Genomic DNA, 56,272 nt, shown 5'->3' with positions numbered 1-56,272 from the left:
CGGTGCGCTGGCTGGCAGCGTTGGGGGAATGAAGCTCGGGGAGATAATAGGGGAAGCGATTTACGAGGTATTCGACAATGAATGAAAAACTAGCGCCAATCGTTACACTGACCCTACTGACCCCACCCATAATTTTAATTGCAACTGGGCTTGCATTAGACCTCTACCTAACGAAATCGCGAAATTTTCACGAAATAATATCATCACTACAAAGAAGCCAGTGCCTTGACACTGTTAGAAATACATGGAGCGGGCACAGTAGAACAACCAAACTATTAATTATCTTTCAGCTATGCGGGGCCATGGCGATCTCAAAGAGATCTATAAGGAAAGGATTACTCAATGAGAAAGACGTAGCCGAATTCCCGAAAAACATAAGACAAATTATGGTCTTATCTGCATGGCTGGGCTGGATATCCTTCGCCTGGTTGATAATAGGTGCACTAGCGTTTTGAGGAGCACACAGAAACTACAGTACAGCCCCTCACAAGGACTGCACTAACCATCATTCAGTCGGCCCGCGAACTTGTCAGCAGGCGAGTGCAAATCAGACTCGCGTCGCACCAGAAACCGCGCGCCCAGGCGGCATCTGCACCTGGGCAACCGCCACATTCAAGGTCAGCTCGAAGCGGCTCCCCAACCCAAGCGTCGACTCATGGGACAACGTGGCCCCGATCAACTCGCTCAACTGGCGGCAGATGGACAGGCCAATCCCCAAACCGCCATAGCGCCGGGTCATCGAACCGTCCACCTGGAAGAAGCGCTGGTACAGCACCGCCTGATCCAGGTCGTCGAAGCCGATGCCGCTGTCACTGACCGTGAGGCTCAGGGCCAGGCTGTCAGGTCCGGTTCGCCGGCCACGGGCCTGCACGGTGACGCCGCCCTGGTGGGTGAACTTCAGCCCGTTGTCCACCAGGCAAGCCAGGCAGCGGGCGAGCTTCTGCGCATCGCCGACCAGGCTGTCGGGCAGGTCGGCGGGGATGTCCAGGCTCAGGTACAGGCCCTTGGCCAGCGCCTGGCTGGCATAACCGGCCCGCAGTTCCTGGAGCAGCCGTCGCAGGCTGAACGCCATGCCATGGTTGCACAGGCGCCCGGCCTGTAGTTCGGTAAGGATGAGGATATCGTCGACCATCGCCATCATGTCCTGGGCCGAGCCGGTGGCGGTGCGATGGTACTGGGCCTGCTCGGCGCTCATGGGCAGGGTGTGCAGCAGTTCCAGCGAACCGATCACGCCGTTCATCGGCGTGCGCAACTCGTGGGTCACGGTGGCGAGAAACTCGTCCTTGAGCCGGTTGCTGCGGGCCAGTTGCAGGTTCAGTTGCTCCAGGGTGCGTCCGGTGTCACGCAGGGTCTGCGCCTGCTGCTCGCGCAAGCTGTTGATGCGGTCGGCCAGGGCCAGCGACAACAGCGCCACCTCCAGCGCCGCGCCAAGCTGGCTGGCGTACATGGTGATGAACAGGTTGGGCAGGTACCCAAGCACCATCAAGGTGTTGACCAGCCCGCCGACGAGGAAGGCCGTCCAGGCGATGATGAACCAGCGCGCAACGCGCAAGCCACGCCACCAGGCATACAACCCCGCACTGAAGATGCTCACGGTGAACAACATTGCCAGCAGCGTGGCCATGCGCAGCGCCACGCCGTAACGCAGGGTCACCGCCAGCACCATCACCAGCGCACCACCTGCCATCAACCCCTTCAGCAGGCGGTCGAGGCCACGGCTGAGGTTGCCCAGTTGCAGGAAATGGCGGGCGAACTGGCAGCCGAACAACCCGGCGGCGCCGATGAACAATGGCGTGGCGGCATTTGCCCACCAGGGGTTGTCCGGCCAGAAGTAGGCGATGCCGGCACCGTTGACCGAGACCTGGTACAGGCCGAACGAGGCGATGTAGAGGATGTAGTACAGGTAGCTGGCATCACGCACGCTGAGGTACAGGAACAAGTTGTAAACCAGCATTACCAGCAGCACGCCGTAGATCATGCCCAGCACGTAAAGACGCGTGGGCTGGTCTTCCAGATAAGCCTGGGCCGACCACAATGTCAGCGGCGCCTGGATCGAACCCTGGCTGTGCAGGCGCAGGTAGACGGTCGTCGCCTGGCCGGGGTGCAGCGGCAGCTCGAACAGATAGTTGTTCTGGCGGATCTGCCGGCTGGCATAGGGCAAGGCATCACCCGTGCGCTGGGCCAGGCGATAGGTGCCTTGCGCGTCCGGCAGATAGAGTTCCAGATGATCCAGCGGCGGGTAGGCAAGCTCCAGCAACCATTGGCGTGGTGCTGGCGAAGGCGTGGCTGAATAGGCAAGATCGACACGGAGCCAGAAAACGGAGGTCGAATAGCCGGCGTTGAGCACCTCGTCGTGATGGGCATGGAAGCGTCCGGCGAATGCGGCGGTACTGACCTGAGCGATGCTGGCGCTGCCATCGTGGTCTTCATAGACCTGCATGTAGCGGCCCAGCGGCAAGCGCCCGGTGGAGTCGTCGAATTCGACCGCTCCGGCAAGCAGGGGCAAGCAGCCCAGAAGCACAATCAGCAAATAGCGCATACAGCCCCAGCATGGCCTGTCCGGTCGCGTCGCGGTTGCCTCCCTTCCCTTTGAGACGACATGATCCGGCAGAACCCGTTCATCGAGTTATCCGAGCACTCTAGCATAGCCTCCAGCACTGCTCAGCAGCTACTGAGAATTTCAATGCAGAGGCTCTAGAACGCACGTTTCAGAATATCCAACAAGACCAAACTGACCACTTGATCAGCAATTCTCTCGCCGCGACCGAACCGCACAAAAAGGTTTGGTGATAAGCTCGCCGACCATGAATACCTACAGCTCCCGCCCCGTTGTCCTCTGTCTCTCCGGCCACGACCCCAGTGGTGGCGCCGGGCTGCAGGCAGATATCGAAGCCCTGATCGCCCAGGGTTGTCACGCCGCACCCGCCGTGACCGCCCTGACCGTGCAGGATACCGTCAACGTTTCCGACTTCCGCGTGCTTGACCGCGAGTGGGTGCTGGCCCAGGCCAATGCCGTGCTGGCCGACTCCCCGGTAGCCGCGGTGAAGCTGGGCATGCTCGGCTCGATCGAGATGGTCGACACCGTCGCCGAACTGCTGTCCGCCCACCCGCACCTGCCTCTGGTCTGCGACCCCGTTCTGCGCGCCGGTGGCGGTGGTCGCCTGGGCAAGGACGAAGTCGGCTACGCGTTGCGCGAACGCCTGCTGCCGCTGGCCACCATCGCCACGCCGAACCTGCCGGAAGCACGCATTCTGGCGGAACTGCCCGAAGGCACCGCGGACGAGTGCGCCGAGAAACTGCTGCCGTTCTGTAGACACCTGTTGATTACCGGCGGTCACGGCGACGAGGTGGAAATCCACAACCGCCTGTATAGCCGCGACGGTCAGCAGCACACCTGGACCTGCCAACGCCTGCCGGGGAGCTACCACGGCTCGGGCTGCACCCTGGCCAGCGCCCTTGCCGGCCGCCTGGCTCTGGGCGAAGCATTGACCAGCGCCGTGCGCAGCGCCCTGGACTACACCTGGCGCACCCTGCGCGACGCAGAACAGCTGGGCAAGGGCCAGTACGTACCGCGCCGCCTGCCCCTGGATTTCTGTTCCTGACACGAGGCCATCCGATGAAGCTCTGCGGTCTGTACGCGATCACCGACAGCCAGCTGCTGGCCGGCCGTTTCCTCTCCCACGTTGAAGCGGCGCTGGAAGGTGGCGTTCGCCTGTTGCAATACCGCGACAAGAGCGACGATACCGCCCACAGACTGCGCGAGGCCGAAGCGTTGAAGACGCTGTGTGAGCGTTACGGCACCGAGCTGATCATCAACGACGACGCCGAACTGGCGGCCCGCCTGGGCGTTGGCGTGCACCTCGGCCAGACCGATGGCCCGCTCACACCGGCCCGCGCCTTGCTCGGCCGCAAGGCGATCATCGGTTCGACCTGCCACGCCAGCCTGGACCTCGCGCGGCAGGCCGCCAGCGAAGGCGCCAGCTATGTCGCCTTCGGCCGCTTCTTCAATTCCGTCACCAAACCGGGCGCGCCCGCCGCCAGCGTCGAACTGCTGGAGCAGGCCCGCGCCCAGGCCAAGCTGCCGATCGCGGTGATCGGCGGCATCACCCTCGACAACGCCGCCCCGCTGGTTGCCCATGGCGCCGACTTGCTGGCGGTTATCCACGGCCTGTTCGGTGCCGACAGCGCGCAGGAAGTCACCCGCCGCGCCCGCGCCTTCAACGCCCTGTTCGCTTGCTGATTTCGAGAGAAGATCCCATGTCCCGTTCCGAAGCCCTGTTCGCCCAAGCCCAGAAACACATCCCCGGTGGCGTCAACTCGCCGGTTCGCGCCTTCAAGAGCGTCGGTGGCACTCCGCTGTTCTTCAAGCACGCCCAAGGCGCCTACGTCATCGATGAAGACGATAAGCGCTACGTCGACTATGTCGGTTCCTGGGGCCCGATGATCCTCGGCCACGCCCACCCAGAGGTCCTGGATTCGGTACGCAAGCAGTTGGAGCACGGCTTGTCCTATGGCGCGCCGACTGCCATGGAAACCCAGATGGCCGACCTGGTGTGCTCGCTCGTGCCGTCGATGGAAATGGTGCGCATGGTCAGCTCCGGCACCGAAGCAACCATGAGCGCCATCCGCCTGGCCCGTGGCTACACCGGCCGTGACGCCATCATCAAGTTCGAAGGCTGCTACCACGGTCACTCCGACAGCCTGCTGGTCAAGGCCGGCTCCGGCCTGCTGACCCAGGGCGTGCCAAGCTCGGCCGGTGTGCCGGCGGACTTCGCCAAGCACACCCTGACCCTGCCGTTCAACGACATCGCCGCCGTCGAGAAGACCCTGGCCGACGTCGGCCAGAGCGTGGCCTGCATCATCGTCGAGCCAGTGGCCGGCAACATGAACTGCGTGCCGCCGGCGCCGGGCTTCCTCGAAGGCCTGCGCGCATTGTGCGACCAGCACGGCGTGGTACTGATCTTCGACGAGGTGATGACCGGCTTCCGCGTTTCTCTCGGCGGTGCCCAGGGCCACTACGGCATCACCCCCGACCTGTCGACCTTCGGCAAGATCGTCGGCGGTGGCATGCCGGTCGGCTGCTTCGGCGGGAAGCGCGAAATCATGGGCTGCATCGCCCCGCTGGGCCCGGTCTACCAGGCCGGCACCCTGTCGGGCAATCCGCTGGCCATGGCCGCCGGCCTGACCACCCTGAAGCTGATCAGCCGCCCGGGCTTCCATGACGAGCTGAGTGCCTTCACCAGCCGCATGCTCGATGGCCTGCAACAGCGTGCCGATGCGGCGGGTATCCCGTTCGTCACCACTCAGGCGGGCGCCATGTTCGGCCTGTACTTCAGCGGCGCCGACGATATCGTCACTTTCGACGACGTGATGGCCAGCGATGCCGAACGCTTCAAGCGTTTCTTCCACCTGATGCTCGAAGGCGGCGTGTACCTGGCGCCAAGCGCCTTCGAAGCGGGTTTCACCTCCATCGCCCATGGCGACAAGGAACTGCAGATCACCCTGGATGCGGCCGAGCGGGCGTTTGCCAAGCTGAAGTAAGGGTGTTCCTGTCTCGGCCTGATCGCGGGCTTGCCCCACGATCAGGCCGGACCAAGCAAGCCTGTGAACCCCATCACAGCCCGCCACGTCCAATCCGGCTGTAGAAATTCGCGTAAATCTTTGTAAGGTAGGCGCTGCTTATCCCATAATGTGCCACCAGAGACATTGGCCGTAGCTTTGCAGAGGTAAGTCGATCCCCATGAACCGCACCGGCCGCGCCCTTACCCTGGGCTGCCTGTTGCTTCTTCAGCCCCTGCTGGCCTTGGCGGAGGGCGGTAATTCGTTGCTGATTCCAGCGACGGGCCGCTGCGCCCTCGATACCGCGCCCGAAGACCTGCCCAATGCCCTGAAGGCCTGCGAGCAGACCGCGCAGTCAGGGGATGCCGAAGCGCAGTACGAGCTGGGCGAGTTCTACTACAGCGGCACGCCGCGCCAACTCGACAACGCGCTCAAGTGGTTCGAGAAAGCCTCGCTGCAAGGCCAGGCGCAGGCACAATACCGTCTCGGCTCGATGTTCTTCCACGGTGAAGGGGTCAAGGCCAACAACGTGCAAGCCTACATCCTGCTCAAGATCGCCGCGGTCAACGGTGCCGAAGACGCCCTGGACATGGCCGACGAAGTCACCGAGCAGATGCCCCGCGACGAGCTCGAGCACGCTACCCAGGTACTCGGCCAGATCTTCCGCAAATACCTGCTGGAACTGCAGAACGCCGAAGGGCGCACACCTTTCTCTCCTCTTCCCTGAACCGTTGCCCGGCCCGGCGCTGGCCCCGGCATCATCGATTCGTCAACTTGCCCTGCCATGCTTTGACGCACGGATCGGACGCTTCCCAGCGACCCTTGATCGTTTCAGTGCTTTCGCCACTGCCACTCAAGGGTTATTCTTGAGTTCACACTCATTGCCGTCGAGCGGCTAAAAACGACCTTGAACGCACCCATACAACCCCATCGCTTTATCCTCGAGCCCTTCGAGGCCCATCGCTTCGCCAACCTGTGCGGCCAGTTCGACGAGCACCTGCGCCTGATCGAACAACGCCTGGCCATCGAGATCCGCAACCGCGGCAATCAGTTCGAACTGATCGGCGAGCCCAAGACCACCTCCGCCGCCGAGCAACTGCTGCGCCGCCTCTATCGCGAAGCCAAGGCAAACGAGCTGTCACCGGAAACGGTGCACCTCTATCTCCAGGAGTCGACGATCGAGAACATCGAGAATCCGGCCGTCAACGAAGTCAGCGTCTCGCTGCGCACGCGCAAGGGCAATATCCGCCCGCGCGGCGTCAACCAGCAGCGCTACGTCAAGGAAATCCTGGCCAACGACATCAACTTCGGCATCGGCCCGGCCGGTACCGGCAAGACGTACCTGGCCGTGGCCTGCGCGGTCGATGCGCTGGAGCGTGAACAGGTGCGCCGCATCCTGCTGGTGCGCCCGGCGGTCGAGGCCGGCGAAAAGCTCGGCTTCCTGCCCGGCGACCTGGCCCAGAAGATCGACCCGTACCTGCGCCCGCTCTACGACGCGCTCTACGAGATGCTTGGCTTCGAGCACGTGGCCAAGCTGATCGAGCGCCAGGTGATCGAGATCGCGCCGCTGGCCTACATGCGCGGCCGCACCCTGAACAACAGCTTCATCATCCTCGACGAGAGCCAGAACACCACGCTCGAACAGATGAAGATGTTCCTCACCCGCATCGGCTTCGGCTCGACCGCGGTGATCACCGGTGACATCACCCAGGTCGACCTGCCCCGCGGCACCAAGTCGGGCCTGGCCCATGTGATCGAGGTGCTCAAGGACGTGCCAGGCATCAGCTTCACCCATTTCCAGCCCAAGGACGTGGTACGCCACCCGTTGGTGCAGCGTATCGTCGAAGCCTACGACCGCTTCGAAGCCCGTCAGTCCAGGCCCGAGGCACCCGGCAAAGATGCTTGAACTCGACCTGCAACGGGCCACGGACGCCGCTGCCCCCGATGACGCCGCCTTCCGCCGCTGGTGCGAACTTGCCCTGCGCCAGCGCAGCGCCGACTCGGAAATGACCATCCGCCTGGTCGACGCCGCCGAAGGCCGCGAGCTGAACCACACCTACCGGCACAAGGACTACGCCACCAACGTGCTGTCCTTCCCCGCCGACGTCCCCGACGAGCTGCTCGACATCCCGTTGCTGGGCGACCTGGTGATCTGCGTGCCGGTGGTCGAGCGCGAGGCCGCCGAACAGGGCAAGTCCCTGGAGGCGCACTGGGCGCACCTGGTCATCCACGGCTGCCTGCACCTGCTTGGCTACGACCACATCGAAGACGATGAGGCCGAGGAAATGGAGGCGCTGGAACGGCAATTGCTGGCGGAACTGGGTCACCCGGACCCTTACGCCGACGACGAAACCGAAACAATCACACACTGATACTGCAAGGATCACGAGTAACCGCCATGAGCGAAGACCGATCGAGCAACGGGCAGAAGTCCTGGTTGGGTAAGCTGACCCAGGCTTTTGCCCATGAGCCGAAAAACCGCCAGGAGCTCCTTGAGCTGCTGCGCGAAGCCCATCAGAACAAACTGCTCGACAGCGAAGCGCTGACCATCGTCGAAGGCGCCATCCAGGTCGCCGACCTGCAGGTACGCGACATCATGGTGCCGCGTTCGCAGATGATCAGCATCAAGGCCAACCAGTCGCCCCGCGAGTTCCTGCCGGCAGTGATCGATGCCGCGCACTCGCGCTACCCGGTGATCGGCGAGAGCCACGACGATGTGCTCGGCATTCTGCTCGCCAAGGACCTGCTGCCGCTGATCCTCAAGGAGAATGGCGACAGCTTCAACATCAAGGACCTGCTGCGCCCGGCCACCTTCGTGCCCGAGTCCAAGCGCCTGAACGTGCTGCTGCGCGAGTTCCGCGCCAACCACAACCACATGGCCATCGTCATCGACGAATACGGCGGCGTGGCAGGGCTGGTGACCATCGAGGACGTGCTCGAGCAGATCGTCGGCGATATCGAGGACGAGCATGACGTCGAGGAAGACAGCTACATCAAGCCGCTGCCCAGCGGCGACTTCCTGGTCAAGGCACTGACCCCGATCGAGAACTTCAACGAGTTCTTCGACAGCGAATTCTCCGATGACGAGTTCGACACGGTCGGCGGCCTGGTGATGAGTGCGTTCGGCCATTTGCCCAAACGTAACGAAACCACCGAGATCGGCGGCTACCGCTTCCGCATACTCAATGCGGACAGCCGCCGGATACACTTGCTGCGCCTGACACCGATCAACCGTTAAGGACGAACATGCGCTGGATCACCCGCCCCGGCTGGCCCGGTAACCTGCTGGCCATGGCGGCCGGCGCCTCCACCCTGCTGGCCCTGGCCCCCTTCGACATCTGGCCGCTGGCCCTGCTGTCCCTCGCGCTGTTCTATGCCGGGCTGCGCGAGCTGAGCCCGCGACAAGCCCTGGGCCGGGGCTGGTGCTTCGGCTTCGGCCTCTACGGCGCCGGCACCTGGTGGATCTACGTCAGCATGAACACCTACGGCGGCGCCTCGCCGCTGCTGGCGATCCTGCTGCTGCTGGCATTCTTCGCCTGCCTGGCCTTCTTCTTCGCCCTGCCCGCCTGGCTCTGGGCACGCTGGTTACGCCGCGACGAGGCGCCGCTGGCAGACGCCTTGTGCTTTGCCGCCCTGTGGTTGCTGCAGGAGGCCTTCCGGGGCTGGTTCCTCACCGGTTTCCCTTGGCTCTATGCAGGTTACAGCCAGCTCGATGGCCCACTGGCGGGCCTGGCGCCGTTGGGCGGCGTGTGGCTGATCTCGTTCGCCCTGGCGTTGACTGCCGCCTTGCTGTGCAACCTCCATCGCCTGCGCGAGCGCCGTTCGTTCCTGGCTGTTGGTGCGGTGTTGCTGGCGGCGCCGTGGATCATCGGCCTGGCCTTGAAGGATCACGCCTGGACCAAGCCGGCAGGTGATCCGCTGAAGGTGGCAGCCCTGCAAGGCAACGTCGAGCAGGACCTGAAGTGGGACCCGGCGCACGTCAATGCGCAACTGGCGCTGTACCGCGACATGAGCTTCAGCTCGAAACCCGTCGACCTGCTGATCTGGCCGGAAACCGCCGTGCCGGTGCTCAAGGACCAGGCCCAGGGCTACATCGACATGATGGGTACCTTCGCCGCCGAACGGCATTCGGCGCTGATCACCGGGGTGCCGGTGCGGCAGATGGTCCACCACCAGCGCCGCTACTTCAACGGCATCACCGTGACCGGCGAGGGCGACGGCACCTACCTCAAGCAGAAGCTGGTGCCCTTCGGTGAGTATGTGCCCTTGCAGGACATGCTGCGCGGCCTGATCGAGTTCTTCAACTTGCCGATGTCGGATTTCGCCCGTGGTCCCGAGGACCAGCCACTGCTGCAGGCCAAGGGGTACCAGGTCGCCCCATACATCTGCTACGAAGTGGTCTATCCCGAGTTCGCTGCGAGCCTGGCCGCACGCAGCGACCTGCTGCTGACCATCAGCAACGACACCTGGTTCGGCACCTCGATCGGCCCGCTGCAACACCTGCAGATGGCCCAGATGCGAGCGCTGGAGGCCGGCCGCTGGATGATCCGCGCCACCAACAACGGCGTAACCGCGCTGATCGACCCGTTCGGCAGGATCACCACGCAGGTCCCGCAGTTCCAGCGGGCCGTGCTGTATGGCGAGGTGGTACCGATGCAGCAACTGACGCCGTACCTGCAATGGCGCTCGTGGCCGCTGGCGATCGTCTGCGTGCTGCTGCTGGGCTGGGCCTTGCTGGCCGGGCGCATTGCGCGAACCGTCTGAAGCATCCCTTGGGCCGCGTAGCGGCCCAAGTCTTAGTAGAACAGGCGATACCCCACTAACCCCGCCGCCTCGTTGAGCAACTGCCCGCTCTGCCACATTGCCCGGTTTTCCGGCAGCAACCCCGCGAACGGCCGCGCATGATCGCGCCCCAGGAACCCCACCGGCGCCGGCACCACTTCGAACCCGGCCCGCTCGAAACTCCAGCGCGAGCGCTGCATGTGCCAGGCCTGCGTCACCACCACCACCCGATTGATACCCAGCGGTTGCAACACCTTGGCGCTGAACTCGGCGTTTTCCCAGGTGGTGTGGCTGGCTTCCTCCTTCCAGGAAACCTTTACGCCAAAGTCCGCCTCCAGGCGGTCAGCCATCAGTTGGGCCTCACTGGGCGGCGTGCCATAGTGCAAGCCACCGCTGGTCAGCACCGGCAGCCCTGAGGCCTTGGCCAGTTGCGCGGCGTAGCGCATGCGCTCGAGGGCAACGTAGGTTGGCTGATCAAGGCCACCCCAGGCCGGATCGCCGCGCTCCCGTCCGGCGCCCAGGACCACGATGGCGTCGGCCCTGGATGCCAGGCCTGCCCACCCCTCGAGCGCCAACGCAGGTTCTGTTTCAAGGGTTCGGGCAACTTGCTCGACCGTCAGTGGCAAGCTCATCAGCCACAAGCCACCCAGCCCCAGGGTGAAACAGGCCGCGGCCAGGCGCGGACGGCGCCGGCGCCACCACCAGGCGGCCAGCAGCAACAGGAACAGGACGCCAGGCGGCATCAACCATTGTTTGATGAAAAAACGGATCGGCATCACACACCTCCATGGAAGGCGTGCAGCCTAAGAGGATCGGCACCGGGCCTCAAGGGCAACCGGCGCCGATCGATGCGTGCATTGTGAAAACCGGCGCGTCTCCGCGCCTGCAACCCTGAACGGCTATCGGGACGGCAATGTCCTGGAGCTGGCTGGGGCGCCGGGGCGCCTGCGGTCCTTGAGCCAGACAATCCTGGCCGAGGACGGCTCCGGTTGCGGGTAGGCACCGGCACTGGCAAATCGGCCTTCCGGGAGGGATTCCAGGTAGGCTTTGATCACCTCGAACTCGGCATGGCTCAGGCCACGTAACTCCAGTTCGTCAGGCATCTCGTCGCGCAATCGCACGGAGGTTCTGGCCACTTCCAGTGCCAGGCCCAAACGGTCGATCAAGCGCTCGTAAAGCTCCGGTTTGCTTGCGGTTAGTTGCGACTCTCCCATCCGTTCACCTCATTGAAGGTAAGAATATCTCCCCCCACAGATGAGCTTAGCGTCACTCGTAAAAGCGGCCGGGCGCCGCGACCAACGGCCCGCGCGGCGGGCGATGCAATCAGGGTTTCCCACGATGCGCGGCGCTCATGTATGCTACGGCGTTCACTCTTGCAGATCCCGGAGTGCCGGACGCAGCGAGGTCGAGCTGCCTGGAACATGTCTCTTATCTCTCAATACAAAGTAGCCATGCACGAACAATACACGCCCCGTGATGTAGAAGCCGCCGCCCAGAATGCCTGGGACGAGCAACAATCGTTCGCTGTCACCGAACAGCCAGGCAAAGACACCTACTATTGCCTATCGATGTTCCCGTACCCGAGCGGCAAGCTACACATGGGCCACGTGCGCAACTACACCATCGGTGACGTGATCGCCCGCTATCAGCGCATGCTGGGCAAGAACGTACTGCAACCGATGGGCTGGGACGCCTTCGGCATGCCGGCGGAAAACGCCGCGATGAAGAACAACGTCGCCCCGGCCAAGTGGACCTACGAGAACATCGACTACATGAAGACCCAGCTCAAGAGCCTGGGTCTGGCCATCGACTGGTCGCGTGAAGTCACCACCTGCAAGCCGGACTACTACCGCTGGGAGCAGTGGCTGTTCACCCGCCTGTTCGAGAAAGGCATCATCTACCGCAAGAACGGCACCGTGAACTGGGACCCGGCGGACCAGACCGTCCTGGCCAACGAGCAGGTCATCGATGGCCGTGGCTGGCGCTCGGGCGCGCTGATCGAAAAGCGCGAAATCCCGATGTACTACTTCCGCATCACCGACTACGCCGACGAGCTGCTGGAAAGCCTCGACGAGCTGCCGGGCTGGCCCGAGCAGGTCAAGACCATGCAGCGCAACTGGATCGGCAAGTCCCGCGGCATGGAAGTGCAGTTCCCCTATGACCAGGCGAGCATCGGTCATGAGGGCACCCTGAAAGTCTTCACCACCCGTCCGGACACCCTGATGGGCGCCACCTACGTTGCCGTCGCCGCCGAACACCCGCTGGCCACCCAGGCCGCCCAGGGCAACCCGGCGCTGCAGGCGTTCATCGACGAGTGCAAGAGCGGCAGCGTCGCCGAGGCCGACATGGCCACGCAGGAGAAGAAGGGCATGGCCACTTCCCTGTTCGTCGAGCACCCGCTGACCGGCGAAAAGCTGCCGGTATGGGTCGCCAACTACGTGCTGATGCACTACGGCGATGGCGCTGTCATGGCCGTGCCGGCGCACGACGAGCGCGACTTCGAGTTCGCCCACAAGTACAACCTGCCGGTCAAGGCGGTGGTGCGCACCAGCGTCGGCGACGAAGTCGGCAGCGAATGGCTGGCCGCCTATGGCGAGCATGGCCAGCTGATCAACTCCGGCGAATTCGACGGCCTGGACTTCCAGGGCGCCTTCGATGCCATCGAGGCCGCGCTGATCCGCAAGGACCTCGGCAAGTCGCGCACCCAGTTCCGCCTGCGCGACTGGGGCATCAGCCGCCAGCGCTACTGGGGTTGCCCGATCCCGATCATCCACTGCCCGTCCTGCGGCGACGTGCCGGTGCCGGAAGACCAGCTGCCCGTTACACTTCCGGAAAACGTGGTACCGGACGGTGCCGGTTCGCCCCTGGCGCGCATGCCCGAGTTCTACGAGTGCACCTGCCCGAAATGCGGCACCGCGGCCAAGCGCGAAACCGACACCATGGACACCTTCGTCGAGTCGTCCTGGTACTTCGCCCGCTATGCCTCGCCGAACTACGATAAAGGCCTGGTCGACCCTAAAGCCGCCAACCACTGGCTGCCTGTCGACCAGTACATCGGCGGCATCGAGCACGCCATCCTGCACCTGCTGTATGCGCGCTTCTTCCACAAGCTGATGCGTGACGAAGGCCTGGTCACCTCCAACGAGCCGTTCAAGAACCTGCTGACCCAGGGCATGGTCGTCGCCGAAACCTACTACCGCGTCGCCAGCAACGGCGGCAAGGACTGGTTCAACCCGGCCGACGTCGAGATCGAGCGTGACGCCAAGGCCAAGATCATCGGCGCGCGCCTGAAGACCGATGGCCTGCCGGTGGAAATCGGCGGCACCGAGAAGATGTCGAAGTCGAAGAACAACGGCGTCGACCCGCAGTCGATGATCGAGCAGTACGGCGCCGACACCTGCCGCCTGTTCATGATGTTCGCCTCGCCGCCCGACATGAGCCTGGAATGGTCCGACTCCGGCGTCGAAGGCGCCAGCCGCTTCCTGCGCCGCGTCTGGCGCCTGGCCCAGGCCCACGTGGCCCAAGGCCTGCCGGGCACGCTGGACATCGCCGCCCTGAGCGACGAGCAGAAGGTCATCCGTCGCGCCATCCATGCCGCGATCAAGCAGGCCAGCACCGACGTGGGCCAGTACCACAAGTTCAACACCGCCATCGCCCAGGTGATGACCGTGATGAACGTGCTGGAGAAGGCGCCACAGGCGACCGCCCAGGATCGCGCCCTGCTGCAGGAGGGCCTCGAGGCCGTGACCCTGCTGCTGGCACCGATCACCCCGCACATCTCCCATGAGCTGTGGAAGCAGCTGGGCCACGACCAGGCGGTGATCGATGCGAACTGGCCGATTGTCGATGAAGGCGCCCTGGTACAGGACACTGTGACCCTGGTGGTACAGGTCAACGGCAAGCTGCGTGGCCAGGTGGAGATGCCGGCCGCCGCCAGCCGCGAGGAAGTCGAGGCCGCCGCTCGCAACAACGAGAACGTCCTGCGCTTCACCGACGGCCTGACCATCCGCAAGGTCATCGTCGTTCCGGGCAAACTGGTCAATATCGTCGCCAACTGATGGCAACGCCCGCCTGCACACCCTGCAGGCGGGCGTAATCGGTCCACGAGGGAGCAACACACATGATCAAACGCAATCTGCTGGTAATGGGCCTGGCTGTGCTGCTCAGCGCCTGCGGTTTCCAGCTGCGCGGCACCGGAACCAACGAACTGAGCATCAAGGAAATTGACCTCGGCGCCCGCAACCAGTACGGCCCGACCGTCATGCAGCTGCGCCGCACCCTGGAAAGCAGCGGCGTGAAGGTCTACGCCGGTGCCCCCTACAAGCTGGTACTCACCAACGAGCAGGAAAACCAGCGCGCCGCAACCTACGACGGCGGCAGCCGCTCGGCCGAATATGAGCTGAGCATCGTGCTCAACTACGCACTGGAAGGCCAGAACGACACACGCCTGCTCGAAGACAAACTGCAGGTGCGCAAGTACTACATTCACGACGGCAACAACATCAACGGCTCTGGCCAGGAAGCCAACCAGGTCCGCGAAGAAATGCGCCGCGATCTGGTACAGGGCATGATGGCCCGCCTGCAGCAGCTGACCCCGGAACACCTCGACGAGCTGCAACGCAAGGCCAACGAGCGCGCCGAAGCCGAGGCTCGCGCCCTGAAGGAAGCCCAGCGCATCCAGGACGAGACGCCTCAGCAGTCGCCGCTGGAAGTCCCGGCTCCCTGAGCCTGAACGGGGCACCTGAGGTGCCCCGCCCTTCGCCATGAAGCTCTCCCCCGCCCAACTCAACAAGCACCTGCAAGGCCAGCTGGCGCCCGTCTACATCGTCAGCGGTGACGACCCGCTGCTGTGCCAGGAGGCCGCCGACGCCATCCGCAGCGCCGCGCGCCAGCAGGGCTACGACGAACGCCAGGTGTTCAGCGCCGATGCCAACTTCGACTGGGGCAACCTGCTGCTGGCCGGGGCCAGCCTGTCGTTGTTCGCCCAGCGCCGGCTGCTGGAGCTGCGCCTGCCCTCGGGCAAGCCCGGCGACAAAGGCGCTGCCGCGCTGATGGAATACTGCGCCAACCCGGCCGAGGACACGCTGCTGCTGATCAGCCTGCCCAAGCTCGATGGCAGCGCGCAGAAAACCAAGTGGGGCAAGGCCTTGATCGAAGGCGCGCACTGCCAATTCATCCAGATCTGGCCGGTGGACGCCCAGCAACTACCGCAATGGATCAACCAGCGCCTGTCCCAGGCCGGCCTGTCGGCCCAGCGTGACGCCATCGACTTGATCGCCGCCCGGGTCGAGGGCAACCTGCTGGCCGCCGCCCAGGAGATCGAGAAGCTCAAGTTGCTCGCCGAGGGCAACCAGATCACCGTCGAAACCGTCCAGGCCGCTGTCGCCGACAGCGCCCGCTTCGATGTGTTCGGGTTGGTCGATGCCATTCTCAATGGCGAAGCAGCCCATGCCCTGCGCATGCTCGAAGGGCTGCGCGGTGAAGGTGTCGAGCCGCCGGTCATCCTCTGGGCCCTTGCCCGCGAACTGCGCTTGCTGGCCGGGCTCGCACAACAGTTCAGCCAGGGCGTGCCGCTGGACAAGGCCTTCAGCCAGGCGCGCCCACCGGTGTGGGACAAGCGCCGACCACTGGTGAGCAAGGCCCTGCAGCGCCTCTCTGCGCAGCGCTGGGCCATGCTTCTGCAGGATGCCCAGCGTATCGATGCGCAGATCAAGGGCCAGGCCGAGGGCTCGCCGTGGACCAGTCTGGCGCGCCTGTCGCTGCTCATGGCCGGACAACGCCTGCCGCTGCCCGCCGAATAAAGCGCCCCGCCGCCATAAACACAATCAATTGGCTCACATAGCGCTACAGGCCTACAGTGCGCCCGCAATCCAACTAGACCGGGAACCCGCCATGAGCAAGAAGCCGAAAAAGCACGGCCCCAACAAGGCCAAGTCGATCATCGCCCAACCGCTGTTCCGCTGCCGCCAGGAACAGGCAGGAAAAGGCAAAGGCAGCTATCGCCGCGAAGCCTTCCAATCGAGAGATTGGGAGGCTTCCTGCTTTATGGCCGCCTGAAAAGGCATGAAATGCGCAGGCATGGTATGGTCGGCACCTGACCTGCAATTCTGGATCTGTGCATGCCCTCTCGTCTCACTCTCCGCTGGCAACCCCGCCAGCTGATCGCGGCCACAAGCTTCATCCTGCTCGTCGCCTGCGCCGAGAAACCCACCGCCGCCGATGCCCTGCCGCTGGCCCCCGTCCAGCCCGCACCCGTCGTTACGCTGCCCGGCACCACGCCCGATGGCAGCAGCGAAATCCAGCCCCTGCAGACCTTCGCCCAATGGCAGGCCGGTTTCCGCGAGCAAGCCCTGCAAGCCGGGATCAGCGCCAGTCTGTTCGACCGTGCCTTCCTCGGCGTCACCCCGGACATGGACGTGATCAAGGCTGACCGCAGCCAACCGGAGTTCACCCGCCCAGTCTGGGAATACCTGGACGGCGCCCTGTCGCCGCTGCGCGTACGCAACGGCAAGAAACTGCTCGAACAGAATGCCGAGCTACTGGCACGCATCGAGCAACGCTACGGCGTCGACCGCCAGGTGCTGGTCTCGGTTTGGGGTATGGAGAGCAACTTCGGGCAGTTCCAGGGCAGCAAGTCGGTGATCCGTTCGCTGGCCACCCTGGCCTATGAAGGCCGCCGCCCCCAGTTCGCCCAGGACCAACTGATCGCCGCCCTACAGATCCTGCAAAACGGCGACATCCAGCCTGACGCGATGCGCGGCTCCTGGGCCGGCGCCATGGGCCAGACCCAGTTCATCCCGACCACCTACCTCACCCACGCGGTGGACTTCGACGGTGATGGTCGCCGTGACATCTGGAACAGCACCGCCGATGCGCTGGCCTCCACCGCGCACTACCTGCAGGCCTCCGGCTGGAAGCGTGGCCAGCCTTGGGGCTTCGAGGTACAGGTACCTGCAGGCTTCGACTGGTGGCTGGCCGATGGCAGCCAGCGCAAGAGCGTCAGCGAATGGTTGCAACTGGGCGTGAAACTGCCCGCTGGTACCGCATTGCCCACCGGCAGCAACCAGCTGTCCGCCGCCCTGCTGCTGCCCGCCGGCGCCCGTGGGCCGGCGTTCCTGGTACTGGACAACTTCCGCGCGATCCTCAAGTACAACAACTCGTCTTCCTATGCGCTGGCGGTGAGCCTGCTGGGGGATCGCTTCTACGGTTGGGGGTTCATTGCCGGCAGCTGGCCAAAAGAAGACCTGCCGCTGAGCCGCAGCGAACGAATCGAGCTGCAGACCTTGCTCAACGCCAGTGGCCATGAGGCAGGCAATCCTGACGGGATCATCGGCGCCAATACCCGCAAGGCCATTCGCAATGCCCAGCAGGCGCAGGGCTGGCCGGCGGATGGATATCCGACGCACAAGCTGCTCGACAGCCTGCGTCGCTAGAAAGTACTGGGGCCGCAAAGCGGCCCCAACTGTTTCAGGCCTTGAACAAGGCCTGCTCGAGCACCAGCCGTTTCGCTCCCGCCTCGAGCCTGACCTGCGCGCCCAATGGCAGGCACACATTCGGATCACAATGTCCGCTGCGCCACCCCGCCAGCACCGGCACCCCGAGCGGGCCGAAGATATCCAGCAGCAAGGGCGTCATGGCCGCGACCGTGATCCCGGCAAAATCCCCCACCAGTACACCACGCACACCCTCCAGCTGGCCGGCCAGGCGCAATTGGGTCAGCAGGCGGTCGACACGATAGAGCGGCTCGTTGACGTCCTCGATGAACAGGATGCTGTCCCGGGTGTCGACTTCCGCCAACGTCCCCAGCGTGGTGCCGAGCAGCGACAGGTTGCCACCGACCAGACGCCCGCTGGCAACACCGGACACCACGCTGGTGAGCGCAAAAGCCGCTGGATGGCCGATCGCATCACCCGCCCCCAGCCGCCCCCTCAACTGCCCGAACAGAGAGCTGACGGTGGGCTCGAGCTTGCCCCCCAGCAGGTCGGCATTGAGCATTGCGCCATGGAAGGCCAGCATCCCGGTATGTCGATTGAGCGCCGAATGCAGGGCGGTGATGTCGCTGTAACCCACCAGGGGCTTGGGATGGCGGCGGATCAGTTCGAAGTCGATTCGGTCCAGCAGGCGCATGCTGCCGTAACCGCCGCGCATGCACAGGATGGCGTCGATGTCCGGGGCGCTGAACGCATCGTGCAAGTCGCGCAGGCGCTGCTCGTCGCTACCGGCAAGGTAACCGTCCGCCTGCAGCACTCCAGGATAGATGCGGCATTGCTGGCCACGGTCTTCGAACCACCGGCGGGCCTTGTCGGTATCCAGCCGTGCCGGACCTGCCGGGGCGACGATGGCGAAACGGGCGTTGTCAGGCAGGGCCTTGGGCAACAGGTACTCGGCAGTTTCCAGGCAATTCATCGCGCCACTCCTTGCAGCTTGTCGCTTGAAACTTGTAGCTCAAAAAAAAGCCGATGCCGCCTTCCGGCGCACATCGGCATATCCCGCTCAAGCCCGACTCAGAGCTTGATCTTGGCTTCGTGGGCCTGCTGGTCGGCGTGGTACGACGAGCGTACCAGAGGACCGGAGGCGACGTTCTTGAAGCCCATCTTGTAACCTTCCTCGGCGAACCAGGCGAAGGTGTCCGGGTGCACGAAGCGCTGTACCGGCAAGTGGTTGCGCGACGGCTGCAGGTACTGGCCGAGGGTGAGCATGTCGATATCGTGCTCGCGCATACGATGCATCACCTCGATGACCTCCTCGTCGGTCTCGCCCAGGCCCAGCATCAGGCCGGACTTGGTCGGTACGTGCGGGACCATCTGCTTGAACTTCTGCAGCAGGTCCAACGACCAGTCGTAGTCCGAGCCCGGACGCGCGGCCTTGTACAGGCGCGGCACGGTCTCGAGGTTGTGGTTGAACACGTCCGGCGGGGTCTGCGCGGTGATTTCCAGTGCCACGTCCATGCGGCCGCGATAGTCCGGCACCAGGGTCTCAAGCTGCACGCCCGGCGACAGCGCGCGGATCTCGCGAATGCAGTCGGCGAAGTGCTGGGCACCGCCGTCACGCAGGTCATCGCGGTCCACCGAGGTGATCACTACGTACTTCAGGCGCAGATCGGCGATGGCCACGGCCAGGTTCTTCGGCTCGTCGACATCCAGCGGCTTCGGCCGGCCGTGACCGACGTCACAGAACGGGCAGCGGCGGGTGCAGATGTCGCCCATGATCATGAAGGTGGCGGTACCGCCAGAGAAGCACTCACCCAGGTTCGGGCAGGAGGCTTCTTCGCATACGCTGTGCAGCTTGTGCTTGCGCAGCAGTTGCTTGATGCGGTCGACTTCCGGGGAAACCGGTATGCGCACGCGGATCCAGTCGGGTTTTTTCGGCAGCTCTTCGGTGGGGATGATCTTCACCGGGATACGTGCCACTTTGTCGGCGCCACGCAACTTCACGCCGGCTTCCACTTTTTTAGGAGCAGGGCGTGGGGTGACGTCTTGCGTCGGGATCAGGTTCGGCACGGCTTCTTGCACAGTTGTCATAATCAGTCGATTCCGCCCGTCAGGGTCGTCTGCTCAGCATAGTCGAGGTGCTTGACCAGCTGTCCGCGCAGCCTTGTCCTGACCTCAATGAGTTCGATCGGACCTGCCAGGTCGCGCAGCTGGGTCATGGCCAGCCCCGCATACCCACAGGGGTTGATTCGGCGGAATGGCGCAAGGTCCATGTCCACGTTCAGGGCAAGGCCGTGGAACGAACGGCCATTGCGGATTCGAAGGCCAAGGGACGCGATCTTCGCGCCATCGACATAGACGCCCGGAGCGTCGGGTTTGGCCACCGCCTGCACGCCATAGCTGGCGAGCAGGTCGATGAGGGTCTGCTCGATACGGCTGACCAGCTCGCGCACGCCGATACTCAGGCGGCGCACATCCAGCAGCAGGTAGGCCACCAACTGGCCGGGGCCATGGTAGGTGACCTGGCCGCCGCGGTCGGTCTGCACCACCGGTATCTCGCCGGGGATCAGCAGGTGTTCGGCCTTGCCGGCCTGGCCCTGGGTGAACACCGGAGGATGCTCGACCAGCCAGACTTCGTCCAGGCTGTCCGGGCCACGCTGCTCGGTAAAGCGACGCATGGCCTCCAGCACCGGTTCATAGGGCTGCAGGCCAAGATCGCGAAAACCGAGGCAAGCAGGCATCACAGCACCATTTTCACGATGCCGGTAGCGCGCAAGGCGCTGTTGATGTCGTGCAGCTGGTCCTCACCGGTGGCAACGATATGCAGTTGCACCGTGGTGTACTTGCCTTCCTTGCTCTGGCGTTCGGCCAGCGTCGAGAGGTCGACCTTGGCGTACTTGCTGAGAATCTCGATTACCGTGTCCTTGAAACCGACAGCGGTGTCACCGATCACCTTGATCGGGTAATCCTCGCAGGGGAATTCGATCTTGTGCGACTTGACGTCTTCTTCGCTCATGGCGGAAACGGCCTCGTAAGCCGTGGCAGCAGCGCCCCCGCCTGGTTCACGGGGGCGTGCAAGTCACGTATCAGTTGAACAAACCGTAGAAGAACAGGCGGATGCTGTCCCACATGCGGCCGAAGAAACCTGCTTCCTCGACGCCGTCCAGGGCGATGAGGTCGGCACTGTGAACCACTTTCTCATCCAGTTTGACTTCCACTTTGCCGATCACGTCACCTTTGGCGATGGGCGCGGTCAGTTGCGGGTTCATGGTCATCGAAGCCTGGAGGCGTTTCAATTGGCCTTTAGGCATGGTCATGGTCAGGTCGTTGGCCAGGCCGGCTTTCACCTGGTTGGTCGCGCCTTTCCATACCGGAGCTTGAGTCAGCTCGGTGCCTTTCTGGTAGAAGGTCTGGGTTTCGAAGAAGCGGAAACCGTAAGTCAGCAGCTTCTGGGTCTCGGCGGCCCGCGATTGCTCGCTGTTGGTACCGAACACCACGGCGATCAGACGCTGGCCGTCACGCACGGCTGAGGCGACCATGCAGTAGCCGGCTTCGTCGGTGTGGCCGGTCTTCAGGCCGTCGACAGTCTTGTCGCGCCACAGCAGCAGGTTGCGGTTAGGCTGCTTGATGTTGTTCCAGAAGAACTCTTTCTGCGAATAGATGGCGTAGTGCGCCGGATCCTCGTTGATGATCGCACGCGCCAGCAGGGCCATGTCATGGGCCGAGGAGTAGTGCTCCGGGTTCGGCAGGCCGGTGGGGTTCATGAAGTGGCTGTTGGCCATACCCAGGTCGGTGGCGGTCTTGTTCATCATGTCGGCGAAGGCATCTTCGCTGCCGGCGATGTGCTCGGACAGGGCGACCGATGCATCGTTGCCGGACTGGATGATGATGCCGTGCAGCAGGTCGCTGACGGTCACCTGGCTGCCGACCTTGATGAACATGCGCGAACCGCCGGTACGCCAGGCGTTCTCGCTGACGGTCACCGGGTCGTTCTCGCCAATCTGGCCACGACGGATGTCCAGGGTGGCGATGTAGGCGGTCATCAGCTTGGTCAGGCTGGCTGGCGGCAGGCGCTCGTCACCGTTGTTCTCGACCAGCACGTTGCCGCTGGACGCGTCCATGAGTACATAGGACTTGGCGGCCAGTTGCGGTGGTGCCGGCATCATCTGCTCCGCTGCGAAGGCAGCAGGGGTGATCAGCAGCAGAACAGGCAGGCAAAGTCGTTTGGCAAGGTTGGTGATGTTCATCCGTCTCTCGTAAATCGCTAATGGTCTGATGTTCCGTGGGCAAGTTCATTTGCCCAGCGCCCCGTCAGTCTAGTTTTATGGCCTGTGGCCTGGCCCCAAAAGTGCGGCGTAATGCCGCTGCGGGCAAAAGCGGCATTGTACATACCTGCGACCGGCAATTCATGAACAAACCGACAGGTCGGTGTGCTGATTCATTGCGGGGCATGCCCGCTCCCACGCCGTTCGGACCACCTGGCATGGGCGCGGGTTCGCTGCGCGATGCTGCTCAGTCAGTCACGACTTTCGCCTGGCCGAGATTGGCCAGGCGAATGCTGTCCTGGGCCTGCTGGATCTCACCCTGGCTGCTGATCGGTCCCAGGCGTACACGGTGCAGGGTCTGCTGGTTGCGCACGACGGAGCTGATGAATACCGGCGCGCTGACCATGGTGCTCAGCTTCGAGCGCAGCAATTCGGCGGCGTCCGGGTTGGCGAACGCGCCCACTTGCAGGATGCTGCCGCCGCTGGCGTTCGGCACATTGTTGCCGCCCACCTGCACCGGCACTACTGGCGCCGCGTGCTGCTGCGGCGGCGGGGTCCACTGCTCGACGCGCCCGGTGCTGGCGGCGATCGGCTGGGCCTGGGCCACCTGCGGCTCCTTGAGCACCATCGGCGGCTGCTGGCCACGCTGGGCCCACCATTGCTGCGGGTCGATGCCCTCAACGCGCACGTGCGCGGTGCCGCTTTCGGCATAGCCGAGCTTCTTCGCAGCAGCGTAGGACAGGTCGATGATACGGTCGGAATAGAACGGGCCACGGTCGTTGACCCGCAGGATCACGCTGCGCCCGTTAGCCAGGTTGGTTACCCGCACGTAGGCCGGCAGCGGCAGGGTCTTGTGCGCCGCGCTCATGCCGTAGAGGTCATAGAGCTCGCCGTTGGCCGTGTTCTGGCCATGGAACTTGGTGCCGTACCACGAAGCGGTACCCTCGGCGCGGTAGTTGCGCGAGTCCTGCATCGGGTAGTAGGTCTTGCCCAGCACCGTGTAAGGGTTGGCCTTGTAGTTGCCGGTGTGCACGGTCGGGGTGGCGTCGGGGATCTTGTTGACGTCCACGTCCCACCAGGGCGCGCCGTCTTTGTGGGCACGGTTGATGTCCAGGCCCGGTTGCGCACGCACGGTGTTGCCGCTCTGCGGGGTGGAGGGCCGACTGGACGAGCAACTGGCCAGCACCAGGCCGACGGCGACGCAGGTCAGCAGTTTTGCGGCATTTGCAGTGAAGAGTTCGCGCATTTACTTGACGCCCCGTGCCAGAACCAGCTGTTCCGAAAGCTGATGCACCGCCATGGCATACATCACGCTGCGGTTGTAGCGAGTGATCGCGTAGAAATTCTTCAGGCCCATCCAGTACTCAGGGCCGTATTCACCTTCCAGGCGGAAGGCGGTGACCGGCAGATCATCGCGCAGCGCATCATGACTCGACCAGCCCAGCGCCCGCAACTGCGCGACCGTCTTCACCGGCTCGATGCCGCTGGTCAGGCCTTCGTCGGCGCGCTCGCCACGCACGGTGGCACGGCTGACCACAGGCTCCCCGGCCACCCAGCCGTGGCGCTTGAAGTAGCTGGCGACGCTGCCTATGGCATCGTCCGGGTTGTTCCAGATGTTGATGTGCCCGTCGCCGTCGAAGTCCACGGCATAGGCGCGGAAGCTGCTCGGCATGAACTGCGGCAGGCCCATGGCACCGGCGTAGGAGCCCTTGAGCGTGAGCGGGTCGAGTTGCTCTTCGCGGGCCAGCAGGAGGAACTCGCGCAGCTCCTTGCGGAAGAATTCGGCGCGCGGCGGGTAATCGAAGCCCAGCGTGGACAGCGCGTCGATCACGCGGTAATTGCCGGTATTGCGGCCGAAGAAGGTTTCCACCCCGATGATCGAGACAATGACCTGCGCCGGCACGCCGTATTCCTGCTCGGCGCGGGCCAGCACGGCCTCGTGCTGGCGCCAGAAGTCCACGCCACGAGCGATGCGCGCATCGGTGATGAACATCGGGCGATATTCCTTCCACGGCTTGACCCGTTCGGCCGGCCGCGAAATCGCGTCGAGGATCGCCTGCTTGCGCTGCACCTCGCGGAACACAGCCATCAGTTGCTCGCCGGCAAAGCCGTAGTCGCGAGTCATCTCGCCAACGAACTCGACCACTTGCGGCGAGCCGTCATAGTCACCGGCATCAGCCTGCTGGACTGCGCCAAGCAAACCCAACGCGCCGAACCACGGCGCCAGGCGGGCAGCCCAGCCACGCACTGCTTGCATGAAATTCTTCACCTTTTTCAAACCTGTGCGATCCATTTGCGGTGCGTATGGATCGACATCAGAACGCCAAACGCTGACAGCAGCGTCACCAACGAAGTTCCGCCATAGCTGATAAAGGGCAGCGGCACGCCCACCACGGGCAGAAGGCCGCTGACCATACCGATATTGACGAACACATAAACAAAGAAAGTCATGGTCAGGCTGCCCGCGAGCAGCTTGCCGAACAAGGTCTGGGCCTGGGCCGTGATCATCAGCCCGCGACCGATCAACAGGATGTAGATCAGCAGCAGCAGGCAGATGCCGACCAGGCCGAACTCTTCGCCGAGCACGGCGATGATGAAGTCGGTGTGGCTCTCGGGCAGGAAGTCCAGGTGCGACTGGGTGCCCAGCAGCCAGCCCTTGCCGAACACACCGCCCGAACCGATCGCCGCCTTCGACTGGATGATGTTCCAGCCGGTACCCAGCGGGTCGCTTTCCGGGTCGAGGAAGGTCAGCACGCGCTGCTTCTGGTAGTCGTGCATGACGAAGAACCACATCGCCACCGCCACTGGCACCGCCGCCGCGATCACACTGACGATCCAGCGCCAGCGCAGCCCCCCCATGAACAGCACGAACGCTCCCGAGGCCAGGATCAGCAATGCCGTACCCAGGTCAGGTTGGCGCACGATGAGGATGAACGGCATGCCGATCAGGATCAGGCTGATCGCCACATGCTTGAGGTGTGGCGGCAAGGTGCGTTTGGACAGGTACCAGGCGATGGTCGCCGGCATGATGATCTTCATGAATTCCGATGGCTGGAAGCGGATCACCCCGGGAATATTGATCCATCGCGTCGCGCCCATGGCGTTGTGGCCCATCACGTCCACAACGATCAACAGGAACACCCCTGCCAGGTAGGCCAGTGGCACCCAACGCGCCATGAAGCGTGGCTCGAGCTGGGCGATGATGAACATTGACACCAGCCCGATGCCGAACGAGCTGGCCTGCTTCATCAGCAGGTCCCAGTTCTTGCCGCTGGCCGAATACAGTACGAACAGGCTGCCGGCGGCGAGCGTCAGCAGGATAAGCAGCAAGGGGCCGTCGATATGGATGCGCTGCAGGAAGCTGGCGCGCCTGCGCATCACGTCCTCGCTGGAGAGCATGCGGTCGAAGTTGTTCTTCACGGGGCCGATTCCTGGGCGACTGTGGCAGGGGCGAACTCGGGCTTGAGCCGGCCATTTTCGTCAAGCAGCCAGGCATCCATGACCTGACGTACCACGGGGGCGGCGACGCCGGAACCGGACTCGCCGTTCTCGACCATCACCGAGACCACGATCCTGGGGTCGTCGGCCGGGGCGAAGGCGACAAACAGGGCGTGGTCGCGGTGGCGTTCCTGGAGCTTGTTGCGGTCGTACTTCTCGCCCTGCTTGATCGCCACCACCTGGGCGGTACCGCTCTTGCCGGCGATGCGGTACTGCGAGCCAATGGCGGCCTTGCGGGCGGTCCCGCGGGCGCCGTGCATCACCTGCTCCATGCCGTGGGTGACCCTGGCCCAATCGGACTTGTCGCGCAGAACAATGTTTTCCATGGGGTTCTCGTCCACCGGTGGCTGGCCTTCTATGGTCTTGGCCAGGTGCGGGCGGTTCCACACGCCTTTGTTGGCGATCAGCGCGGTGGCCTGGGCCAGTTGCAGCGGCGTGGTCTGCATGTAGCCCTGGCCAATGCCGAGAATCAGGGTTTCGCCGGGGAACCAGGCCTGGCGGCGGGTGGCGCGCTTCCATTCGCGGGATGGCATCAAGCCGGGCGACTCCTCGAACATGTCCAGGGCGACTTTCTGCCCGATACCGAACTTGTTCATGTAGCTGGACAGCCGGTCGATGCCCATCTTGTGCGCGAGGTCGTAGAAGTACGTGTCGTTTGACCGCATGATTGCCACATCCAGATCAACCCAGCCATCGCCGCTGCGGTTCCAGTTGCGGTATTTGTGATCGTAGTTGGGCAGTTGGTAGTAACCCGGGTCGAACACCCGGCTGCCCGCCGTTACCACGCCACTGTCGAGCCCGGCGATCGCCACCGCCGGCTTGATCGTCGAGCCCGGCGGGTAGAGGCCGCGCAGCACGCGGTTGAACAGCGGCCGGTCGATCGAGTCGCGCAGTTCGGCGTAGGCCTTGAAACCGATACCGGTGACGAACAGGTTGGGGTCGAAACTCGGCTGGCTGACCATCGCCAGCACTTCGCCGGTGCGCGGTTCGAGGGCGACGATGGCGCCACGGCGCCCGCCCAACGCCTTCTCGGCGGCTTCCTGCAGCTTGATGTCGAGGCTCAGGACAATATCCTTGCCCGGCTTCGGATCGGTGCGTTTGAGCACCCGCAGCACCCGGCCCCGAGCATTGGTCTCGACTTCCTCGTAGCCCACCTGGCCATGCAGTTCGTCTTCATAGAAGCGCTCGATGCCGGTCTTGCCGATATGGTGGGTGCCGCTGTAGTTCACCGGGTCGAGGGTCTTGAGTTCCTTCTCGTTGATCCGCCCGACATAGCCCACCGAATGGGCGAAGTGCGCGCCCTGGGGATAGTGGCGAACCAGCTGCGCCGCCACCTCTACCCCAGGCAGGCGGAACTGGTTGACCGCGATGCGGGCGATCTGTTCTTCGTTGAGCTCGAACAGGATCGGCACCGGCTCGAACGGCCTGCGCCCCTGCTTCATGCGCTTTTCGAACAGGGCACGGTCGTCAGGGGTGAGCTCGAGCACCTCGACGATCACGTCCAGCACTTCCTGCCACTTGCCAGCATTGCCGGCGCGCTCGCGGGTCATCACCAGGCTGAAGCTGGGGCGGTTGTCGGCCACCACCACACCGTTGCGGTCGAAGATCAGCCCGCGGGTCGGCGGGATCGGCTGCACATGCACCCGGTTGTTCTCTGACAGCGTCGAGTGATAGTCGTACTGGATGACCTGCAGGTAATACAGCCGGGCGATCAATACGCAGACGAGCAGCACCACCGCCACGGCGCCCACGACGACGCGGTTGCGCACCAGGCGGGCGTCTTTCTCGTGGTCCTTGAGGCGGATCTGCTGCGGCATCGGACAGGCTTACAGGTTCATTTGTGGTAGGGATGCCCGGACAACACGGTCCAGGCGCGGTAGATCTGCTCGCCGATGAGTATCCTTACCAACGGGTGCGGCAACGTCAGCGGCGACAGCGACCAGCGCTGCTCGCTGCGTGCGCAGACTTCCGGCGCCAGCCCTTCCGGGCCGCCCACCATCAGGTTGACCGTACGCGCATCCAGGCGCCAACGGTCCAGCTCGCCCGCCAGTTGCTCGGTACTCCAGGGCTTGCCATGGACCTCGAGGGTGACGATGCGTTCCCCAGGCTGCACCTTGCTCAGCATCGCCTCGCCCTCCTGACGGATCAGGCGGGCGACATCGGCGTTCTTGCCGCGGGTGTTCAGCGGGATTTCCACCAGCTCCAGCGCAAGCTCGGGGGGCAGGCGCTTGGCATATTCATGCCAGCCTTCCTCGACCCACTTGGGCATGCGCGAGCCGACCGCGATCAGACGCAGACGCACGGCGCTTCCTTATTCCCGGTCTTTGAGCTTGTCGGTGAAGTAGTCGCTGGCGTTTTCCGGGCTGTGGTGCTTGGCATCGGCGGCACGGCTCTGCTCGGCGCCCAACCACAGGCGCTCCAGGTCGTAGAACTGGCGGGCAGCGGCAGTCATCATGTGCACGATGACGTCGTTCAGGTCCAGCAGCACCCAGTCGCTGTCGCCCTTGCCTTCTTCACCCAGCGGCTGTGCGCCTTGTTTCTTGACCGCTTCACGGACCTTTTCCAGCATCGCGTTGATCTGGCGGTTGGAGGTACCGGTGGCAATGATCATGTAGTCGGTCAGGCTGTGCTTCTCACGCACGTCGATGACCTGGATGTCCTGGGCCTTGACGTCCTCCAGAGCCGTGATGGTCAGTTTGACCAGCTCTTCGCCACTGATGCCATTGATTTTCTGCTTGCTCATATAAAACTCGTTCAACTCGTTGGATGAGGCGCCCACTGGCGCCGTCAGTTGGACACACGATACAGGTCGTGTGCCTCGATATAGGCCAGTACTGCGTCCGGCACCAGGAACCGCACCGACTTGCCGCTGGCCAGCAGCTGTCGGATTTGCGTGGCGGACACCGCAAGCGGAGTCTGCCAGACGAACGAAATGTGCCCCGCCGGGCCGGACATGGCGGTGGGATCGCTCTCCGAGCGCGCCGCCAGCAGGTTGCGCAGCTCGTCAGGGGGTTCGACATCGGCATCCGGGCGTTGCAGCACCAGGATGTGACAGTGTTGCAGCAGCTCTTCCCAGCGATGCCAGCTGGGCAGGCCGCAGAATGCGTCCCAGCCCAGCACCAGGAACAACTGGTCGTGCGCGCTCAGTTCGCCGCGGATCGACTCCAGTGTATCGATGGTGTACGACGGCTTGTCGCGGGCCAGCTCGCGGGCATCCACGCTCAGGCGCTCGACGCCCTGCACGGCGCCGCGCACCATGGCCAGGCGATCCTGCGCGGCCACCAGCGGGGTGTCGCGGTGCGGCGGCCGGGCGTTGGGCAGCAGGCGCAGTTCGTCCAGGCACATGAATTCGGCCACTTCCAGCGCACTGCGCAGGTGACCGATATGCACCGGGTCGAAGGTGCCGCCGAGAATGCCGACGCGCCGGACTGCGACAGGGTTGCTCAACTCAGCACGGCTCCTGGCCGCGCAGCTGGCCATCGCCGATCACCACGTACTTTTCGCAGGTCAGGCCTTCGAGGCCGACCGGGCCGCGGGCATGCAACTTGTCGGTGGAGATACCGATTTCCGCGCCCAGGCCGTATTCGAAGCCGTCGGCGAAGCAGGTCGGGGTGTTGAGCATGACCGATGCCGAGTCGACCTCGGCCATGAAGCGCCGGGCCTGGCCCTGGTGCTCGGTGATGATCGAATCGGTGTGGTGCGAGCCGTAATGGTTGATGTGCTCGATGGCCTGCTCCAGGCCGTCGACAACGCGAATCGACAGGATCGCGTCGAGGTATTCAGTGTGCCAGTCGTCTTCGCTGGCTGGCTTGGCGGCGATGAACGCCCGGGTGCGCTCGCAACCGCGCAGCTCGACGCCCTTGTCCTGGAAACGGCGGGCCATTTCCGGCAGGAAGCGCTCGGCCACCGACTGGTCCACCAGCAGCGTCTCCATGGCGCCGCAGATACCGTAACGGTAGGTCTTGGCGTTGAAGGCAACGCGCCAGGCCTTGTCCAGATCGGCGTGGGCATCGACGAAGATGTGGCAGATACCGTCCAGGTGCTTGATCACCGGTACCCGGGCATCGCGGCTGATGCGTTCGATCAGGCCGCGGCCGCCACGGGGCACGATGACATCGACGAATTCCGGCATGCTGATCAGCGCGCCCACGGCTTCGCGGTCGGTGGTCTCGACCACCTGCACCACTGCCGGCGGCAGGCCGGCCTCGGCCAGGCCCCGCTGGATGCAGGTGGCGATGGCACGGTTGGAATGGATGGCTTCGGAGCCGCCGCGCAGGATGGTGGCGTTGCCCGACTTCAGGCACAGGCTGGCAGCGTCGATGGTCACGTTGGGGCGCGACTCGTAGATGATGCCGATCACCCCCAGCGGCACGCGCATCTTGCCGACCTGGATCCCCGACGGGCGGTAGCTCATGTCGCGGAGTGCACCGACCGGGTCCGGCAGGCTGGCCACCTGGCGCAGGCCGGTGATCATGCCGTCGATGCGCGCCGGAGTAAGCGCCAGGCGCTCGAGCAGCGCGGGTTCCAGGCCGTTCTTGCGGCCATTGGCCAGGTCCTGTTCGTTGGCTGCGGTGAGCGCGTCGCGGGCCGCGTCGAGAGCGTCGGCGGCGGCCTGCAGGGCGCGGTTCTTCTGCGCGGTGCTGGCACGGCCGATCACCCGCGAGGCCTCACGGGCGGCGCGACCCAGGCGGGTCATGTAGTCAAGAACGGACTCGGTCATGGGTTCGGTGTCTTGGCAAAGGGGAAATCGGCTGATTATAACTGGAGCGCTCGGGTACGCCCAGCGGCGGGTGGCGGATGGTAGAAAATGGTTGCCGCCGATACGTAGGAAAGATGTAACCACCCGTATCGAAACACACCTCAGCGTCATCGCGGGGCAAGCCCGCTCCCACGCCCTACGGGGCATGCAGCCATTTGCGTGGGAGCGGGCTTGCCCCGCGATAGCGTCAACTTGATTCAGCCTCGATTAAGCCATTCATTGCTATCATCCCCGCCTTCACAGCCACGAACCGCCCGTATGTCCGCCCCAGCCCCCTGCCCGGCCCGCGCCCTGCCCGACAGTTTCTTCGATCGCGATGCGCAGACCCTCGCCCGCGACCTGCTGGGCAAGGTCATCCGTCACCGCCATGGCGACCTCTGGCTGGCGGCGCGCATCATCGAAACCGAGGCCTACTACCTCACCGACAAGGGCAGCCATGCGTCCCTGGGTTTCACCGAGAAGCGCAAGGCGCTGTTCCTCGATGGCGGGCATATCTACATGTACTACGCCCGCGGCGGCGACTCACTGAACTTCAGCGCCCAGGGCCCGGGCAACGCGGTGCTGATCAAGTCCGCCTACCCCTGGATCGACGCCATCTCCGACGCCAACAGCCTGGCCCGGATGCAACTGAACAACCCCGACGCCAGCGGCAACCTGCGCCCTCCCGAGCGCCTGTGCAACGGCCAGACCCTGCTGTGCCGGGCCATGGGCCTGAAGGTGCCGCACTGGGATGCCCGGCGTTTCGACCCCGAGCATCTGTACGTCGAAGACTGCGGCATCAAGGTTCCCCGGGTGATCCAGACCACCCGCCTGGGCATCCCCCATGGCCGCGACGAACATTTGCCCTACCGCTTCGTCGATGCCGATTACGCCCGCCACTGCACCCGAAACCCGCTGCGACGCGGCCAGGTCGAAGGGCAAGACTTCTTCATGCTTGAACAAGGAAACTGAACCATGGGCCAATGGCTGGACAGCCTGACCACCTGGCTTGGCGCCAACCCTCAGTGGCTGGGCCTGGCAATCTTCCTCGTGGCCTGCGTCGAATGCCTGGCCATCGCCGGCATCATCGTGCCCGGCACCGTGCTGTTGTTCGCGGTCGCCGTGCTGGCCGGCAGCGGCACCTTCAGCCTGGGCGAAACGCTTTTGCTGGGTTTCCTCGGCGGCATGCTCGGCGACGCAATCTCCTACGCCATCGGCAAGTACTTCCACCAGAACATCCGCCGCCTGCCGTTGCTGCGCAGCCACCCGGAGTGGATCGGCAGCGCCGAGGCGTACTTCCAGCGCTATGGAATCGCCAGCCTGCTGGTCGGCCGCTTCATCGGCCCGCTGCGACCGATGCTACCGATGGTCGCCGGCATGTTCGATATGCCCCTGCCGCGCTTCATCGCGGTGAGCCTGGTGGCTGGCGCCGGCTGGTCGGTGGCCTACCTGCTGCCCGGCTGGGCCACCGGCGCGGCGATGCGCCTGCCACTGCCGGAAGGGTTCTGGCTGGACGCGGGGATTGTCATGGGCACCCTGGCGGTGCTGATCGGCCTGAGCCTGAGCACCAGCATCCGTGATCAACGCCACGGCACCCGCCTGATCGCCGCCCTCAGTGGCCTGGCGGTAGCCGCGCTGTTCATCGGCTGGCGCTACTTGAGCGAATTCGACCAGGGCGTGATGACCCTGGTGCAGGAGCACCGCAGCCAGGCCATCGACGGCGCCGTGGTGGTGATCACCCGCCTGGGCGACTTCCGTACCCAGTTCTTCCTCGGTGGCCTGCTCACGGGCCTGTTGCTGCTGGCCCGGCAATGGCGCCACGCGCTGTTCGCCGGCGCGACACTGATCGGCACAGCCCTGGCCAACGGCACGCTGAAATGGTTGTTCGCCCGCGCCCGCCCCGAGGTGCTGACCGACCCGCTGACCAGCTACAGCATGCCCAGCGGGCATAGCTCGGCATCGTTCGCCTTCTTCCTGGTGCTGGCGGTGCTGGCCGGGCGCGGCCAGCCGCCGCGCATGCGCCTGACCTGGGTGCTACTGGGGTGCATTCCGGCCCTGGCCATCGCGCTGTCGCGGGTATACTTGGGCGCGCACTGGCCGACCGATATCCTCGCCGGCGCGCTGCTGGCATGCTGCATGTGTGCGCTGAGCCTGACCCTGGTGCAATATCGCCAGCCGCTCACGGCGCTGCCGCAGCGGGTATGGTGGCTGGTATTGCCAGCGTGCATCGCGTTGCTGACGTTCTTTGCCCTGCACGCGCTGCCCAAGGCGTTGCTGCGCTACCAATACTGACGGCCAGCACTTGGTAGCCCGCTCCTACCAAACATCGGAGCGGGCCTGGACGGTTCAGGCGAATAGTTCGCCCTGGATCCGCTCCAGTAACGCCTGGATCGCCTCCAGCCTGAGCTGGGGCGAATCGATTGCCAGCAGGTCGAGCTTGTCCTCTTCCACGAACGGCAACAGGTAGGCCAACTGGTTGGCCAACGCCTGTCGCCCGTCGACATCCCGCGGCATGTCCAGCGCCTCGACCATCGGGTGTTCACCCAGGGCCAGCAGCAGCGCCAGCAGGTCATCGTCCTGCTCCTGCAGCGGCCCATCCGCCAGTTCCGACAGCCACTGTACCTCGCCGACCATCAACTGGTCCTTCTGCACCTCGGTGCGCTCGACACGAAAACGCCGCACGCCTTCGACGCGAATGCCCAGCAGACCGTTGTCCTGCTGCACGAAGTCGCGGATCAGCGCCTCGCAGCCGACCGACGCCACCACCGGCGCCGCCTTGCCCACCTGCTCGCCTTCCAGGATGCATACCACGCCAAAGCCTTCACCCTGCTTCATGCAACGGCCGATCATGTCCAGGTAGCGCGCCTCGAAGATCTGCAGATCGAGCAGGCAACCGGGGAACAGCACGGTATTGAGGGGAAACAGCGGTAATGTCATCTCGATTCCTCAAGCCACCAGGCTGACCGCCAACGGCAGGAACACCGCCGTGGCCACCCCCATCAGGCTCATCGCCAGCGCGGCGAAGGCGCCGCATTCGTCACTTTCCTGCAAAGCCACCGATGTGCCCACCGCGTGAGCGGTGACGCCCAGCGCCATGCCCCGGGCCTCGGGGCTGAGCACGCCGAAGCGGCTTAGCAGCGCCGGGCCGAAGATCGCACCGATCACCCCGGTGATCAGCACGAACACCGCGGCGAGGGCCGCCACACCACCAATCTGCTCGGCCACCAGCATGGCAATCGGCGAGGTGACCGACTTCGGCGCCATGGTCATCAGGATCATGTGCTCGGCGCCAAACCACCAGCCCAGCGCCAGACACGCCACGGTGGCGAACAGGCCTCCGATTACCAGCGTAGTAAATGTCGGCCAGAACAGCTGGCGGATCCGCCGCAGGTTCAGGTAGAGCGGCACCGCCAAGGCCACGGTGGCCGGGCCAAGGAGGATGTTCATGATCTCGGTGCTCTTGCGGTACTCGGCGTAGTCGATGCCGCAGACAAGCAGGATGCTGATCACCCCCAGCATCGACACCAGCACCGGTTGCAGGAAGATCCAGCGGGTCTTTTCATAACCTGCCAGCACCAGCTGGTAGGCGGCCAAGGTGATGCCGATGCCGAACAGCGGATGGTGGATGACCGCGTCGAGCGCGCCTTGCCAATCGAGGGTCATGGCTGCTCCTCGTGCTTGCCCTGGCGCTGGATGAGTTTCTGCATCAGCACGCCGACGAACACCAAGGTCGCCAGGCAGGAAATCAACAGCGCCCCGACGATGGCCCAGAAGTCCGCCGCGATGTCCCTGGCATAGACCATCACCCCCACCGCCGGCGGCACCAGCAGCAGCGGCAGGTAGCGCAGCAGGCTGCCAGCGGCCTCGTTGAGCGGCTGGCCGACTTCGCCACGAACCATCAGGAACACCAGCAGCAGCAACAGGCCGATGATGGGTCCGGGCAGGATGTGCAGGAACAAATGGTTGATCGCCGTTCCCAGCAACTGGAACAGCACCAGCCAGGTCAGACCACGCAACAGCATAGGGACCTCCGTCAGAACATGGCGGCCATTATAAGCACGCTAAGCAATTGCCTATAAGGCGATATTCGGCGAAAAACGGGCAACTTGACTGAAACGGTGCAGCGTGCTGATCTTGAACATTCGTACCAAATGACAATCTGGAGATGTCGCGATGCCCTATGTACCCGTTACAGAGCTTTCGCAGTACGTTGGCAAGGAGCTGGGCCGTTCCCAATGGCTGAAGATCGACCAAGAACGCATCAATCTGTTCGCCGAAGCCACCGGCGATTTCCAGTTCATCCATGTCGATCCGGTGAAAGCGGCCAAGACCCCGTTCGGTAGCACCATCGCCCATGGTTTCCTTACCCTGTCGCTGATCCCCAAGCTGATGGAAGACATTCTCGTGCTGCCCGAAGGGCTGAAGATGGTGGTCAACTACGGCTTGGACAGTGTGCGTTTCATCCAGCCGGTGAAGGTCGACAGCCAGGTACGACTCAAAGTCGACCTGACCGACGCCACCGAAAAGAAGCCCGGGCAATGGCTGCTCAAGGCCACGGTCACCCTTGAAATCGAAGGCGAAGAGAAGCCGGCCTACATCGCCGAACCACTGTCACTCTGCTTCGTCTGATCACCACACCGCGCCTGGTGCAGACGCACGGGGCGCGCAGCGCCCCAATTCACGGCCTGGCGTATTCTGCGGCATACTCGGCGCATCGTTTTCCCCGGAAGCCGCCATGCGCCCCCTGCTCCCTCTCACCCTGATCCTGCTGCTCGCCGCTTGTGGCGAAGGCGAATCCCTGTCTCCGCCGGACGCGCGCCTGCCCGATGGCGGTCGCTACCGTGGCCAGGTGGTGAACGGCCTGCTGCAGGGCGAGGGGCGTATCGACTACCCCAACGGCAGCTGGTACGCCGGCAACTTCAAGGATGGCCAGTGGCACGGCCAAGGTGAATGGCATGGCAGCAACGGCGAGGTCTACCGTGGACAGTTCAGTGAAGGCCTGTTCCAGGGCCTGGGCGACCTGACCACGCCCGGCAGCCACTACGCCGGCACCTTCAAGCATGGCCGCCGGGATGGCGAAGGCACCCTCAAGCAACACGACCAGACCTACCGCGGCCAGTTCAAGGACGACCAGTACGAAGGCGCGGGGCAGTTGGAGCTGGCTGACGGCAGCCGCTACCAGGGCCTGTTCGCCAAGGGCAAGCCGAACGGTGCCGGGGTACGCAGCGATGCCAGCGGCAACCAGTTCAGCGGCCACTTCATCGAGGGCCAACTACAGGGTGCCGGCACCTACGACAGCGCCGACGGCGAACAGTACATCGGCGAGTTCAAGGACAATCGCCTCGAGGGCCGTGGCCGCTACGAGAGCGCCGAAGGCGACGTCTGGATCGGCGACTTCAAGGACGGATCGCTGGCCGGCCAGGGCGAACTGCTGGGCAGCGATGGCAGCCGCTACAAGGGTGGCTTCCGTGACTGGCGCTTCGCTGGCACCGGCACCTTGCAACTGGCCGACGGTAGCCAGTATGTCGGCGGTTTCGCCGACCATGCCTACCACGGGCGTGGCAAGCTGACCCACCCGGATGGTCGCAGCGAAGCCGGCACCTGGGTCAACGGCGTGCGCGTGCGCGACGCCCAGGGCAAGCTTTTGCCCGACCCGCTCGACCTTGCCCTGCTCAACCAGGGCAAGCTGCTGGCCGACGCCCTGGCCAAGGTGCCGGCGTCGATCCCGCCGGTGCAGCTGTACAGCCTGGTGGTGGCCGGCGACGGCCAGCAGAGCGTGTTCCTGCGCGAAGCCGACTATGTCAGCAACATGCTCAAGGTGCGTTTCGGCGCCCATGGCCAGGTCACCCTGGTCAACCACCGCGACCACCTGGCCGATCGGCCCATGGCCACCCGCGAGAACCTCACCCGCGCCGCCCGCACCCTGGCCGAGCGCAGCGGCCCCGAGGACCTGGTGTTCATATACCTGACCAGCCATGGCAGCCACGATCACCAACTGGTGCTCGACCAGCCACGCCTGCAACTGGCCGATTTGTCCGCCGACGAGCTGGCCAGCGCCCTTGCCCCGCTGAAGGACCGCGACAAGGTGATCGTCATCTCCGCCTGCTATTCCGGTGGCTACATCGCCCCGCTCAAGGACGACCGCACCCTGGTCATGACCGCCGCCCGGCCTGACCGGGTGTCATTCGGCTGTTCGGAAGAGGCCGACTTCACCTACTTCGGCGACGCCCTGTTCGCCCAGGCGTTGAACCAGACCGACGATCTGAAACAGGCGTTTGAACTGGCGCGGCAAAGCGTTGCCGAACGAGAACGAAGGGAAGGTTTCGAAGCCTCTGAGCCGCAGCTCTGGGCGCCGCCGGCGGTGATCAGCCACTGGCAGCGTCTGCGCCGCCAACAAGCCGAGCACGCCCTGCGCAATGAAGCCCAGCCAGCTTCGGGGGATCAGGCAAAAAACCCTGGTGCCCACTAAGCTGTGTAGTAACGAGGGAGAGACACCATGTACCTGACGCCTCAGCATGTCCTGCTTGCCGGTGCCACAGGTCTGACAGGTGAACACCTGCTCGACCGCCTGCTCAACGAGCCCACCATCAGCCGCGTGCTGGCGCCCACGCGCCGCCCGCTGGCCGAGCATCCGCACCTGGAAAACCCGGTGGGTGACCCGGCCATGTTTCTTCCCCAACTGGCCGGCCGTGTCGACATCGCCTTCTGCTGCCTGGGCACCACGCTAAAGCAGGCCGGCTCCGAGACGGCCTTCCGGGCCGTGGACCTGGACATGGTCGTGGCCTTCAGCAAGCGCGCCCGGGAGTTGGGCGCCCGCCATCTGCTGGTGATCAGTGCCCTTGGCGCCGATCCGAAGTCATCGATCTTCTACAACCGGGTCAAGGGCGAGATGGAGGAAGCGCTCAAGCAGCAGGATTGGCCGCAATTGACCATCGTGCGGCCTTCGCTGTTGCTGGGCGAGCGGATCGAGCCACGCCTGGCTGAACGGATGGCGGCACCGTTCGCCCGCCTGATCCCGGGCAAGTACCGCGGCATCGAGGCCTGCACCCTGGCCCGGGCGCTGTGGCGCCTGGCGTTGGAGGAGGAGGACGGGATTCGCGTGGTCGAGTCGGACGATTTGAGAAAACTCGGCAAAAAATAGGTCGGCAATGCCGGCCTTATCGCGGGGCAAGCCCGCTCCCACGCCCTTGAGCGATAGCCCGTAGCGTGGGAGCGGGCTTGCCCCGCGATGCTTTTACAACCCACCGGTAGCGTTGAACCCCACCCCCGCCGCTGTCAGCAACGACAACGGCAGCAGCAGCGTATCAAGCAACGCGCTCCCAGGCAGGTCCAGCCCCGGATAGACCGGCGCCTCGGCCCCGAACCGGTCCTCTGGGCAGCACCCGCCATTGATCACGTACAGGTCAAGCCGTGTCCCGGCATACACCACCGGCGCCCCGGGCTTGTTGGCATCCAGGGTGCGCACCGTGGCGCAGCCACCGAGCTGGGCCAGCATCAGCAACCCCAACACCAGCCGCCTCAATCATCGACCCCATGATGATGCTCGCCCCAGCGCGGCAGCATGTCCTGGGGGATGTTCAGCAGGTTCAGGATGCGTGCCACGACAAAATCGACCAGGTCGTCGATGGTCTGCGGCTGATGGTAGAAGCCCGGCGCCGCCGGCAGGATCACCGCGCCCATCCGCGACAGCTTGAGCATGTTCTCCAGGTGAATGGTCGAGAATGGTGCCTCGCGCGGTACCAGGATCAACTGCCGACGTTCCTTCAGGGTTACGTCGGCGGCCCGCTCGATCAGGTTGTTGCAGGCACCGGTGGCGATCGCCGACAGGGTGCCGGTGGAGCATGGCACCACCACCATCGCCGATGGCGCGCCGGAGCCCGAGGCCACCGGCGACATCCAGTCCTCCTTGCCATACACGCGGATCTGCCCGTCGGCCGCACCGGTGTACTCGGTCAGGAACGCCTGCATGGCCTGTGGCTTGGCTGGCAACACCACGTCGGTCTCGGTGGCCATTACCAATTGCGCGGCCTTGGAGATGAGGAAATGCACCTCGCGGTCCTCGCGCACCAGGCAGTCAAGCAAGCGCAGGCCATATTGCACCCCAGAGGCGCCGGTCATGGCCAGGGTGATGCGCTCCGGGCCGCTCACTTCAGCGCCTCGGCCAGCTTGCCGTGCAGGCCGCCGAAGCCGCCGTTGCTCATGATCACCACATGGGTGCCTGGGCGGGCCTGGCCCTTGATCCGTTCGATGATCGCCTCGAGGCTGTCGGCCACCACACTCGGCACCTTGCACTGCGCGGCGGTGCCGGCCAGGTCCCAGCCCAGGTTGGGCGGTGCGTACCAGATCACCTGGTCGGCGTCGTTGACGCTTTCCGGCAGGCCGTCGCGGTGCGCGCCCAGCTTCATGGAGTTGGAGCGCGGCTCTATCACCGCGATCACCGGCGCCTCGCCAACGCGTTTGCGCAGGCCATCGAGGGTGGTGGCGATGGCGGTCGGGTGGTGGGCGAAGTCGTCATAGATGGTCACACCCTGAACCTCGGCAACCAGTTCCATGCGGCGCTTGACGCTCTTGAACGCGCTCAGGCCTTCGATACCCATGGCCGGCGCGACGCCGACATGACGGGCGGCTGCCAGGGTGGCCAGGGCGTTGGCGACGTTGTGCTGGCCGGTCAGCGCCCAATCCACCACCCCCTGCGCCTGGCCTTCGAAGAGCACTTCGAAGCGCGAGCCATCGGCGCTGAGCAGGCGCGCCTGCCACTGGCCACCCTCGCCCGTGGTCTGCACCGGGGTCCAGCAGCCCATGCCGATGACGCGCTCCAGCGCCTGCTCGGTGGTCGGGTGAATGACCAGGCCCTCACTGGGAATAGTGCGAACCAAGTGGTGGAACTGCCGCTCGATGGACGCCAGGTCGGGGAAGATGTCCGCGTGATCGAACTCGAGATTGTTGAGGATCGCGGTACGCGGATGGTAGTGCACGAATTTGGAGCGTTTGTCGAAGAAGGCGCTGTCGTACTCGTCGGCCTCGACAACGAAGAACGGCGTATCGCCCAGGCGCGCCGACACCGAGAAGTTCTGCGGCACGCCGCCGATCAGGAAGCCCGGGCTCATGCCGGCGTGTTCCAGCACCCAGGCCAGCATGCTGCTGGTAGTGGTCTTGCCATGGGTACCGGCCACGGCCAGCACCCAGCGGCCCTGCAGCACATGGTCGGCCAGCCACTGCGGGCCCGATACGTACGGCAGGCCCTTGTTCAGCACGTACTCCACCGCCGGGTTGCCCCGCGACATGGCGTTGCCGATCACCACCAGATCCGGTGCCGGCTCCAGCTGGGCCGGGTCGTAGCCTTGGGTCAGCTCGATGCCCTGGGCTTCGAGCTGGGTGCTCATCGGCGGATAAACGTTGGCGTCGGAGCCGGTGACACGGTGGCCAAGGTCCTTGGCCAGCACCGCCAGCGAACCCATGAAAGTGCCGCAAATACCGAGAATATGAATGTGCATGATCGACCTCGCAAAACGTCGAGGCAGGGTAGCGTAGGCCGAGAAAAATCGCACACGCTGTTTCGTTCAGCAGACCTTGGCTATGCCATGTTTGCGCAGTTTTCGATACAGGGTGTTGCGGCTGATGCCCAGGTGCTCGGCGACGCGGGTCATGTGCCAGTGGTTTGCCTCCAGGGCGCTGAGCAAGGCTTGGCGTTCAGCATCCCCAAGACAGACACGACCATCGCGGGAGCGGCGGTGCGCCGATGCGACTTGCCCCGCGATGGCGTTGGCAGGGCCCGCTGCCACGTTGCATACCATTTGCGGGAGGTCCGGATACTCGATCCGCCCTTCCTCGCACAACGCCACCAGCGTGCGCAGCACATTGCGCAACTGCCGCACGTTCCCTGGCCAGGCAAAATCCAGCAGCGCCTGCCGTGCCTTCGGTTCGATTTCGACGACCTGCCCTTCGCCCTCCTGTGCCAGCAGGAAATCCAGCAGCTGTGCCTTGTCGCTGCGTTCGCGCAACGCCGGCAAGGCCACCTCCAGGCCGTTGAGCCGGTAGTAAAGGTCTTCGCGGAACCCGCCTTGCGCCACCCGGTCCAGCAGGTCACGGTGGGTGGCGCTGATGATCCGCACATCCACCGCCTGCGGCTCACCACCGATCGGCACCACCTGGCGCTCTTCCAGTACCCGCAGCAAGCGAGTCTGCAGCGCCAACGGCATGTCGCCGATCTCGTCCAGCAGCAAGGTGCCGCCATCGGCCTGCAGCAGCTTGCCGCGCATGCCTTCCTTGCGCGCACCGGTGAAGCTGCCGCCGCGATAGCCGAACAGCTCGCTCTCGATCAGGCTCTCCGGGATCGATGCGCAGTTGATCGCCACGAACGGCTTGTCATGGCGTGCGCTGGCCTGGTGCACGGCCTGGGCAAAAGCTTCCTTGCCGCAACCGGTTTCGCCGCGCAACAGCAGCGGCACGTCACGTTCGAACACCCGCACGGCGCGGCGAAAGTCCTCGCGCAAGGCCGGATCGAGCAAGCAGATGCCCGGCGCAGCGGTCTGGGGCAAGGCCACCGGCACCGACCACACCGGTGCCCGCGCCTGGCCGCGCAGGCTGGCGAATACCTGGCGACCGTCGCGGGTATACAGCGGCCACGCGCTGCTGCCCTGGGGCGTGGCGCGGCTGAACAATTCGTCGTGGCTGCAGGCGAAGAACCTGTCCAATGGCTTGCCCAGCACCCCACCACGGATAGTACCCAGCAGGTTCAACGCGCTCTGGTTGGCGGCGCAGATCCGCCCGTCGCCATCAAAGGCCAACAGGCCCTCGCTGAACAGCCCGACCGACTCGGCCTGCAGGTGGAAACGCAGCAGCCATTGCTGCTCGAAGTGGCGCAGGAAGTAGCAGCTCTCGATCATCTTCGCCGACAGGTTGACCAGCGCCATGGTGTGGAACTGGCTCTGGCGCGAGACATCGGGCCGCGCCGACGACACATCGAGCACCGCCAGCAACTCGCCGTGTGGGTCGAATACCGGGCTGGCCGAGCAGGTCAGCCCGGTGTGGCGGCCACGGAAGTGTTCGTCCTGGTGAATGGTCAGGGCCTGGCGCTCGACCAGGCAGGTACCGATACCGTTGGTGCCTTCGCGGGCCTCGCTCCAGTCGGCGCCGAGCCACAGCCCGGCACGCTCGAAGATGCGCCGCTCGCTGGGCGCGGTGACGCAGTTGAGGATCACCCCGCGAGCATCGGTCAGCAGCACTGCATGCCCGGCACCGGACAACTGCTGGTGCAGGCTGTTCATCTCGTTGTCGGCGATCTGCAGCACCTGGCGCAGGCGCTCGCGGCTCTCCAGCAGGCGGCCGTGTTCGAGCACCACCGGTGCCTGGACCCGCGCGGGGTCGAGGTGGTAGTCCTCCAGGCAACGTAGCCAGGAGCGGGCGATGGACGGGTCGCTGCCCGGCCCGCTGGTCTGGCCTTGGGCGACCGTGAGCACTTGCTGGGCATGGCGGCTGAACGGATTGCTCTGCATTTCTTGTTGTTCTCCGCAGATAGAGCGTGCCGTCAGCATCCTCCAGGCGTGAACGCTTTGCAACGTTGCACCGACCCTGCGGTCACGGCCTGTGTCGCAAAGGGTACAAAGTGTCACCCTGGCCGTGCCGAGGCTGGCACAGGTCATTTCGATAGCGGCGTCGCCCTTGACCCAAGTCATTGATACACAAGGGCCTCCAGGCGCTGGCCCGACCTTTGCTCTACGCTTGGTAACTCCGCAACAATCACAACGACCAGGAGACACATCATGCGTTATGCACATCCCGGCACCGAAGGCGCGAAGGTCAACTTCAAGAGCCGCTACGGCAACTACATCGGTGGTGAGTTCGTGGCGCCGGTGAAGGGGCAGTATTTCGAGAACACCTCCCCGGTCAACGGCAAGCTGATCGCCGAGTTCCCCCGCTCCACCGCCGAAGACATCGAAAAGGCCCTCGACGCGGCCCACGCTGCCGCCGATGCCTGGGGCCGCACTTCGGTGCAGGACCGTTCCAACGTCCTGCTGCGCATCGCCGACCGCATCGAACAGAACCTCGAGCTGCTGGCCATCACCGAAACCTGGGACAACGGCAAGCCAATCCGCGAGACCCTCAACGCCGACATCCCACTGGCGGTCGATCACTTCCGCTACTTCGCCGGCTGCATCCGCGCCCAGGAAGGCGGCGCCGCAGAGATCAACGAAAACACCGTGGCCTATCACATCCACGAGCCGCTGGGCGTGGTCGGGCAGATCATCCCGTGGAACTTCCCGCTGCTGATGGCCGCCTGGAAGCTTGCCCCGGCCCTCGCTGCTGGCAACTGCGTGGTGCTCAAGCCCGCCGAGCAGACCCCGTTGGGCATCAGCGTGCTGATGGAACTGATCGGCGACCTGCTGCCCAAGGGCGTGCTCAACGTGGTGCAAGGCTACGGCCGTGAAGCGGGCGAAGCCCTGGCCACCAGCAAGCGCATCGCCAAGATCGCCTTCACCGGCTCTACCCCGGTGGGCGCGCACATCATGAAATGCGCCGCCGAGAACATCATCCCCTCCACCGTCGAGCTGGGCGGCAAGTCGCCGAACGTGTACTTCGAGGACATCATGCAGGCCGAGCCGAGCTTCATCGACAAGGCGGCCGAAGGCATGGTGCTGGCGTTCTTCAACCAGGGCGAGGTGTGCACCTGCCCATCGCGTGCCCTGGTGCAGGAGTCAATCTACCCGCAGTTCATGGAAGTGGTGATGAAGAAGGTGCTGCAGATCAAGCGCGGCGACCCACTGGACACCGACACCATGGTCGGCGCCCAGGCTTCGCAGCAGCAGTTCGAGAAGATCCAGTCCTACCTTAAGATCGCCCAGGAAGAGGGCGCGGAGCTGCTCACCGGCGGCAAGGTGGAGCAACTCGAAGGCGCGCTGGCCAGCGGTTACTACATCCAGCCGACCCTGCTCAAAGGCAACAACAAGATGCGCGTGTTCCAGGAGGAGATCTTCGGCCCGGTGGTCAGCGTCACCACCTTCAAGGACGAGGCCGAGGCCCTGGCGATTGCCAACGACACCGAGTTCGGCCTGGGTGCCGGCGTGTGGACCCGCGACATCAACCGCGCCTATCGCATGGGTCGCGGCATCAAGGCCGGCCGCGTATGGACCAACTGCTACCACCTGTACCCGGCGCATGCCGCGTTCGGTGGCTACAAGAAGTCCGGCGTCGGCCGTGAAACCCACAAGATGATGCTCGACCACTACCAGCAGACCAAGAACCTGCTGGTGAGCTACGACATCAACCCGCTGGGCTTCTTCTAGATCGTGGATTAGGGCTGCTTTGCAGCCCTTTCGCCGCGGTTCGTCGCCACGACAAGCCGGCTCCCACAGGGACTGCGCATTGCTCTGTGGGAGCTGGCTTGCCAGCGATGAAGCAACCACCGTTATCAGGCCATTTGCGGTTGCCGTGCAGCACCTGCTCTGGCTCGCTTCCTGCAGTACCTATCACCATCGGCCCGGAACCCTTCCGGCCACCAAGAAGAAAAACAGGTGAATCCATGCCAAGCGATCATTCCGCCGGCGCGCCGGCAAGCTCCTCCGTCGACTTCGAAAAGGTCGGCTCGGACTATTTCCAGCAACGTGAACTGAAGAAAGGCGCCGCCGGCTGGGTCCTGCTGGTGGGCCTGGGCGTGGCCTATGTGATCTCCGGCGACTACGCCGGCTGGAACTTCGGCCTGGCACAAGGCGGCTGGGGCGGCATGTTCCTCGCCACCCTGCTGATGGCCACCATGTACCTGTGCATGTGCTTTTCTCTGGCGGAACTGTCGTCGATGATCCCCACCGCCGGCGGCGGCTACGGCTTCGCCCGCAGCGCCTTCGGCCCCTGGGGCGGCTTCCTCACCGGCACGGCGATCCTCATCGAGTACGCCATCGCGCCCGCAGCCATCGCCGTGTTCATCGGTGCCTACTGCCAGTCGCTGTTCGGTATCGGCGGCTGGATGATCTACCTGGCCTTCTACATCGTGTTCATCGGCATCCACATCTTCGGGGTCGGCGAGGCGCTGAAGCTGATGTTCATCATCACCGCGGTCGCCGCCATCGCCCTGGCCGTATTCCTGATCGGCATGGTGCCGCATTTCGATGCAGCGAACCTGTTCGACATCGCCAAGACCGACGCCGTTGGCGCCAGCAGCTTCCTGCCGTTCGGCTATGTCGGCGTCTGGGCGGCGATCCCCTATGCAATCTGGTTCTTCCTCGCGGTCGAAGGCGTGCCACTGGCCGCCGAAGAGACCAAGAACCCTAAGCGTGACCTGCCCCGTGGCCTGATCGGCGCGATGCTGGTGCTGCTGGCCTTCGCCTTGTTGATCCTGGTGGTCGGCCCCGGTGGCGCCGGTTCCGAAGCCCTCAAGGCCTCGGGCAACCCGCTGGTCGAGGCGCTGTCGAAGGCCTACGGCGGTTCGACCTGGATGGGCGGCTTCGTCAACCTGGTGGGCCTGGCCGGCCTGATCGCCAGTTTCTTCTCGATCATCTATGCCTATTCGCGGCAGATCTTCGCCCTTTCCCGCGCGGGCTACCTGCCACGCAAGCTGTCCGAAACCAACAAGAGCAAGGCCCCAGTGCTGGCCCTGGTGATCCCCGGGATCATCGGCTTCGCCCTGTCGCTGACCGGCCAGGGCGACCTGCTGATCCTGGTGGCGGTGTTCGGCGCCACGCTGTCCTACGTGCTGATGATGGCCGCGCACATCACCCTGCGTATCCGTCGCCCTAAAATGGAGCGTCCGTACCGCACCCCCGGCGGCATCTTCACTTCGAGCGTGGCCCTGGTGCTGGCCTGCATCGCCGTGGTCGCCGGTTTCCTGGTCGACCCCCGGGTGGTGATTGGCGCCGCGGTGATCTATGCAGTATTAATTGCCTACTTTGCGTTCTACAGCCGCCACCACCTGGTGGCCGGTACACCGGAAGAGGAATTCGCCGCGATCCAGAAGGCCGAAGAGGCCCTGCACTGATTGCCGACTTGCGCCGCAGGCCAGTCCTGCGGCGCCCTGGAGATTCTGTATGGCAAGTTTCACGCATACCGTGGGCCACCAGGTCTACCGCTTCGACAGCCTCAAGGACGTGATGGCCAAGGCCAGCCCGGCACGCTCGGGCGACTACCTGGCCGGCGTCGCCGCCAGTAACGACGGCGAGCGGGTGGCCGCGCAGATGGCCCTGGCCAACATCCCGCTCAAGCATTTTCTCAGCGAAGCGCTGATCCCCTACGAACAGGACGAAGTCACCCGCCTGATCATCGACACCCACGACACCGCAGCCTTCGCCACGGTCAGCCACCTGACCGTCGGCGGCTTGCGCGACTGGCTGCTCAGCGACCAGGCCGACGAACACAGCCTCAGGGCCCTGGCCCCTGGCTTGACGCCGGAAATGGCCGCCGCGGTGTCGAAGATCATGCGCGTGCAGGACCTGGTGCTGGTGGCGCAGAAGATCCGCGTGGTCACCGCGTTCCGCGGCACCATGGGGCTGCGCGGGCGGCTGTCGACCCGCCTGCAGCCCAACCACCCCACCGACGAGCCAGCCGGTATCGCCGCGAGCATTCTCGACGGCCTGCTGTACGGCAACGGCGATGCGATGATCGGCATCAACCCGGCCACCGACAGCATCGCCTCGATCTGCGCGCTGCTGGAAATGCTCGACGCCATCATCCAACGTTACGACATCCCCACCCAGTCCTGCGTGCTGACCCACGTCACCACCTCGATCGAGGCGATCAACCGCGGTGTGCCGCTGGACCTGGTGTTCCAGTCCATCGCCGGCACCGAGGCGGCCAACGCCGGCTTCGGCATCAACCTCAACGTGCTGCAGGAAGGCTACGAGGCCGGCCTGTCACTCAAGCGCGGCACGGTCGGGCAGAACCTGATGTACTTCGAGACCGGCCAAGGCAGCGCCCTGTCGGCCAACGCCCACCACGGTGTCGACCAGCAGACCTGCGAAACCCGCGCCTACGCCGTGGCCCGCCACTTCAAGCCGTTCCTGGTCAACACCGTGGTTGGCTTCATCGGCCCTGAGTACCTGTACAACGGCAAGCAGATCATCCGCGCCGGCCTCGAGGACCACTTCTGCGGCAAGCTGCTGGGCGTGCCGATGGGCTGCGACATCTGCTACACCAACCACGCCGAAGCCGACCAGGACGACATGGACACCCTGCTCACCCTGCTGGGCGTCGCCGGGATCAACTTCATCATGGGCATCCCCGGCTCCGACGACATCATGCTCAACTACCAGACCACCTCGTTCCACGACGCGCTCTATGCCCGCCAGACCCTGGGCCTGAAGCCCGGGCCGGAATTCGAGGCGTGGCTGGAACGTACCGGTATCTTCACCCAGGCCGATGGCCGCATCCGCTTCGGCGACAACCTGCCGGAGGCCTTCCGCCAGGCCCTGGCACAGCTGGCCTAGAGGTGAGCATGGAACGACACACCCCCACCCCCGACAACCCCTGGCTGGCCCTGCGCAACCTCACCCCCGCGCGTATCGCCCTCGGGCGCACCGGTATCAGCCTGCCGACCGGCGCCCAACTGGACTTCCAGTTCGCCCATGCCCAGGCCCGCGACGCCGTGCACCTGCCCTTCGACCACGTCGGCCTGCGCCAGCAGCTCAGCGAGCGCGGGCGCGACAGCCTGCTGCTGCACAGCGCCGCCAGCGACCGCCACCAGTACCTGCAACGCCCGGACCTGGGCCGCCGCCTGCACGAGGACTCGGCCCAGTGCCTGCGCGAGCACGCCCAGGCCAACCCCGGCGGCGTCGACCTGGCGATCGTTGTGGCCGATGGCCTGTCGGCGCTGGCCGTGCACCGCCACACTCTGCCCTTCCTGAGCCGTTTCGAGGAGCAGGCCGCCGCCGATGGCTGGAGCAGCGCCCCAGTGATTCTGGTGGAGCAGGGCCGGGTCGCGGTGGCCGACGAAGTGGGTGAGCTGCTCGGCGCGCGCATGACGGTGATGCTGATCGGCGAACGCCCAGGCCTGAGCTCACCCGACAGCCTGGGCCTGTACTTCACCTACGCACCCAAGGTCGGCCTGACCGACGCCTACCGCAACTGCATTTCCAATGTACGCCTCGAAGGCCTGAGCTACGGCATGGCCGCTCATCGCCTGCTGTACCTGATGCGCGAGGCCTGCAGGCGCCAGCTTTCGGGGGTGAATCTGAAGGACGAAGCCGAGGTCCATAGTATCGACAGCGAAGATTCTGCCGGGAAAAGCGGAAACTTCCTGCTCGGTGAAGGGTAAAAAACATGTCACCGAAGGCGGATTGCGCTTCTAGCCTGCTTTAGGCAGCATGCCAGTGGACGCTGCTGGCAATCCGCCGTATTCCCAATGGACTCAGAGGCCCGCCCATGCGCATTATCCAGGCAACCTTGGAACACCTCGACCTGCTCACCCCGCTGTTCGTGAAATACCGCGAGTTCTATGGGCAACTGCCTTACCCGGACAGTTCGCGGGCCTTCCTTGAGAAGCGCCTCAAGCGCAAGGAGTCGATCATCTACCTGGCCCTGCCGGATGATGGCGATGACCGCCTGATGGGCTTCTGCCAGCTCTACCCGAGCTTCTCGTCGCTGTCGCTCAAGCGCGTGTGGATCCTCAACGATATCTACGTCGCCGAAGACTCGCGGCGCATGCTGGTAGCCGACAACCTGATGCGCGAGGCCAAGAAGATGGCCAAGAAATCCAACGCCGTGCGCTTGCGCGTGTCCACCAGCAGCGACAACGAAGTGGCTCAGAAGACCTACGAATCCATGGGCTTTCGCAAAGACACCGAGTTCGAGAACTACATCCTGCCGATCAGCCAGGATTGAGCAAGCCACGTACCGGGGAGCGGGCTTGTAGCGCGGTTGCCGCGATGGCCCCAGCGCGGGGCAAGCCCGCTCCCATGAACACGAAAGCGATCCCACAGTCGTAACCCCTCGCTACAAACTCTCCGGGCACGATCTGGACTTCGCCGTATAATCCCCCTCCTGTCATGTGAGAAAAGTTACCGGCACAACCGGTAAACCCTCCCCAACCATGGCGCTGTCCGTCATCGCGTGCCCGTGGAAGCGGGTCAAGAACACAGGTGCTGTACATGGATTTCAACCCGCTGGACCTCATCCTGCATCTCGATGCCTACCTCGATCTGCTGGTCAACAACTACGGTCCCTGGATCTACGCCATCCTTTTCGCGGTGATCTTCTGCGAGACCGGCCTGGTGGTCATGCCGTTCCTGCCGGGTGACTCGCTGCTGTTCATCGCCGGCGCCGTGGCCGCCGGTGGCGGGATGGACCCGGCGCTGCTGGCCGGCCTGCTGATGGCCGCGGCAATCCTCGGCGACAGCACCAACTACGTGATCGGGCGCACGGCGGGCGAACGCCTGTTCCGCAACCCCAACTCGAAGATCTTCCGCAAGGACTACCTGCAGCGCACCCACGACTTCTACGAGCGCCATGGCGGCAAGACCGTTACCCTGGCGCGCTTCCTGCCGATCCTGCGTACCTTCGCGCCGTTCGTCGCCGGTATCGCCCACATGCACTACCCGCGCTTCCTGGCCTTCAGCGTGGCCGGCACGCTGCTGTGGGTGGGCGGCCTGGTAACGCTGGGCTACTTCTTCGGCAACGTGCCGTTCATCAAGCAGCACCTGTCGCTGATGGTGGTGGCGATCATCCTGCTGTCGCTGGTGCCGATGATCCTCGGCCTGCTGCGCGGCCGCTTCGGTCGCACGGCCAAGGCCCACTGACCTGGGCATGTGGTCGTTCAGCGCCTGGCGGCGCCGGCGCACCCTGGCCCGCTATCCGGTCGATCCACAGCTGTGGCAGGTGATCCGTGATCGCCTGCCGCTGCTCGACGGCATCAGCGACGAAGAAGACCGCTGGTTGCGTGACGCCTGCGTGCTGTTCCTGCGCGACAAGCACCTGACCACCCTGCCCGGCGTCGAGCTGGACGACGAGCAGCGCCTGTTCCTCGCCGCCCAGGCCCAGTTACCGCTGCTGCACCTGGGCGAACTGAACTGGTACCAGGGCTTCCACGAGATCATCCTCTACCCGGACGACTTCAAGAGCCCCCAGCGCCACCGCGACAGCAGCGGGGTCGAGCATGTCTGGGACGCCGAGCACAGCGGCGAAGCCTGGCAGCAGGGGCCGGTGATCCTCGCCTGGCCCGGCGTCCTGAGCAGCGGCGGCTGGGAGGCCTACAACCTGGTCATCCACGAACTGGCGCACAAGCTGGACATGCTCAATGGCGATGCCAACGGCCTGCCACCCTTGCACAACGGCATGCGCGTGGAGGACTGGGCCCAAGCCATGCAGCAGGCCTACGACGAGCTGAACCGCCAGCTCGACGCCAACCCCGACGCCGAGACGGCCATCGACCCCTATGCCGCGGAAAACCCGGCTGAGTTCTTCGCCGTCACCAGCGAATACTTCTTCAGCGCGCCCGACCTGTTGCATGAGGCCTACCCGAAGGTCTACCAGCAGCTGTCGCTGTTCTACCGCCAGGATCCGCTGAGCCGCCTGGCACGTCTGCAGGCCGAGCACCCGGACTACCGCGCCAGCCACGGCTGAACGCCGCGCATCAGGCCGGGCGTGGCACCCACTGTGGGAATGTGCCTATAATCGCCGCCACTTTTTTGATCAAACACGGGGGCATTGCCCAATGAGCTACAGCAAGATTCCAGCCGGCAAAGACCTGCCGAACGACATCTACGTCGCCATCGAGATCCCGGCCAACCATGCGCCGATCAAGTACGAGATCGACAAGGACAGCGACACCCTGTTCGTCGACCGCTTCATGGCCACCCCAATGTTCTACCCGGCCAACTACGGCTTCATCCCCAACACCCTGGCCGACGACGGTGATCCGCTGGACGTGCTGGTCGTGACCCCGTACCCGGTCGCGCCAGGCTCGGTGATCCGCGCCCGTCCGGTTGGCGTGCTGAACATGACCGACGACGGCGGCGGCGACGCCAAGGTCATCGCCGTTCCTCACGACAAGCTGTCGCAGTTGTACGTCGACGTGAAGGAATACACCGACCTGCCTGCCCTGCTGATCCAGCAGATCGAGCACTTCTTCGCGAACTACAAGGATCTCGAGAAGGGCAAGTGGGTCAAGATCGAAGGCTGGGACGGCGCCGACGCCGCCCGCGCCGCGATCACCAAGTCGGTCGCAGCCTACAAGGGCTGAACCTGACACGAAGAAAACCCTGCTCCGGCAGGGTTTTTTTATGGGCACCGTCAGCCACCCGGCAGCGGGCCTGAGGCAACGTGTTGGCCCTGCAATTGGGCACCATATCGAATCTTCCTACCTGATCCTCAGCTACCACCTACAAATCGCCATATTTCCTACAAATACCCTCGACATCGGGTTGATTTCCACACCGTTCGACGGGAGATAGACTCGCCGTCATGAAAACATCCGGTGACCGTCTCAAAGCCCTCCTGCTGGAGTGCAACCTGACCCCTTCCGACTTTGCCGCGCAGCGCAAGGTCACGCCGCAGCACGTCAACAACTGGTTCAAACGCGGCGTGCCCCAGGCCAGGCTCGACGAGCTCGCCGACCTGTTCTGCGTGCGCAGGCGCTGGCTGCGCAGTGGCGAGGGCCCGAAGCATCCGACACCGCTCGCACCCGCCCGCTGCGTGCCCCAGGGCATTGCACTGCCACCGCCGCTGCTGGGCCTGGACACAGGCATGGCGCACCTGCCCCTGCATCACCTGCAGCAGGGCAGCCTGCAGGCGCTGCCGGGGCATTACCAGCCGGTTCCCCGCCGAGCCCTGGACGCCTTGCAGGTGTCGACGGAAAAAGCCATCTGCCTCGGTATGCCCGGCAACAACATGCTGCCCCTGCTGCCGGAGGGCACCCTGCTAGCCGTCGACCGCAGCTTCACCCGGGTGGTCGAAGGCGAATGCTACGCACTGCTGCACAATGGCCGCCTGCGGGTGCACCATCTCACCCTGGGCCAGAACGGCACGCTGTGCCTGCACAGCCATGACCGCCTCAACCACCCCTGCGAACGCTACACGGCCTATCAACGCCGCGTGCAGAAGGTGGAAATCCTCGGCTGGGTGTTCTGGTGGTCGTGCCTGCGTCCTGCGCGCCCAGGCTGAAACACCTCGCACCACTTTTTGCTGGGCAGGGGCCACACACACGGGTATGCTACGCGGCACATCATGCCCCCTGATGGTGCAAGCCGCATTCCAGAGGGCCTGGCGACGCCTCACACAGCCGTCCGCCATCTTTTTCAGGCCATGTTGCCAACCGTTTAAGGCGGTTGCGGCTTATCAAAAATGAGCCAAGACCGTCCCCGAGAAGCCGGCCACAAGCCGGCTTTTTAATGCCTGTCGACAAGCAAGGCACCCCTCAGAATCGCGCCACCATCCCCACCCGCCAGGTCCGTCCAGGTGCCGGCATGAAGCTCTGCGCCAGCGGATCCAGGTAGTAGCGGTCCGTCAGGTTCTGCACCGACACGTTCAGCTCGGTGTGCTCCAGCACCTTGTACTTGAGGAACAGGTCGAACAGCGCCACCGAGCGGTAGTCGATCTGCGGCGTGGTCGCGCCGGTCTGCCAGGGCTTGTCCATCTGCGCGGTAGGCCCCGAGGTATAGGTCATGCGCCCGCCCACGGTCAGCGCCTCATCGAAGAAGCGCAAGCCGGTCAGCAGGTTGGCCGAGAAGCGTGGCGGGTTCTGCGTGTTGGTGTAAGAGCCCATGTAGCTGCCCGGCGTGCAGTCCGGGGTGTCGTGGGTGCGCTGGTACTGATTGGCGCTGGCGCGCAACTTGCCGGCAAAGGCTGCGTCGCAGGTCTCGGTCATCAGGTAGTAGGTGGCCGACAGGTCGGCAAACACCCGCCCGGCATCGTAGTGCGACTGCAACTCCAGGCCGCGGGTGTGGAAGCTGTCGGTGTTGCTGAACGTCATCTGCCCCCACAGCCCCGGGCTTGGGTCGTAGTAGCGGGTGATGTAGTGCTTGATGTCATTGTCGAACCAGGCCAGCTTGGCCGACGCCTCGTCGCCCGCGGTCAGCAGGTCGCTGCGCAAGGCACTCACGCCGACTTCCCAGCTGCGTGAGCGCTCGGGCTTGAGGTGCTTGCCCGGGGTGACCTGCTGGGTGCCCTGGCTGGTCTCGAACAGCGAAGGCAGGCGCAGGCCTTGGGTATAGGAGGCATACACGAAGGTGTCGGGGAGGAACTCGACGTTGATGCCGAAAGCCGGCGAGAAGCCTCCGCCGCTGCTCTTACCCTGCGGGGTGTAGTTGTAGCCGGTGGTCACATTGCTGACGCCTTCCGGGTGGACGACCACATTGGTCGCGCCGGACTCGTTGAACGGCACGCCATTGAACGGCTCGTTGCTGTTCTCGAAGACGATGCCATTGTTCAGGCGCGGGTCGGTGGCGTCGGTGTACTGGCCGTTCTGGTCCGGGAACCACATCATGCTGCCCCAGTGCCCCGGGCTGCTGGCGGTGATCCAGCGCATTTCGCGCTCCTCGCGCCGCGCCTCGGCCAGCACCGTGTTGTCCTTGGTGCGGTAGTGGGCATAGCGGCCGCCGCCCCACAGCGTCACCGCCTCGATGGGTTTGTACTCCAGGTTGCCGTTGAAGCTGAACTCCTGGCGCGACGCATCGCGCAACATGCGGTTGGCGTTGATGTCGTGCTGGGTGGCCACCACGTTCTTCTGCGGCTGCAGGTCTTCGAGCTGGAACGCACCGCCCAGGTCGAGCTTGAAATCGCCATGGTCGGTGCTGAAGCGCGACACATTGCTCAGGTCGCCGCCGATGCGACGATTGTCCTGGCGCGACCAGGCACGGTCGGTGCGGAACAACTGCGACTTGGGCGCCATCCAGGCCGCGCTCAAGGTGCTGGTCTTCGAGTCGGTCATCCACAGGTTGCTGGTGAGGTCCACCCACGGATTGCCTTCGGGCAGGTAGTGATAGCGCGCAGTGTAGGTGTCGATCTCGATTTCGCTGGTGGGGTACTGGTAGATGCCCGCGGTGCCGTAGCGGAAGATATCCGACGGCATGATCTCGCCCATGTGCCCGTCGAAGCGCCGGTAGCCGAGGTCCAGGGTGTGGTCATCGGCCAGCCGCCAGGTGGTCTTGAGCAGGTAGGAGTCGGTCTCGGCCGAAGAGTTGAGCACTTCCTCGCCGGCATTGTAGGTGTTGGCGACACTGGCCTGCTCCTCGCCCCAGCGATCGTAGAGGCGGTAACGGTCCAGGCCCTTCTTGCCAGAGAAGTAGTTGCCTTGGTTGCGGTGCGCGTAGGCCGCCACCAGGTCGAATCGCTCGTGGGAATAGGCAAAGGCGGCGCTGCCCGATTCGGCCTTGGAGCCGAACAGGCTGCCGCGCTCATCACGCGGTGCTGCACTCAGGTCCTCATCGCGGGAATGGCGGTTGCGGTGCTCGGGTTCGGCGCCGTTGTTCCACAGGTTGCCGGTCAGGCGCACGCCGACGTCCTTGCCATCGACCAGGATGTCATCGACGCCGATGGTCTTCATCTCCACCGAACCGCCAATCGCCCCCGAGCGGGTGCTGGGGCCCTTGTTCACGGTGACGCTGCTGATCAGGTCGGGGTCGATGTAGCTGCGCTGCTGGGTGCCGCCGTAGCCCCGGTAGACATCCACCGCCTGCTCCGAGCCATCGACCCTGACCGCGACCCGGCTTTGCCCCTGGATGCCGCGAATATTGACGTCCAGCGCGCCGCCGTTGCGGCTGTCGCCCACCTGCACGCCGGCCACGCCCTTGAGCATGTCGCCCACCGACACGGTGCTGAAGCGGTCGAGGTCTTCACGCGACAGGTGCACCGTCGAACGCGGTGCGCGGTAGGTGTCACGCTGCGGGTCGACCATTTCGCTGGAGGCGACCACGGTAGGTGTCAGCTCCGTTGCCGCCGCCGATGCCTGAGCCTGCGGAATGAGGATGTATGCCCCCCGTGAGTTCGGCAGCAGTTGCAGGCCGGTATGGGCTAGCAGGCGCCGGGCGCCCTCCTGCACCGTAAAGCGCCCCTTGAGCGCTGGCGCGGCGCGGCCGCGGGTCAGGTCGGGGTCATAGGACAGCAACAGCCCCGATTGCTTGGCGAACACGCCCAGCGAGGTGCCCAGCGGCCCCTGGGCGATATCGTAGTCGCGGCGCGTGGCGTCGTCGGGCCGGGTGTTCTCGGTTGCCGCCGGGGCGGCCTGGGCCAGGCTTGCGCCAGAGCCCAGCAAGCAGCCGAGCACCGCGCACCGTACGGCGAAGCTGATCGGGGACAAGCGTTGCAATGGGCGCGAAACAGGGGGAAGCCGATAGCTGGCGGGCATGCTTTTCTCGCTCGTGAGGTCAGTGCCCGGCACTCGATGCGGGCTTGCACCCCTTCTGTCGCACGACAGCGAAAAAGGTATATGCGTGCGATTCGCATTTTCACTTGATCTTGTGATTTAGCCAAATCTAGTGATAATTGTTTGCATTTACACCCTTAGCCCCGCTGCCATGACCCTCTTCAAGAACCCGCCACGGCACATCGAGCACTGCGCCGTGACCACGCTGTACGTCGAGCACCACGCCTGGTTGCGCGGCTGGCTGGCGTATCGCTTGCGCTCCTGGGGGCGTGGCGTGGCCGATGACCTGGCCCAGGACATTTTCGTGCGCGTGCTGGCCAGCCGCGACACCACCCAGCCTGATACCCTGCGCCAGCCACGTGCCTACCTGGCCCGTATCGCCAATTGCGTGCTGGTCAGCTGGCGTCGACGGCACTCCCTTGAGCAGGCCTGGCTCGAGGCCCTGGCGTTGGTGCCCGAAGTCGAACATCCGTCGCCCGAGCAGCAGAGCGTGATTCTCGAGACCCTGCACGAGGTCGATGCCGTGCTCGACAGCCTGCGGCCACGGGTCAGGCAAGCCTTTCTGATGGCAACGCTGGACGGCATGAAGCAGAAAGACATCGCCCAGGCACTGAACATCGCCTTGCCGACGGTGAAGAAATACATTCACGAGGGCTACGTCGCCTGCCTGAGCCAGATGCCCGATGAGTGAACAGCCCCCCATAGCCCAGGCCATTCTCGCCCAGGCCGCCGCCTGGCTGCTGTTGATGCAGGAAGGACCACTGACGCCGGCGCAACGGCTCGAACTGGAGCACTGGCGATACCGCGATGCCGAGCACGAACGCGCCTGGAACCGGGCGCAGCGCCTGCTCTCCCGCCTCGGCTCCTTGCCTCCCACCCTGGCCCGACAGACGCTGGTGCGCCCGGACAGCAGCCGGCGCACCGTGCTGCGCAGCCTGCTGGTGTTGCTGGGCGCGGCCCCCCTGGGCTGGTGGGCATGGCGGCGCAGCGAGGGTGGCATCGACTACCTCACCGCCCGGGGCGAGCGCCGGGATGTGCTGCTGGCCGACGGCACCCAGGTTTCTCTCAACAGCGACAGCGAGCTGAGCGTGCGCTTCACGGCCGAGCAGCGCCTGCTGCACCTGCGCCGGGGCGAGATATACATCGTCACCGCGGCGGACCCGTCGCGGCCTTTGCGGGTGCGCACCGGGCAAGGCGTCATGCAGGCGTTGGGCACCCGTTTCAGCGTGCGCCAGTTCCCCCAGAAGACCCTGCTCGCGGTCTACGAAGGCGCCGTCCAGGTCCAGCCCGAAGCCGTCGGCGGTGTCATCGTCCAGGCAGGCTCGCAGCTGCGCTTCAGCCGTGATCGATTCGATCCACTGGAGGATGCACGCGACGCTCAGCTGGCCTGGCGCAATGGCCTGCTGGTAATCGACGAGATGCCATTGCTGCAATGGACCCAGGAGCTGATGCGCTACAGCGACCAGCGCCTGGTCTGCGACCCGGCGTTGGCCGAGTTGCGGGTATCGGGCAGTTTCCCGATCGATGACCTGCCCCTGGCCCTGGCCATGTTGGCGCAGAGCCATAAGCTGCGTATCCGCAGCGAGGCCGGGGGGACATTCATCAGCCGCTGACATTACACAGCCGCTTGTGTCTTGAAAGGCTCTTAGACTGAAGGGGTGAGAGCGGTGGATGGCAGACTGCAAGCCGGCGGTGCCCTAGAGCACGTGTGGGAGCATAG

54 protein-coding genes (1 of these 54 cut by a window edge) are annotated in these 56,272 nt (G+C 64.6%); 30 read left to right on the top strand and 24 right to left on the bottom strand.

Translation table 11 applies throughout. From position 1 onward, the window contains the following. A protein-coding gene (locus DFS21_RS27070) for a hypothetical protein (protein WP_256591504.1) crosses the window boundary here: on the top strand, positions 1-85 show its 3' end. It extends 443 nt beyond the left edge of the window; the window shows 85 of its 528 coding nt (coding positions 444-528); the start codon falls outside the window, past its left edge; its stop codon occupies positions 83-85. Positions 86-547: 462 nt separating this feature from the next. Here DFS21_RS27070 and DFS21_RS22455 read toward each other — a convergent pair whose 3' ends face one another. Further along, on the bottom strand, positions 548-2,539 hold the full coding sequence (locus DFS21_RS22455; protein ID WP_111533156.1) for a hybrid sensor histidine kinase/response regulator: 1,992 nt from the start codon (positions 2,537-2,539) through the stop codon (positions 548-550). 265 nt (positions 2,540-2,804) lie between these two features. On the opposite strand from DFS21_RS22455, the gene DFS21_RS22450 reads away from it, so the two are divergent. From DFS21_RS22450 to lnt, 8 genes are all read left to right on the top strand, one after another. Then, the gene (locus DFS21_RS22450; protein ID WP_102684169.1) at positions 2,805-3,602 is read left to right on the top strand and encodes a hydroxymethylpyrimidine/phosphomethylpyrimidine kinase; all 798 of its coding nucleotides are present in this window, start codon (positions 2,805-2,807) and stop codon (positions 3,600-3,602) included. A 14-nt stretch (positions 3,603-3,616) separates the two neighbouring features. Then, positions 3,617-4,240, top strand: coding sequence for a thiamine phosphate synthase (gene thiE, locus DFS21_RS22445; RefSeq protein WP_110703188.1), 624 nt, complete (start codon positions 3,617-3,619; stop codon positions 4,238-4,240). A 17-nt stretch (positions 4,241-4,257) separates the two neighbouring features. Further along, a complete protein-coding gene (gene hemL / locus DFS21_RS22440; RefSeq protein ID WP_110703191.1) occupies positions 4,258-5,541 on the top strand; it encodes a glutamate-1-semialdehyde 2,1-aminomutase in 1,284 nt (427 codons plus the stop codon). 199 nt (positions 5,542-5,740) lie between these two features. Further along, positions 5,741-6,286 (top strand): tetratricopeptide repeat protein, encoded by a 546-nt coding sequence (locus tag DFS21_RS22435; RefSeq protein ID WP_102684172.1) that lies wholly within the window; start codon positions 5,741-5,743, stop codon positions 6,284-6,286. Between the two features lie 180 nt (positions 6,287-6,466). Continuing rightward, a complete protein-coding gene (locus DFS21_RS22430) occupies positions 6,467-7,465 on the top strand; it encodes a PhoH family protein (protein WP_110703194.1) in 999 nt (332 codons plus the stop codon). After that, positions 7,458-7,931, top strand: a complete 474-nt coding sequence (ybeY, locus tag DFS21_RS22425; protein ID WP_023630353.1) for an rRNA maturation RNase YbeY — start codon at positions 7,458-7,460, stop codon at positions 7,929-7,931. The genes DFS21_RS22430 and ybeY overlap by 8 nt, the downstream gene beginning before the upstream one ends. Positions 7,932-7,957: 26 nt before the next feature. Next, entirely contained in the window at positions 7,958-8,797 is an 840-nt protein-coding gene (locus DFS21_RS22420; protein WP_023630352.1) for an HlyC/CorC family transporter, read from the top strand. Between the two features lie 8 nt (positions 8,798-8,805). After that, a complete protein-coding gene (gene lnt, locus DFS21_RS22415; RefSeq protein ID WP_110703197.1) occupies positions 8,806-10,323 on the top strand; it encodes an apolipoprotein N-acyltransferase in 1,518 nt (505 codons plus the stop codon). 32 nt (positions 10,324-10,355) lie between these two features. On the opposite strand, the gene DFS21_RS22410 is transcribed toward lnt, so the two are convergent. Beyond that, complete coding sequence (locus DFS21_RS22410) at positions 10,356-11,117, bottom strand: YdcF family protein (RefSeq protein WP_111533155.1); 762 nt, start codon at positions 11,115-11,117, stop codon at positions 10,356-10,358. Between the two features lie 123 nt (positions 11,118-11,240). Beyond that, positions 11,241-11,555, bottom strand: coding sequence for a hypothetical protein (locus tag DFS21_RS22405; RefSeq protein WP_110703200.1), 315 nt, complete (start codon positions 11,553-11,555; stop codon positions 11,241-11,243). 237 nt (positions 11,556-11,792) lie between these two features. Between DFS21_RS22405 and leuS the strand changes: the two genes are divergently transcribed. The 5 genes from leuS to DFS21_RS22380 all read left to right on the top strand — a co-directional run bounded on the left by leuS (position 11,793) and on the right by DFS21_RS22380 (position 17,774). After that, positions 11,793-14,399 (top strand): leucine--tRNA ligase, encoded by a 2,607-nt coding sequence (leuS, locus tag DFS21_RS22400; protein WP_111533154.1) that lies wholly within the window; start codon positions 11,793-11,795, stop codon positions 14,397-14,399. Positions 14,400-14,461: 62 nt separating this feature from the next. Beyond that, positions 14,462-15,067: an LPS assembly lipoprotein LptE gene (gene lptE / locus DFS21_RS22395; RefSeq protein WP_111533153.1), complete on the top strand. Its 606-nt coding sequence runs from the start codon at positions 14,462-14,464 to the stop codon at positions 15,065-15,067. 37 nt (positions 15,068-15,104) lie between these two features. Beyond that, a complete protein-coding gene (gene holA / locus DFS21_RS22390) occupies positions 15,105-16,142 on the top strand; it encodes a DNA polymerase III subunit delta (RefSeq protein ID WP_111533152.1) in 1,038 nt (345 codons plus the stop codon). A 91-nt stretch (positions 16,143-16,233) separates the two neighbouring features. After that, complete coding sequence (gene arfA / locus DFS21_RS22385; protein ID WP_023630277.1) at positions 16,234-16,398, top strand: alternative ribosome rescue factor ArfA; 165 nt, start codon at positions 16,234-16,236, stop codon at positions 16,396-16,398. Between the two features lie 62 nt (positions 16,399-16,460). Beyond that, positions 16,461-17,774 (top strand): lytic murein transglycosylase, encoded by a 1,314-nt coding sequence (locus tag DFS21_RS22380; protein WP_111533151.1) that lies wholly within the window; start codon positions 16,461-16,463, stop codon positions 17,772-17,774. Positions 17,775-17,808: 34 nt separating this feature from the next. On the opposite strand, the gene DFS21_RS22375 is transcribed toward DFS21_RS22380, so the two are convergent. The 13 genes from DFS21_RS22375 to DFS21_RS22315 form a co-directional block, all read right to left on the bottom strand. Next, positions 17,809-18,747: an LD-carboxypeptidase gene (locus DFS21_RS22375; RefSeq protein ID WP_110703217.1), complete on the bottom strand. Its 939-nt coding sequence runs from the start codon at positions 18,745-18,747 to the stop codon at positions 17,809-17,811. Between the two features lie 98 nt (positions 18,748-18,845). After that, positions 18,846-19,862, bottom strand: coding sequence for a lipoyl synthase (gene lipA / locus DFS21_RS22370; RefSeq protein ID WP_046857277.1), 1,017 nt, complete (start codon positions 19,860-19,862; stop codon positions 18,846-18,848). Between the two features lie 2 nt (positions 19,863-19,864). Continuing rightward, positions 19,865-20,512, bottom strand: coding sequence for a lipoyl(octanoyl) transferase LipB (gene lipB / locus DFS21_RS22365; RefSeq protein WP_110703220.1), 648 nt, complete (start codon positions 20,510-20,512; stop codon positions 19,865-19,867). Continuing rightward, positions 20,512-20,787 (bottom strand): DUF493 domain-containing protein, encoded by a 276-nt coding sequence (locus tag DFS21_RS22360; protein ID WP_110703223.1) that lies wholly within the window; start codon positions 20,785-20,787, stop codon positions 20,512-20,514. The genes lipB and DFS21_RS22360 overlap by 1 nt, the downstream gene beginning before the upstream one ends. A gap of 70 nt (positions 20,788-20,857) precedes the next feature. After that, the gene (locus tag DFS21_RS22355; protein ID WP_046857279.1) at positions 20,858-22,018 is read right to left on the bottom strand and encodes a D-alanyl-D-alanine carboxypeptidase family protein; all 1,161 of its coding nucleotides are present in this window, start codon (positions 22,016-22,018) and stop codon (positions 20,858-20,860) included. 265 nt (positions 22,019-22,283) lie between these two features. Then, the gene (locus DFS21_RS22350) at positions 22,284-23,282 is read right to left on the bottom strand and encodes a septal ring lytic transglycosylase RlpA family protein (RefSeq protein WP_046857280.1); all 999 of its coding nucleotides are present in this window, start codon (positions 23,280-23,282) and stop codon (positions 22,284-22,286) included. After that, positions 23,283-24,293, bottom strand: coding sequence for a lytic murein transglycosylase B (gene mltB, locus DFS21_RS22345; protein WP_111533197.1), 1,011 nt, complete (start codon positions 24,291-24,293; stop codon positions 23,283-23,285). 17 nt (positions 24,294-24,310) lie between these two features. Beyond that, positions 24,311-25,414, bottom strand: a complete 1,104-nt coding sequence (gene rodA, locus DFS21_RS22340; protein WP_177485983.1) for a rod shape-determining protein RodA — start codon at positions 25,412-25,414, stop codon at positions 24,311-24,313. A gap of 38 nt (positions 25,415-25,452) precedes the next feature. Next, the gene (mrdA, locus tag DFS21_RS22335; RefSeq protein WP_111533150.1) at positions 25,453-27,351 is read right to left on the bottom strand and encodes a penicillin-binding protein 2; all 1,899 of its coding nucleotides are present in this window, start codon (positions 27,349-27,351) and stop codon (positions 25,453-25,455) included. 17 nt (positions 27,352-27,368) lie between these two features. Then, complete coding sequence (gene rlmH / locus DFS21_RS22330) at positions 27,369-27,836, bottom strand: 23S rRNA (pseudouridine(1915)-N(3))-methyltransferase RlmH (protein ID WP_023631106.1); 468 nt, start codon at positions 27,834-27,836, stop codon at positions 27,369-27,371. Between the two features lie 9 nt (positions 27,837-27,845). Continuing rightward, positions 27,846-28,277: a ribosome silencing factor gene (gene rsfS / locus DFS21_RS22325; RefSeq protein WP_102683784.1), complete on the bottom strand. Its 432-nt coding sequence runs from the start codon at positions 28,275-28,277 to the stop codon at positions 27,846-27,848. Between the two features lie 44 nt (positions 28,278-28,321). Next, positions 28,322-29,014 (bottom strand): nicotinate-nucleotide adenylyltransferase, encoded by a 693-nt coding sequence (nadD, locus tag DFS21_RS22320; RefSeq protein ID WP_110703232.1) that lies wholly within the window; start codon positions 29,012-29,014, stop codon positions 28,322-28,324. Continuing rightward, positions 28,983-30,254: a glutamate-5-semialdehyde dehydrogenase gene (locus DFS21_RS22315; protein ID WP_111533149.1), complete on the bottom strand. Its 1,272-nt coding sequence runs from the start codon at positions 30,252-30,254 to the stop codon at positions 28,983-28,985. Before DFS21_RS22315 ends, nadD begins: the two co-directional genes overlap by 32 nt. Positions 30,255-30,551: 297 nt before the next feature. Between DFS21_RS22315 and DFS21_RS22310 the strand changes: the two genes are divergently transcribed. Together DFS21_RS22310 and DFS21_RS22305 are read left to right on the top strand one after the other, a co-directional pair. Further along, positions 30,552-31,244, top strand: coding sequence for a DNA-3-methyladenine glycosylase (locus DFS21_RS22310; protein ID WP_111533148.1), 693 nt, complete (start codon positions 30,552-30,554; stop codon positions 31,242-31,244). 3 nt (positions 31,245-31,247) lie between these two features. Then, complete coding sequence (locus DFS21_RS22305; RefSeq protein ID WP_110703241.1) at positions 31,248-32,564, top strand: bifunctional DedA family/phosphatase PAP2 family protein; 1,317 nt, start codon at positions 31,248-31,250, stop codon at positions 32,562-32,564. A gap of 54 nt (positions 32,565-32,618) precedes the next feature. Here DFS21_RS22305 and DFS21_RS22300 read toward each other — a convergent pair whose 3' ends face one another. Genes DFS21_RS22300 through DFS21_RS22290 form a run of 3 tightly spaced genes read right to left on the bottom strand, consistent with a single transcriptional unit; the run spans position 32,619 to position 34,294 of the window. Continuing rightward, positions 32,619-33,209 (bottom strand): LON peptidase substrate-binding domain-containing protein, encoded by a 591-nt coding sequence (locus DFS21_RS22300; RefSeq protein ID WP_110703244.1) that lies wholly within the window; start codon positions 33,207-33,209, stop codon positions 32,619-32,621. Between the two features lie 9 nt (positions 33,210-33,218). Continuing rightward, complete coding sequence (locus DFS21_RS22295) at positions 33,219-33,935, bottom strand: LrgB family protein (RefSeq protein ID WP_111533147.1); 717 nt, start codon at positions 33,933-33,935, stop codon at positions 33,219-33,221. Further along, on the bottom strand, positions 33,932-34,294 hold the full coding sequence (locus tag DFS21_RS22290) for a CidA/LrgA family protein (RefSeq protein ID WP_102683791.1): 363 nt from the start codon (positions 34,292-34,294) through the stop codon (positions 33,932-33,934). The genes DFS21_RS22295 and DFS21_RS22290 overlap by 4 nt, the downstream gene beginning before the upstream one ends. A gap of 151 nt (positions 34,295-34,445) precedes the next feature. On the opposite strand from DFS21_RS22290, the gene DFS21_RS22285 reads away from it, so the two are divergent. The 3 genes from DFS21_RS22285 (at position 34,446) to DFS21_RS22275 (ending at position 37,413) form a co-directional block, all read left to right on the top strand. Continuing rightward, positions 34,446-34,901 (top strand): MaoC family dehydratase, encoded by a 456-nt coding sequence (locus DFS21_RS22285; protein ID WP_023631661.1) that lies wholly within the window; start codon positions 34,446-34,448, stop codon positions 34,899-34,901. 106 nt (positions 34,902-35,007) lie between these two features. After that, positions 35,008-36,741, top strand: a complete 1,734-nt coding sequence (locus DFS21_RS22280; RefSeq protein WP_111533146.1) for a C13 family peptidase — start codon at positions 35,008-35,010, stop codon at positions 36,739-36,741. A gap of 27 nt (positions 36,742-36,768) precedes the next feature. Continuing rightward, complete coding sequence (locus DFS21_RS22275; RefSeq protein ID WP_110703247.1) at positions 36,769-37,413, top strand: oxidoreductase; 645 nt, start codon at positions 36,769-36,771, stop codon at positions 37,411-37,413. A 93-nt stretch (positions 37,414-37,506) separates the two neighbouring features. Here DFS21_RS22275 and DFS21_RS22270 read toward each other — a convergent pair whose 3' ends face one another. The 4 genes from DFS21_RS22270 to DFS21_RS22255 all read right to left on the bottom strand — a co-directional run bounded on the left by DFS21_RS22270 (position 37,507) and on the right by DFS21_RS22255 (position 41,767). Next, on the bottom strand, positions 37,507-37,767 hold the full coding sequence (locus DFS21_RS22270; protein ID WP_371926923.1) for a YceK/YidQ family lipoprotein: 261 nt from the start codon (positions 37,765-37,767) through the stop codon (positions 37,507-37,509). 23 nt (positions 37,768-37,790) lie between these two features. Continuing rightward, positions 37,791-38,420 (bottom strand): flavin prenyltransferase UbiX, encoded by a 630-nt coding sequence (gene ubiX / locus DFS21_RS22265; protein WP_110703253.1) that lies wholly within the window; start codon positions 38,418-38,420, stop codon positions 37,791-37,793. Next, entirely contained in the window at positions 38,417-39,766 is a 1,350-nt protein-coding gene (gene mpl / locus DFS21_RS22260) for a UDP-N-acetylmuramate:L-alanyl-gamma-D-glutamyl-meso-diaminopimelate ligase (RefSeq protein ID WP_046857294.1), read from the bottom strand. Before mpl ends, ubiX begins: the two co-directional genes overlap by 4 nt. Positions 39,767-39,832: 66 nt before the next feature. Beyond that, positions 39,833-41,767, bottom strand: a complete 1,935-nt coding sequence (locus DFS21_RS22255; RefSeq protein WP_111533145.1) for a sigma-54-dependent Fis family transcriptional regulator — start codon at positions 41,765-41,767, stop codon at positions 39,833-39,835. A 267-nt stretch (positions 41,768-42,034) separates the two neighbouring features. Between DFS21_RS22255 and DFS21_RS22250 the strand changes: the two genes are divergently transcribed. The 9 genes from DFS21_RS22250 to DFS21_RS22210 all read left to right on the top strand — a co-directional run bounded on the left by DFS21_RS22250 (position 42,035) and on the right by DFS21_RS22210 (position 51,353). Next, positions 42,035-43,555, top strand: a complete 1,521-nt coding sequence (locus DFS21_RS22250) for an aldehyde dehydrogenase family protein (protein WP_110703259.1) — start codon at positions 42,035-42,037, stop codon at positions 43,553-43,555. A gap of 236 nt (positions 43,556-43,791) precedes the next feature. Beyond that, the gene (gene eat / locus DFS21_RS22245; RefSeq protein WP_110703262.1) at positions 43,792-45,240 is read left to right on the top strand and encodes an ethanolamine permease; all 1,449 of its coding nucleotides are present in this window, start codon (positions 43,792-43,794) and stop codon (positions 45,238-45,240) included. Positions 45,241-45,289: 49 nt separating this feature from the next. Further along, positions 45,290-46,684 carry an ethanolamine ammonia-lyase subunit EutB gene (locus DFS21_RS22240; RefSeq protein ID WP_111533144.1) on the top strand — a complete coding sequence of 465 codons (1,395 nt, stop codon included), beginning with the start codon at positions 45,290-45,292 and terminating at the stop codon, positions 46,682-46,684. Between the two features lie 8 nt (positions 46,685-46,692). Then, entirely contained in the window at positions 46,693-47,511 is an 819-nt protein-coding gene (gene eutC, locus DFS21_RS22235; RefSeq protein ID WP_111533143.1) for an ethanolamine ammonia-lyase subunit EutC, read from the top strand. Positions 47,512-47,618: 107 nt separating this feature from the next. Continuing rightward, positions 47,619-48,077, top strand: a complete 459-nt coding sequence (locus DFS21_RS22230) for an N-acetyltransferase (protein ID WP_110704158.1) — start codon at positions 47,619-47,621, stop codon at positions 48,075-48,077. Between the two features lie 266 nt (positions 48,078-48,343). After that, positions 48,344-48,991: a DedA family protein gene (locus DFS21_RS22225; RefSeq protein ID WP_111533142.1), complete on the top strand. Its 648-nt coding sequence runs from the start codon at positions 48,344-48,346 to the stop codon at positions 48,989-48,991. Between the two features lie 7 nt (positions 48,992-48,998). Further along, entirely contained in the window at positions 48,999-49,814 is an 816-nt protein-coding gene (locus tag DFS21_RS22220) for a zinc-dependent peptidase (RefSeq protein ID WP_110704160.1), read from the top strand. Between the two features lie 91 nt (positions 49,815-49,905). After that, positions 49,906-50,433, top strand: coding sequence for an inorganic diphosphatase (gene ppa / locus DFS21_RS22215; protein WP_016484715.1), 528 nt, complete (start codon positions 49,906-49,908; stop codon positions 50,431-50,433). A gap of 221 nt (positions 50,434-50,654) precedes the next feature. Continuing rightward, positions 50,655-51,353, top strand: coding sequence for an XRE family transcriptional regulator (locus tag DFS21_RS22210; RefSeq protein ID WP_110704162.1), 699 nt, complete (start codon positions 50,655-50,657; stop codon positions 51,351-51,353). A 253-nt stretch (positions 51,354-51,606) separates the two neighbouring features. Here the strand turns inward: DFS21_RS22210 and DFS21_RS22205 are convergent, their stop codons facing one another. Continuing rightward, the gene (locus DFS21_RS22205; RefSeq protein ID WP_111533141.1) at positions 51,607-54,534 is read right to left on the bottom strand and encodes a TonB-dependent receptor; all 2,928 of its coding nucleotides are present in this window, start codon (positions 54,532-54,534) and stop codon (positions 51,607-51,609) included. A gap of 169 nt (positions 54,535-54,703) precedes the next feature. On the opposite strand from DFS21_RS22205, the gene DFS21_RS22200 reads away from it, so the two are divergent. Continuing rightward, complete coding sequence (locus DFS21_RS22200; protein ID WP_111533140.1) at positions 54,704-55,243, top strand: sigma-70 family RNA polymerase sigma factor; 540 nt, start codon at positions 54,704-54,706, stop codon at positions 55,241-55,243. Beyond that, positions 55,236-56,165, top strand: coding sequence for a FecR domain-containing protein (locus DFS21_RS22195; protein WP_111533139.1), 930 nt, complete (start codon positions 55,236-55,238; stop codon positions 56,163-56,165). The genes DFS21_RS22200 and DFS21_RS22195 overlap by 8 nt, the downstream gene beginning before the upstream one ends. Positions 56,166-56,272: the final 107 nt, after the last annotated feature.

Source organism: Pseudomonas sp. 2848 (genome assembly GCF_003253945.1).
Classification (GTDB): domain Bacteria; phylum Pseudomonadota; class Gammaproteobacteria; order Pseudomonadales; family Pseudomonadaceae; genus Aquipseudomonas.
The sequence above is the reverse complement of the archived record's forward strand: the minus strand, read 5'-3'. Positions and strand labels throughout refer to the sequence as shown.

Coding starts and splice junctions, on each gene's coding strand:
- thiE (WP_110703188.1), top strand. CDS start 3,617: ATGAAGCTCTGCGGTCTGTACGCGATCACCGACAGCCAGCTGCTGGCC.
- lipA (WP_046857277.1), bottom strand. CDS start 19,862: ATGACAACTGTGCAAGAAGCCGTGCCGAACCTGATCCCGACGCAAGAC.
- arfA (WP_023630277.1), top strand. CDS start 16,234: ATGAGCAAGAAGCCGAAAAAGCACGGCCCCAACAAGGCCAAGTCGATC.
- nadD (WP_110703232.1), bottom strand. CDS start 29,014: ATGGCCAGCTGCGCGGCCAGGAGCCGTGCTGAGTTGAGCAACCCTGTC.
- DFS21_RS22225 (WP_111533142.1), top strand. CDS start 48,344: ATGGATTTCAACCCGCTGGACCTCATCCTGCATCTCGATGCCTACCTC.
- ybeY (WP_023630353.1), top strand. CDS start 7,458: ATGCTTGAACTCGACCTGCAACGGGCCACGGACGCCGCTGCCCCCGAT.
- leuS (WP_111533154.1), top strand. CDS start 11,793: ATGCACGAACAATACACGCCCCGTGATGTAGAAGCCGCCGCCCAGAAT.
- lptE (WP_111533153.1), top strand. CDS start 14,462: ATGATCAAACGCAATCTGCTGGTAATGGGCCTGGCTGTGCTGCTCAGC.
- eat (WP_110703262.1), top strand. CDS start 43,792: ATGCCAAGCGATCATTCCGCCGGCGCGCCGGCAAGCTCCTCCGTCGAC.
- DFS21_RS22410 (WP_111533155.1), bottom strand. CDS start 11,117: ATGCCGATCCGTTTTTTCATCAAACAATGGTTGATGCCGCCTGGCGTC.
- DFS21_RS22420 (WP_023630352.1), top strand. CDS start 7,958: ATGAGCGAAGACCGATCGAGCAACGGGCAGAAGTCCTGGTTGGGTAAG.
- mpl (WP_046857294.1), bottom strand. CDS start 39,766: ATGCACATTCATATTCTCGGTATTTGCGGCACTTTCATGGGTTCGCTG.
- DFS21_RS22310 (WP_111533148.1), top strand. CDS start 30,552: ATGTCCGCCCCAGCCCCCTGCCCGGCCCGCGCCCTGCCCGACAGTTTC.
- mrdA (WP_111533150.1), bottom strand. CDS start 27,351: ATGCCGCAGCAGATCCGCCTCAAGGACCACGAGAAAGACGCCCGCCTG.
- DFS21_RS22295 (WP_111533147.1), bottom strand. CDS start 33,935: ATGACCCTCGATTGGCAAGGCGCGCTCGACGCGGTCATCCACCATCCG.
- DFS21_RS22355 (WP_046857279.1), bottom strand. CDS start 22,018: ATGAACATCACCAACCTTGCCAAACGACTTTGCCTGCCTGTTCTGCTG.
- DFS21_RS22205 (WP_111533141.1), bottom strand. CDS start 54,534: ATGCCCGCCAGCTATCGGCTTCCCCCTGTTTCGCGCCCATTGCAACGC.
- DFS21_RS22195 (WP_111533139.1), top strand. CDS start 55,236: ATGAGTGAACAGCCCCCCATAGCCCAGGCCATTCTCGCCCAGGCCGCC.
- DFS21_RS22375 (WP_110703217.1), bottom strand. CDS start 18,747: ATGAATTGCCTGGAAACTGCCGAGTACCTGTTGCCCAAGGCCCTGCCT.
- ppa (WP_016484715.1), top strand. CDS start 49,906: ATGAGCTACAGCAAGATTCCAGCCGGCAAAGACCTGCCGAACGACATC.
- DFS21_RS22300 (WP_110703244.1), bottom strand. CDS start 33,209: ATGACATTACCGCTGTTTCCCCTCAATACCGTGCTGTTCCCCGGTTGC.
- DFS21_RS22240 (WP_111533144.1), top strand. CDS start 45,290: ATGGCAAGTTTCACGCATACCGTGGGCCACCAGGTCTACCGCTTCGAC.
- DFS21_RS22230 (WP_110704158.1), top strand. CDS start 47,619: ATGCGCATTATCCAGGCAACCTTGGAACACCTCGACCTGCTCACCCCG.
- rsfS (WP_102683784.1), bottom strand. CDS start 28,277: ATGAGCAAGCAGAAAATCAATGGCATCAGTGGCGAAGAGCTGGTCAAA.
- hemL (WP_110703191.1), top strand. CDS start 4,258: ATGTCCCGTTCCGAAGCCCTGTTCGCCCAAGCCCAGAAACACATCCCC.
- DFS21_RS22455 (WP_111533156.1), bottom strand. CDS start 2,539: ATGCGCTATTTGCTGATTGTGCTTCTGGGCTGCTTGCCCCTGCTTGCC.
- mltB (WP_111533197.1), bottom strand. CDS start 24,293: ATGCAAGCAGTGCGTGGCTGGGCTGCCCGCCTGGCGCCGTGGTTCGGC.
- lipB (WP_110703220.1), bottom strand. CDS start 20,512: ATGCCTGCTTGCCTCGGTTTTCGCGATCTTGGCCTGCAGCCCTATGAA.
- DFS21_RS22285 (WP_023631661.1), top strand. CDS start 34,446: ATGCCCTATGTACCCGTTACAGAGCTTTCGCAGTACGTTGGCAAGGAG.
- DFS21_RS22290 (WP_102683791.1), bottom strand. CDS start 34,294: ATGCTGTTGCGTGGTCTGACCTGGCTGGTGCTGTTCCAGTTGCTGGGA.
- DFS21_RS22250 (WP_110703259.1), top strand. CDS start 42,035: ATGCGTTATGCACATCCCGGCACCGAAGGCGCGAAGGTCAACTTCAAG.
- DFS21_RS22380 (WP_111533151.1), top strand. CDS start 16,461: ATGCCCTCTCGTCTCACTCTCCGCTGGCAACCCCGCCAGCTGATCGCG.
- rodA (WP_177485983.1), bottom strand. CDS start 25,414: ATGCGCAGGCGCGCCAGCTTCCTGCAGCGCATCCATATCGACGGCCCC.
- DFS21_RS22200 (WP_111533140.1), top strand. CDS start 54,704: ATGACCCTCTTCAAGAACCCGCCACGGCACATCGAGCACTGCGCCGTG.
- holA (WP_111533152.1), top strand. CDS start 15,105: ATGAAGCTCTCCCCCGCCCAACTCAACAAGCACCTGCAAGGCCAGCTG.
- lnt (WP_110703197.1), top strand. CDS start 8,806: ATGCGCTGGATCACCCGCCCCGGCTGGCCCGGTAACCTGCTGGCCATG.
- DFS21_RS22255 (WP_111533145.1), bottom strand. CDS start 41,767: ATGCAGAGCAATCCGTTCAGCCGCCATGCCCAGCAAGTGCTCACGGTC.
- DFS21_RS22270 (WP_371926923.1), bottom strand. CDS start 37,767: ATGCTGGCCCAGCTCGGTGGCTGCGCCACGGTGCGCACCCTGGATGCC.
- DFS21_RS22280 (WP_111533146.1), top strand. CDS start 35,008: ATGCGCCCCCTGCTCCCTCTCACCCTGATCCTGCTGCTCGCCGCTTGT.
- DFS21_RS22220 (WP_110704160.1), top strand. CDS start 48,999: ATGTGGTCGTTCAGCGCCTGGCGGCGCCGGCGCACCCTGGCCCGCTAT.
- DFS21_RS22450 (WP_102684169.1), top strand. CDS start 2,805: ATGAATACCTACAGCTCCCGCCCCGTTGTCCTCTGTCTCTCCGGCCAC.
- DFS21_RS22305 (WP_110703241.1), top strand. CDS start 31,248: ATGGGCCAATGGCTGGACAGCCTGACCACCTGGCTTGGCGCCAACCCT.
- DFS21_RS22275 (WP_110703247.1), top strand. CDS start 36,769: ATGTACCTGACGCCTCAGCATGTCCTGCTTGCCGGTGCCACAGGTCTG.
- DFS21_RS22405 (WP_110703200.1), bottom strand. CDS start 11,555: ATGGGAGAGTCGCAACTAACCGCAAGCAAACCGGAGCTTTACGAGCGC.
- DFS21_RS22350 (WP_046857280.1), bottom strand. CDS start 23,282: ATGCGCGAACTCTTCACTGCAAATGCCGCAAAACTGCTGACCTGCGTC.
- DFS21_RS22435 (WP_102684172.1), top strand. CDS start 5,741: ATGAACCGCACCGGCCGCGCCCTTACCCTGGGCTGCCTGTTGCTTCTT.
- DFS21_RS22210 (WP_110704162.1), top strand. CDS start 50,655: ATGAAAACATCCGGTGACCGTCTCAAAGCCCTCCTGCTGGAGTGCAAC.
- eutC (WP_111533143.1), top strand. CDS start 46,693: ATGGAACGACACACCCCCACCCCCGACAACCCCTGGCTGGCCCTGCGC.
- DFS21_RS22315 (WP_111533149.1), bottom strand. CDS start 30,254: ATGACCGAGTCCGTTCTTGACTACATGACCCGCCTGGGTCGCGCCGCC.
- DFS21_RS22360 (WP_110703223.1), bottom strand. CDS start 20,787: ATGAGCGAAGAAGACGTCAAGTCGCACAAGATCGAATTCCCCTGCGAG.